Raw genomic sequence first — 54853 nt, 5'->3', positions numbered from 1 at the left:
AGATTGGTTCCTGTGGAACTGTGAGCACAGCGATCCCTGGGCTGGAGCCATGCGCTCGTGACCTGGGTCCGCCGAGCCGGTTCCGGTTGAACCTGTCGTTGCGTCCGTCGCTGTTGTCGTCCACCCCCCTGTCGACAGCGCCACTCGGGTCGGCCCAGCGGGACGACATTCCGCCGCTGCGCCAGTCTGACGACTCCCGGGTGCGCCTGTACCAGAGCAGCTTCGCCGATCTCATGGAGATGCGGGCCCCCACGGAGGCGGTGGCCCACTATCTGGATCGCCACGAGGGCTGGTTCAGCCGCTGCGCCGCGCCGATGGCCGTGGAGCCCCTCGGCGCCAATGGCTACAGCCTCACCCTGGGGCGCTTCGGCAACTTCGGCTTCGAGGTGGAGCCCACCATCGCCCTGGAGCTGCTGCCCCAGAGCGAGGGGGTCTACCGGATTCTCACGGTGCCCATCCCGGCGGGGGACACTGGCCTGGAAGGTCTCTACGACGTGGACTTCCTGGCGTCCCTGCGGCTCGACAACACTGCCGAGCTGGAGGCGCCCCTCACTCTGGTGCGCTGGGATCTGGCCCTCAGCGTCTGGATCCGTCTGCCCGGGGTGATCACGCTGCTGCCGGATGGCCTGGTGCAGAGCAGTGGCGAGCGGCTGCTGCGCCAGATCGTGCGCCAGGTGTCCCGCAAGCTCACATGGAAGGTGCAGGACGATTTCCACAACAGCCACGGCCTGGAGCCTCCCCCCAGGCGGCGGGCGCAGTTCTGAACGGCCAGCTCAGGCTGGGCGGTTCTCCCAGATCTTGTTGAGAATCTGCATCCCGCTCACCGCCTGCCACAGAAACAGCGTGACCATCAGCATGTTCAGCCCCACGTGGGCCTTGCGGGCGATCAGGTTGCCCTGCTGCATCAAGGGAGTGAGCGAGGCGGCCAGGGCCACCATCGAGGTCATGCCGATCCCCACCAGCAGGTGCGGGCCCACGAACAGCTTGCCGTTGTTGAGGTAGGTGACGGCCATGCCGCCGAAGCAGCCGATCACCACCAGGGCCAGCAGCACACTGCCCACCTGGAAATGGCGCTTGGCGTACTGGCCCTTGATCAGCAGCTTGCGGGTTTCGGCATCGGGTGCCGTGCGCAGTTTTTTGGCCTTGATGCCCAGGAACAGCCCGTAGCCGGACAGCCCGAGCAGGCTCCACATCATCAGCGGATGCAGGAAGTTGAGGCCGTAGGCGAGCGACTCAGGCATGGCGTGGCCGGGGCGGAGACGATGCAGCGAAACTACAACTGAGCCCCGCCCCCTCGCTGTCCAGCCCAGCCTGGGGCTCAGTGCAGGAAGTGGCGTCGGCCGGTGAGCAGCATCGCCAGCCCCAGCTCATCGCAGGCTCTGATCGAGTCCTTGTCCCGCACGCTGCCGCCTGGCTGGATCACCGCGCGGATGCCCAGGCCGGCCGCCAGCCGCACCGTGTCGTCGAAGGGGAAGAAGCCGTCACTGGCCAGCACGGCCCCGCGCACCCGCTCCCCGGCGGCCTCCAGGGCGAGCCGGGCCGACCCCACCCGGTTCATCTGGCCCGCCCCCACCCCCAGGCTCTGGCCGTCCCGGGCCACCACGATGGCGTTGGAGCGCACGTGGCGCACCAGCTTCCAGGCGAAGCGCAGGTCGGCGAGCTCCTGGGGCGTGGGCTGGCGCTGGCTCAACACCTGCCAGCTGCTCTGCTCGGCAGGCTGATCGTCGAGCTCCTGGGCCAGCACCCCGCCCAGCACCGTGCGCAGCTGCTGGCGCGGCGCCCGCTCGATCGCCTCGGCGTCCAGCTCCAGCAGGCGCAGGTTGGCCTTCGCGGCCAGCAGCTCCCTGGCCTCAGGCTCGAAGGCCGGGGCCACCACGCACTCCAGGAAGAGGCTGGTGAGATGGGACGCTGCGGCACCATCCACCGGCGTGTTGAGGGCCACGATGCCGCCGAAGGCCGACACGCGATCGGCCTCCAGGGCGCGGTGCAGGGCATCGGCGCAGCCACTGCCCGTGGCCACACCGCAGGGGTTGGTGTGCTTGACCACCACCGCCGCGGGCTGGGCGGCCAAGCCGTAGCCGAACTCCCGCACCGTGGCCAGGGCGGCATCGAGGTCAATCAGGTTGTTGTAGCTGAGCTCCTTGCCCTGCAGTTGCCGCGCCGCGCCCCAGCCGGCGCTGGCGGCGCTGTACCAGGTGGCCGGCTGGTGGGGATTTTCGCCGTAGCGCAGCGCCTGGCGGGCCGGCAGCTCCAGCTGCAGGGGCTCCGCTGTGGCTTCAGGCCCTGGCTGAGCCGCTGGTGGAGCCCCTGGCTCCGCGGCCAGGCGCTCGGCCAGCCAGCGACTGATCGCCGCGTCATAGGCGGCCGTGTGGGCAAAGGCCTCCAGGGCGAGGCGCCGGCGCAGATCGTGGCGGAGGGGCCCGGCGGCCAGGGCCTCGAGAAAGGCGCCGTACTGCTGGGGGCTGGTCAGCACCGCCACATCGGCATGGTTCTTGGCCGCAGCCCGCACCATGGCCGGCCCTCCGATGTCGATGGTCTCGATGGCGGTGTCGAACGGCACGGCTGGGTCGGCCACGGTTTCGCGGAAGGGGTAGAGGTTCACCACCACCACGTCGATCGGGTCGATGGCCTGGGCGTCCAGATCCGCCTGGTGGGAGGGGTCCTGGCGCCGCGCCAGGATGCCGCCATGGATGCGGGGATGGAGGGTCTTGACCCGGCCCCCCAGGATTTCCGGAGCGCCGGTGTGCTCGGCCACCCGGGTCACCGCCAGGCCCGCGGTCTGCAGCGCCGCCGCGGTGCCACCGCTGGAGATCAACCGGTAGCCCGCCGCGATCAGGCCCTGGGCCAGGGGCACCAGACCATCCTTGTTGGAGACGCTCAGGAGAGCCGTGGGGGCCATGGTGGCAGCTGGGCAGGGGCAGAAGGCCAACCTACGCAGCGGCCCGTGGCCCAGACTGCTGCCGCCAGCCCTGCTCCACGCCGTGCCCGCACCCCAACCGCCACCGGCCGAGGCGCTGCTGCGTCGGGGGCCCAGCAGCGGCGATCGGCGGCTGGTGCTGCTGCACGGCTGGGGCGCCGACGCCGACGACCTGCTCGATCTGGCCGACCTGCTGGTGAACGCAGACACCAGCGTGGTGGCCCTGCGGGCCCCTGGCCTGCACCCCAGCGGTGCGGGGCGGCAGTGGTACGACCTGCAGCAGAGCGGCTGGCCCGAACTGCCTGGGGCCCTGGAGGGCCTACGCCAGCGGCTGGAGGCCCTGGGTCAGGAGGTGCCGCTGCGGCGCACGGTGCTGCTGGGCTTCTCCCAGGGTGCCGCCATGGCGCTGGACGTGGCCAGCGGCGGGGCCGGCCTGCCCGTGGCTGGGGTGGTGGGCTGCAGCGGCTACCCCCACCCTGACTGGCAACTCTGCGGCGGAGACCACCAGAGCTTCCCTGTGCTGCTCACCCACGGCCAGCAGGATCCGGTGGTGCCCTTCGCCGCCAGCGTCGAACTGTCCGAGCGGCTGCGGGCCGGCGGCCATGGCGTGGAACTGCTGGGCTTCCCGGGCGGCCACACGATCGACATGGCCCTGATTCCCTCCATCCGCAGCGCCATCACGGACGCCTGGATGGAGGCCTGAGCTGACTCAGAAGCGGTGTGGATCAGACGAAGGCGTACTCGTACTCTTCCATCTCCTCCCAGTCGTCGGAGGCGAGGGCCTCGATGCCCTCGAACAGCACCTCTTCACCGATGCTGTCGACGATGGAGCGCAGCGATGGGAACAGGAAGTGGTTCTCCTCGGCGTACTGGGCGCTGAACAGGCCCTTCTCACCCCAGAAGAAGCGGTCGGTGGTGTGCTCGTTGCGGCGCACGTTGAGCAGGGCCGGCGGCACCAGGGCCTGTTCGGCGATGTAACGGCGGGCAGCCGTCACGGGCTTGTGGGAGCCGGTCTCCAGGTTGAACGTGGAGACATGGGCCAGGACGCGCTGACCGGCAAGACGACGGCGGCTGATCCGCTTGCGCTTCTTCGACATGGAGGCAGCTCCCGCGGCGGGGAGAGAGAGGGGACTGGAGAGGCCGGGCGGGGAGGACCCGATGGCCATGGACCGGCGGCGTGGAACCGAGGGAAGGGAACCGGCGCATGGAGGCCGGAAGGGGTGAACCCGGAAGCCCTGGGGCTGGCGGACTGGATGGACGCTGGGCAGCATCCAAAGGGTGGCGCAACCGACCGTGGCCGCAGAACTGGCAGAGCAGCGTCGGCAGATTCCGCAAAGCCCTTAAGGCGCGGAACCCAGCAGGAGGGACGGCCCGTTGGACGGACTGCCCTGCCACTGCTGTAGCTTCGTTTGAGCAAAAGCGCAACTGAAGCGGACCAGACGCTGCTCCAGGCCCAGGACGGCTCAGGGAGTAGTGGTCGATACCGAGATATTAAGCTTCTTTTCTCGGTTTGCTTCACGTTCCGCCAAATTTGTTTCTGGATTGCTGCCCGGGGCCGAGGTGATGGCTGTCTCCAAGCGCTTTCTCAGCCTGCTGCAGTTCCAGCTCGCCCAGTTCGCCGACCGGCCCGACGTGACCTCGCTGGTGGTGTACGTGGCAGACGTGGGTGAGGGCAAGAGCCCGCAGCTACTGCCAGTAGGCCAGTGGCCGATGGCGAATCGCACACTTGCGGCGGTGGCCCTCGACAATCCGCTGACCGCCGTGGCCGATCTGCGCCGCTGGCTGCCGCTGCGTCACGGCGGTGTGCTGCTGGGTGCCCTGCAGGTCGACACCGCGGCGCTGCCCTGGCCCGAGCCGCTGCGCCAGCGCCTGCAGGCCGTGGCCCTCTGCCTCACCGAGGGGCTCTGCCTCGACCTGGAGCAACAGCGCCTGCAACAGCAGCTGCTCGCCCAGCACGAGCAACTCACCGTGCTGCTGCATCAACTGCGCAATCCCCTCGCCGCCCTGCGCACCTTCGGTCAGCTGCTGCTGCGGCGGCTGGACGGGGATGAGCGCAACCGCCCTCTGGTGGAGGGATTGCTGCAGGAGGAGCGGCAGCTGCAGCGCTACGTGGACGCCATCGATCGCCTCGGCGGTGGCAACCTCGAGCCGGCCCAGGAGCCTGGACCGGGGCCGCTGCTGCTGCCGCCCAGCCTCGGCGGGGCCGCCAGCCAGCCCCTGGCGGACCTGTTGGAGCGCCTGGTGCAGCGGGCCTGCGCCACCGCGGCCCTGCAGGGGCGCCCCTGGCAGGGGCCCCAGGCCCTGCCCCAGTGGCAGGGCGACAGCGGGGCGGTGGCTGAAATCGTGGCCAACCTGCTCGAGAACGCCTTTCGCTACAGCTCCTCCGGCTCGGCGGTGGGGCTGCAGTGCCGGCCCACGCCAGCAGGGGGCTGGCAGCTGGTGGTGTGGGACGGGGGGCCACCGATCCCTGCACCGGAGCGCCAGCGGATTTTTCGCAGGGGGGAGCGGGGCACGGCGGGCGCCGCCCAGCCCGGCAGCGGCCTCGGCCTGGCGCTGGCCGCCGATCTGGCCCGCCACCTCGGCGGCGAGCTGGTGCTGTGCAACGCCCCGGCAGACCTTGACCCTGCCCTGCCGGCGCACGGCAATGCCTTCTGCCTCAGCCTGCCAGCGCCCGCAGCACCAGCCCCATGAGCAGCAGGGCCAGGGCTTCGCTCCACTCCACGCAGGCGCCGTAACTGTCGCCGCTGTGGCCGCCGAGGCGGCGCCCCAGCCAGAACGGCACCAGCACGGCGGGCACGAGCCCCAGCAGCGGCAGCCAGCCGAAGCTCCCCGCTGCCTGGGCCCGGGGCGGATCCAGCATCAGCGCCAGGCCAGCCACCAGGGGCCCGGCCAGCAGGGCAGGCAGCAGCTCCCGGCGCAGGCCTCGCCAGTGACGGCGGTGGAACCCGGCGCTGCCGCCGGCGGCGGGATCCTGGCGCAGGTAGGGGAAGCGGGCCATCGCCAGCAGCGGCGACAGCCGCCCCCAGAAGCCCGTCCACAGCAGGGCCATGGGGGCCGCGCCCGCCAGGCACACCAGGCCGGCCCCCCGCAGCAGAGCCAGCAGCAGGGCCGCCTGCACGGCGGCGGCGCCCACGCGGCTGTCAGCCATGGCCTCCAGGGCCCGGGGGCCGGCCCCCAGACCGTCGGCGGTGTCGAGGGCGCCGTCGTGGTGGAGCCCACCGCTGAGCCCCAGGGCGAGGGCGATCACCAGGAGCACCTGCGCCCCCAGCGGCAGCCAGCCGGCGGTGCCCAGCCAGACCAGGGCCTGCAGACCGCCCAGCACCAGGCCGATGAGCGGCGCGAAGCGGGCGATGCGCTCGAAGCGCGGGCGGATCCAGGGCCAGCCCGGCAGCACGGTGTAGAAGATCCAGGCCCCAGCCAGGTCCCGCAACCAGTCGGGCGCAGAGCGGGCAGCGTGGCGGGGTTCCCTGGACACAGGCAGACGACCTCTAGCGTCGGAGCAGCGCCGGCGCGGCCCCATCAGCTTCACACCGCCACCCTTCAGCTTCACGGCCACAGCCCGCTGTCCCCGCACCCGGGCCCGCTGTGGCTGCTTCCAGACCCCCCACGGTCCGGTGACCACGCCCCGCTTCATGCCGGTGGGCACCCTGGCCACGGTGAAGGGGGTCATGGCCCCCCAGCTGGCCGCCACCGGGGCGGAGATGGTGCTGGCCAACACCTACCACCTGCACCTGCAGCCCGGTGAGGCGATCGTGGCCGAAGCAGGCGGGCTGCACCGGTTCATGGGCTGGTCCGGACCCCTGCTCACCGACTCCGGCGGCTACCAGGTGTTCAGCCTCGCCGGCATCAACCGCATCGACGACGACGGCGTGACCTTCCGCTCGCCCCGGGACGGCAGCCGCATCGTGCTCACGCCGGAGCGGGCGATGGCGATCCAGATGGCCCTCGGCGCCGACGTGGCCATGGCCTTCGACCAGTGCCCCCCCTACCCGGCCAGCGAGGCCGAGGTGGAGTCCGCCTGCCGCCGCACCCACACCTGGCTGGAGCGCTGCCTGGCCAGCCATCAGCAGCCCGGCCAGGCCCTGTTCGGCATCGTGCAGGGCGGCTGCTACCCGCGGCTGCGGGCCGAGTCAGCCCGGGTGGTGGCCTCGATGAACCTGCCCGGCATCGCCGTGGGTGGGGTGAGCGTGGGTGAACCGGTGGAGGAGATGCATCGGATCGTGCGCCAGGTGGGCCCGCTCCTGCCCGAGCACACGCCCCACTACCTGATGGGGGTGGGCAGCCTGCGGGAGATGGCCGTGGCCGTGGCCCATGGCTTCGATCTGTTCGACTGCGTGCTGCCCACCCGGCTGGGCCGGCACGGCACGGCGCTGGTGGGTGGCGAACGCTGGAATCTGCGCAATGCCCGCTTCCGCCACGACCACACCCCCCTCGACAGCGGCTGCCCCTGCCCCGCCTGCCGCAGCCACACCCGGGCCTACCTGCACCACCTGATCCGCGCTGGCGAGATGCTGGCCCGCATCCTGCTCAGCCTCCACAACATCACCCAGCTGCAGCGGTTCAGCAACGCCATGGCCCAGGCGATCCGCGAGGGCTGTTTTGCAGAGGATTTCGCTCCCTGGGAACCGCACTCTGAGGCCGCCCACACGTGGTAGCGTCCGCCTCTCGCTGATGGATCTGCAGGGATGGTCGTCTCCGCGCTGCTGGCTCACGCTTCAATGCACCACCTTTCGGGCTCCAGCCTGGCCCAGCTGCCTGAGGCCTACCAGGCCTTCGGTCCCCTGGTGGACATCCTGCCGATCATCCCCTTCTTCTTTCTGCTGCTCGCCTTCGTGTGGCAGGCCTCCGTGGGCTTCCGCTGATCCTCAGCCCTGGCGCAGCACCTTCCACACGAAGTGGGGCAGGGCGAGCATGCGACGCCAGCGGCTCGGCTCCTGAATCAGCCGGTAGAGCCACTCCAGGTGCAGCCTGCCCATCCAGCCGGGTGCCCGGGTCTTGACTCCGGCCCACACGTCAAAGCTGCCGCCCACCCCCATCCACAGGCCCGTGCGCTGCCCCGCCAGCCGCCGGATCCAGAGTTCCTGCCGGGGAACCCCCAGAGCCACCAGCACCAGATCCGCAGGAGCAGCCAGCAGCTGGCGCTCCAGGCCAGGCCAGGCCTCGGCGGGTTGGTAGCCATCCACAGCCAGCACCAGCTGCAGAGCGGGCAGCGTGGCCTCAAGTTTCCGGCGCAGTAAGCCCATCACCTGGGGCGAGCCGCCCACCAGGGCCACCCGCCAGCCGGCCCCGGCGGCATGCTCCAGCAGGGCATGGGCCAGTTCGATGCCGGGAGCGCGAGGCACCCGCAGCCCCTGGCGCCCAAGGGCCCACACCACGCCGGCCCCGTCGGGAATCACCAGGTCGGCGGCGGCGATGGCGGCGCCCAGGGCCGGGTCGGCCAGGGCGGCCATGGTCATCTCGGCATTGAGCGTGACGATCTGACCGCCGCCGCGGGCGTGCAGGGCCAGGGCGGCCGCCCGCACATCCGGGCAGGCGTCGATGGGCACGCCGAGCACCCGGGTGCGACGGCCCGGGGATGGGGCTGCCGTTGCCATTGCTGCCATGGAGCGTGCCGCTGCGCGAGAGAATCTATGGCCACCCCTTGCCCTGGCCCTCCCCGCTGCCCCGCATGCCCCAGTCCGAGATGGCCCCCAAGCCGCCCAGTCCGGTGGCGATGGTTGACCAGCCTGCCGCCGAGCTGCTGGCGGAGCTGGACCAGCAGATCTCTGCGGTGGTGCTCAACCGGCAGGACCCGATCAGCGGGCTGCTGCCGGCCAGCACCGCCAACACCGTGCACGGCAACTACGGCGATGCCTGGGTGCGCGATGGCGTGTACTCGATCCAGTGCGTGTGGGGGCTGGCCCTGGCCCACCGGCGGCTGCGCGGTCCCTGCCGGCGGGCCTTCGAGCTCGAGCAGCGGGTGCTGCTGCTGATGCGGGGCCTGCTCAATGCCATGGAGCGTCAGGCCACCAAGGTGGAGCGCTTCAAGCACAGCCTCGACCGCCGCGACGCCCTGCACGCCAAGTTCGACACCAGCAGCGGCTCCCCCGTGGTGCCTGACGACGGCTGGGGCCACCTGCAACTCGACGCCACCGCCCTGTTCCTGCTGCAGCTCGCCCAGCTCACCCGCAGCGGCCTCGTGGTGGTGCGCAGCAGCCACGAGAGAGATTTCGTGCAGAACCTGGTGTACTACGTGGCCCGGGCCTACCGGGTGGCCGACTACGGCATCTGGGAGCGCGGCGACAAGGGCAACCACGGCCTGCCGGAGCGCAATGCCAGCTCGATCGGACTGGTGAAGGCGGCCCTTGAAGCCCTCGACGACCTCGACCTCTACGGGCCCCACGGCGACGGCAGCTGCTGCCTGGTGATCCCCCACGACGCCATCGTGCGACTGCGCCGGGCCCTCGATGGCATGCTGCCGCGGGAATCCGGCAGCAAGGAGGCCGATGCCGCCTGTCTGGCCGTGATCGGCTACCCCGCCTGGGCCGTGGAAGACCGCGAGCTGGCCGAGCGCACCCGCAACAAGATCCGCGCCGAGCTGGGCGGCGCCTACGGCTACAAGCGCTTCCGCCGTGACGGTCACCAGACCGTGGTGGAAGACCACACCCGCCTCCACTACGAGCGCGAGGAGCTGGCCCAGTTCGAGCACATCGAGTGCGAATGGCCGCTGTTCTGGGCCTACGAGCTGGTCACGGCCTGCTGCGAGGAGCGCTGGAGCGAGGCCCGCCAGTGGCGCGGCCGCCTGGCCAGCGTGAGCGTGCTGCAGGGCGACGTGCCGCTGCTGCCGGAGCTCTACCTGGTGCCAGCGGAGGCGGTGGAGCGGGAGCGGCGCCAGCCGGGCAGCCAGCCGCGCCAGCCGAACGCCAACGTGCCGCTGCTCTGGACCCAGAGCCTCACCTGGCTGGGGGACCTGCTGCTGGCGGGGCTGATCACCCCCGCCGACCTCGACCCCTGCGGCCGCCGCAGGCCGGAACCGGCAGGAGCGGAGCAGGTGCTGGTGGCCCTGGTGCCCGGCAGCGCCTCCGTGGCCGCTGTGCTGGCGCAGCACGGCCTGCCCAGCAGTGGCGGGGCGGCTGAGCAAGCCAGCCGGATCGCAGTCCAGGGATCGTCGGCCCTTGGCAGGCGCCTGGCTCAGGTGGGGGCCAACGCCCGCCTGAGCCTCACCGGGCACCCCCCCGTGCGGATGGAAACCCTCGCCACGGCCCGGCTCTACCGCTGCCCACGGCCAGGTGCAGCGGGCGAAGAGGATGCCCTGGCCTTCGTGCCGGCCGTACTGGAGGAGGGCACCTTCTACCTGGCCGACGATGCCGAGCAGCTGGTCGACACAGTGCAGGCCGAGCTGCGCATGCTGCAGCGCCAGTGGCGCGGCACGGGCGCCCCACTGCTGCTGATCCCCGTGGCCGAGGCCGTCTTCGGGCGGGAGCCGGAGGCGTTTCTGGCCCTGGGGGCCCAGCTGCAGGCAGGAGAAGTGGGGGGCGTGCCGGTACAGCTGGCCCGCCTTGAGGACCTGGCCGACCAGGCCCACTGGGTGTCGTTGCCCGCCGAGGCGGCCACGGGCGCCGCAGCGGCAGGCCCTGAGCCAGCGGCGGACCTGCCGCTGCAGGCCAGCCGGCGCCAGGCACCGCTCTCGGCCGCAGAGGAACAGGACCTCGAACGCGACGATCTCTCCATCGGCGAGCTGGGCGAGCGGCTCTGGCAGAGCACCTCCCTCGAGGAGCAGGCGGAGGTGCTGGAACAGCTGGTGCGCCGTCTCGGGCTGGGGGCGCAGCTGCACGGACCGCAAGGCAGCGAGCCGGTGGCCGTGCGCAGGCTGCTGGAGGAGGTGTACCACCGGGCCCTGGTGGAGGCCGACTGGGACGTGGTGCGCCGCACGGCCGGCTGGCTGGAGCTGGTGCACCCCCAGCTGGAGGATGCCCTCACGGACCTGCTGGTGCGGCAGCGCCAGGTGGTGGTGGGCCGCAACTACACCGGCGATTCGCTGCTGAGTGAGCCCCAGGGCAGCGCCGCGATCGCGGCGATGATCCGGCGCTTCAGTGGTGAGGACAGCCGCGAGTGGATGCTGCAGCAGGAACTGTTGCTGGCCCTCGACGGCCTGGCCCGCCACGAGCCCCGGCTGCTCAGCGGCAGCCTCACCCTGCAGCTCGGCCAGCTGGTGCTGCTGCTCACCAGTGAGCTGGCCGCCGAGGCCGACCTCAGCCCCAGCGAGGCCTTCGAGGCCCTCTGCGCCCAGCCACCCCACGCCGTGCGGCGACGGCTGCAGACCCTGCTGGCCGATGTGGAGCACGCCAAGGCCTCGCTGATGCGCAAGGAGCAGCTGCACCTGAGCGGGCGGGTGCGCTGGAGTGTGCCGCCACCGCTGGAGGAGCTGCCCAAGGCCGGAAACTGGCTGCAGCACCGCATCCGCCTGGGGGCCCTCAGCCAGGTGCCACGCCACTTCTATGCCGGGGTCTGGGAGTTGCTGCACCACTGCCGCGGCATCGTGATCGGCGACAAGCTGGAGCGCCGCAACCGCCTGGCCAGCGGGCCGTTGCTGAGTGAGAAAACGCCCGGGGAGAAGAACTTCGCCGCTCTGATCGAGCACCTGCTCAGCAAGATCGAGGCCCCGGAATACCGGCAGCTCTGCACCGAAACCCTGATGACCCTGATGGCCTTCGTGGGGGCGAACCCGCAGGTGCGTTTCGACGACGACCTCGCCCTCGACGTGGTGATCGGCCATGCCGTGCGGGTCGGCTGGCAACAGCGCCATCCCGAGGTGCCACCCGAGGACTACGGCCAGTTCAAGGCCGGAGCCTGGGAGGCCTTCTACCAGGCCTCTCCAGCCGACTGCCGCGCCTGGCAGCTCGAAGCTCTGCGCCAGCTCACCCTGGAGGCCTGAGCAGGCGGTTCAGATCGGCTGCTCCAGGGTCATCGAGAGGCTGGGCTGCTCGACGCAGTCCTCGATCAGATCGGCCAGCAGCAGCGCCCGCGACGCCTGCAGACCATCCACCGCCGGCACCTCCCGGCCCCTCACGCACTGCAGAAAGTGCTCGAGTTCGGCGTAGAGCGGCTCGATCGAGGTGGTGCTCACCTCCTCGATCACACCATCGGAGCGGTACACGAGCTCACCGTGCTCGGCGCTCACGGTCTCATGGGCACGGCGGTGAATGTGCAGGGTGCGGTTGAGGAAGTCGGTCTCCACCAGGGAGGAGCGGCAGTGGGCGCTGAGGCTGCGGATCTTGCGGTGGGCCATCTTGCTGGCGGTGAGGCTGGCCACCACCCCGTTGGCGAAGGCCAGGGTGGCGTTGACGTAGTCGATCGGGCCCTCGGCGGAGCGTCCCCCCGCCGCCGCCAGGCGCACCACGGGCGCACCGGCCAGCTCCAGCACCAGGTCGATGTCGTGGATCATCAGGTCCAGCACCACGGACACGTCGTTGGCCCGGTCGGGGTGGGGGCTGTGGCGCCGGGCCTCCAGCACCACCACCTCCTCGCTGGCCACCACCTTCATCAGTTCGCGGAAGGCGGGATTGAAGCGCTCAATGTGGCCCACCTGAAGCAGCACACCCGCGGCCTCGGCAGCCTGGATCAGGGCAGCGGCCTCCTCGCGGCTGGCGGCAATCGGCTTCTCGATCAGCACGTGCTTGCCGGCCTCCAGGCAGCGCATCCCCACGGCGTGGTGCTGCAGGGTGGGCACGGCGATGCAGACCGCATCCACCAGGGGCAGGAGCTGCTCGAAGCCGGCGTGCCAGGGACAGCCGAACTGGTCGGTGGCCAGGGCGCCGCGGCGGGGATCCGGGTCGGCCACCCCCACCAGGTGGGCATCCTTGATCAGGCTCAGCACCCGGGCGTGGTGCCAGCCCATGTTGCCGATGCCGATGACACCCACGCGCACAGGGTTCATGGCAGGGGCGTGCAAACCGCGTGAATTATCAATGATCGCCGCTCCCCTGCTGCCGCTCTGAGCCATCGGCCTCCTGGGCTGCCGCCAATGGGCTGCTGTCGGGACGCCGCTCGATCTCCACCTGGGCGATCCGCGGACCCTCCATGGCCAGGATGCGGAAGTGGTAGCCCTTCCAGCGCAGGCTCTCGCCAGCGGCGGGGATGTGCTGCAGCCGCTCCAGGAGGAAGCCCGCCAGGGTGTGGTGGCCCTCCGCTTCAGGCAGGGGCACAGGCAACTGCCGGTTCAGTTCCACGATCTCGAGATCGCCCACCGCCAACCAGCAGCCTTCCCTGAGCTGCTGCAGCTCGTCGAGCCGCTCCCGGGGGTCGTCGTCATCTCCGACGATCTCGCTGGTGAGGTCAGCCACGGTGACCAGGCCCTCGGTGCCGCCGTGCTCATCCACCACCACCAGCAGCGGCTGGCCGCTGCGGATCAGGGGCAGCAGCTCGGCCAGGGGGGTGCTCTCCTGCACCTGGGCCACCGGCACCACAAAGGGGGCCAGGGGGGTGTCGGGACTGAGCAATCCTCGGGCGATCGGATCGGCCAGGCGCCGCAGATCCAGCAGGCCTTTCACATCATCGAGGGAGCTGCCCAGCACGGGGAAGCGGGCGTGGGCTGTGTCATGCACCGCCCGCATCAGCTCCGCGAAGGTCACGTCGATGGGGAGGGTGACCATGCCCGAGCGGGGCACCATCACCTCCCGCACCAGGGTGTCGCGCAGCGAGAACACACCTTCGAGGATGTTGCGCTCATCGGGCATCAGCCCGGTGACACTGCCCGATTCGATCAGGGTTTCCAGCTCACCGGCGGACAGCATCGGCACCAGCTCATCCCAGTTGCGGGGCAGGCCCAGCAGCCGCAGCACGATGGCCGAGATCCGCTCGATCAGGCCGATCACCGGGGCGAGGCTCCTGCTCACCGCCACCAGCAGGGGCGAGAGGCGCAGGGCCGAACTCTCGGGGCTGTGCAGCACCCAGGCTTTGGGGGCCAGGCCGCCGAGCACGGTGGCCGCCAGCACCAGGGCCAGAAACACCCCTCCATCCAGCCAGGCTGAGGGAAGCCCGAGGGCCGCCCAGGCCTCGGTGAACCGATCGGCCACCGCGCGGCCAGCCCAGCCGATCGCCACCAGGGCGAGCACGGCGCCGAGCTGGGTGGCCACCAGAACCCGCCGCAGCCGCCGCTGCAGCGCGGCCACGGCCCTGGCCCCGGGTTCGCCACTCTCGAGCAACTGGCTCACACGGCTGGGGCGGAGCTTGATCACCGCCAGCTCGCCGGCCGAGAAGAAGGCCTGCAGCAGCAGCAGAACGGGCAGGGCAAGCAGCAGGATCACCAGGCGTGCAGCCGGGCCGGCCGAGGCGGAGGAAACAGCGGGTGGGGCACGCGGAGAGGGCGTCCTGGGGGGGTGTCGTCTGCTGACGCTAAGGCCGGTCGCCGGCGTAGGTCGCCAGCCATGATGGGGGTCGCGAGGATCGAACTCGCCTAAGGCGGATTATGAGCCCGCTGCATTCACCAGATTGCTAGGCCCCCGGGGAGTGGCTTGAGACGGTGGATCGTTCGCTGCCAACCGGGCTCACCAGAGACCACGAACCGGCGGCGGCGGCGACCAGGTTGGGCCGGGGTCCTGCCATGCGGTGGGCAGGGCCTGCTCGGAGCCGAGGTGGCCGTTGAAGCCACTCGAGACATCCGCCGTACGCAGGGGCATGGGGTCGCTCTGACGCTCGTTCAGGGCCCGGAAGGTGTTTTCGATCGCCGTGCTGTCCCAGACGATCGCCTGGTCGGAAAAGCCCAGGCCCATCACCCGGGTGCCATCACCACCGCCCATGGCGATGCCGAAAAGCTCAGTGATCTGATTGCCGAGGCTCACGGCCTGGGCGAAGGGGGCGGTGTAGCTGTAGTAGCGCCGTTGCACCAGATCAGGCACCGTCTGCAGGGCGTTGCAACGGGTGACTTCAACCGGAGCCGAGGGAAGGCCTGGCCTGGAGGGCTGGTCGAGAGGAGCCTCCAGGGTGGTGGTGCAGATCATCGGGCCGGCCTGGGTTGGCCCTGCCCCCACCAGAACGCCAGCCAGCAGGCCCAGCGAAGCGGCCAGTCCGGCGGATACGGCCCGTCCAGCAGGCGCACTGAGGTGGTCGGAACCTAGCCGTCCACCCCGAAGTTGGATCACCAGCCTTGCGCGCGCATTCATTTACATGCCCATGCCAGTTACAACGCAGACTACCCACCGAGATTCGTTGCTTCCACAGCGAACCGCCTGTTCATCGCCAAGCCGTGCTCTTGCCCTCTCCCCCCACCTGTCTGGCCCCGTCCGCAACGCCGTCGGCCATGCGGCAGGAACTGCTGCAGCGCCTGGCCCGCCAGGCCTACAGGCGCGGCAGTTTCACCCTGGCCTCGGGTCGCAGCAGCGATCACTACGTGAACTGCAAGCCCGTGAGCCTCAGCGGCGTGGGGCTGGCCCTGCTCGGATCGCTGCTGCTGGCCGAGGTGGAAGCCGAGGCGGCGGCCGTGGCCGGACTCACCCTGGGGGCGGATCCCCTCGTGAGCGCCGTGGCCCTGCGGGCGGCCCTGGAGGGCCGGGACCTGGCAGCCCTGATCGTGCGCAAACAGGCCAAGGGCCATGGCACGGGCGCCTGGCTGGAGGGTCCCCTGCCGGCGGCCGGCAACCGGATCACCGTGCTGGAGGACGTGGTGACGACAGGCGGCTCCTCACTCCTGGCGGTGAACCAGCTCCGGCAGGCGGGCTATGCGGTGGAGCGGGTGGTGACCATCGTGGACCGGCAGGAGGGTGGCCTTGAGGCCATGACGGCCGCCGGCCTGGAGCTGCGCAGCCTGTTTCTGCTCGACGAGCTGGCGGCCACGGCCAGCGCTCTGCCCTGAACTCCACCATGCACGATCCCTGGACCTGGCAACCCGCCCCCGCGGCACGGCTGCAGCAAGCCGTGACCCTGCTGCACCTGCGCGGGCCCGACACCCTGCGGTTTCTGCATGGACAGACCAGCGCTGATCTGGAACGCGCCCCAGCGGGGGCCTGGATCCGCACCTGCTGCATTTCCCCCACCGGCCGTATGCGGGCCCTGGCGGAGGTGCTCGTGGAGCGCGATGGCGCCTGGCTGGTGGTGACCCACGGGGATGCCGCCGCCGTCCGCGCCGGCCTCGACCGGGTGCTCTTCCCCGCCGATCAGGTGGAGCTGGGCGCGTTGCAGCCCGCCTGGCTGCTGACGCCGCTCCCCCAGCTCAGCCCCGCCATCGCCACACCCACCCCGGCCGGCCCGCCAGCAGCGCTGCAGTGGCAGGCCCTGCCCGCGGATCAGGGCTGGCGGCTGGGGCCAGGCTGGCTGCTCCACCAGCTCACGGCTCTGCCCGCGGAACTGGAGGCCCTGCCGCCCCTGGGCGCCGACGAGCAGGAGCGCTGGCGGCTGCAACACGGCCTGCCGGCGGCACCGGCGGAACTCAACGACGGCACCAACCCGTTTGAGCTGGGCCTGGCGGATCGGGTGAGCCTCTCGAAGGGCTGCTACGTGGGCCAGGAAACCCTGGCCAAGCTGGCCACCTACGACGGCGTCAAACAACAGCTGCGCCGCTGGCATCTGCCCCAGCCTGAGGAGGGCTCCGGGGCGGAGCAGCCCACGCCACTGGCGGCAGCTCCGATCGGCGCGGTGCTGCTCAGTGCCGAGGAATCCGATGGCGGCCGCTGCGGCAGCGTCACCTCCGCCCTGCGGCTCGCTTCGGGCGCCTGGATCGGCCTGGCCCTGGTGCGCCGCCAGGCCCTCGCCGCCGGCGAACTGCGGCTTGGCCCTGACGGACCCTGCGTGCAGATGTCCACCCCGGCTGGGTTCATGGCCCCGCCGGTGGGGGCCGGCTCCGGGACCGCCTCCGGGGCCAGCTGAGTCAGCCTGGGCCGTCGAGCAGCCAGCGCACCACCGCCCAGGTGGCCAGGTTGTCGTCGCGGTTGTAGGTGAAGATCCGCTGCAGGCGCTGGCTGCCGCCGTCGCGGCGCCACTGGCGCCACCACAGCAGACAGCGGGCGCCATCCACGCCGCTCTGGCTCCAGCGAAAGCCGAGCCAGCTGGCCACGGCCTTCAAGCCGTAGCTGTTCACCGGCAGGCGCCAGTGGCGCCGCACCCTGGCATGCACGTCCACCAGCCGCTGCCGCAGAGCCGTGAGTTCGGCCTCCCCAGCCCCCTGGCGTCGGGCCAGGCGCAGCAGCGCGATCGACTCGGTTTCGCCGTAGTGGAGCAGCGGCCAGGCCGGGTAGCGCCCGAGCAGCCGCCGCAGCCGCTGCCACAGCAGGGCCTCGCCGTGGTCATACAGGGCCAGCAGGGGCTGATAGCGCCAGCTGCCCTGGGTGGGCACAGGGCCTGCCGGCCAGGCGCCGTCAGCGCCGCGGGGCACGATCACGAACCCGTGCAGGAAGTCGTCGCGGGCATCGGGATCCGATTCGATGTCGTAGAGCAGCACGCCGGGGCAGTGGCGCAGTTCGGGCAGCGGATCGAGGCCGCCTGCCCCCTCGGCCGCAGGGGGCTCCGGCTCCAGCCGCTCAGGCCGTCCCAGGGCCTGCACCCGGGCCTGGGCCACCAGCACCGCGGCGTTGTGGCGATGTTGCTCGCCGTGCACGGCCAGGGCCTCCCCCAGCCAGGCCGGATCGGCGGCCGCCAGCTCCTTGAGATTGGTGATGCCCAGCCCCAGCAGCATCTCGCGCCGCTTGCCGCCGATGCCGCTCACCTCGCTGAGATGGCCCTCGGCCGCCGCCTCCTGATCGCACTGGCCGCGCCAGCTGCAGAGCACACACTTCTTGCGGTCGGCCACCAGGGGCGGTGGCTCTGGGCTCTCCATGGTGTCGGCGAGGCGCACAAGGGCGTCATCGAGCTGGCGCTGCAGGCCAGCGCTGAGGCTGAGGGTGTCGCGCTGCAGGTTCCGGCCCGAGCCCGCCACCACCAGGGCCTGGGGCACAGGGGCTCGCTGGTACTCGGCCAGCAGCCGACCCCACAGAGCCAGCAGCAAGCGGTGCTCGCGGGTGAGGTTACGGCCCTGGCGCCCCAGCACCGGGCGGTAGGCATGGTCGCCCCAGCGGCTGGGGCCCGGCAGCCGCTCCAGCAGGGAGGGATGGGCCTGCAGCTGCAGACCCGCGGGCCCCTCCCCCTGCAGCCGCAGCCCCACCACCCCCGGGGCAGCGGCTGCACAGGCCGCCTCGCCATGGCCGGGTTTCTGGGCCAGAAGGCTCTGGAAACTGGCCAGCTGGTCGCTGAGGGCCAGGCTGCGATGGGCCGTCCAGCGCCTGGCCTCCGGATCGCCATGGCGATCCAGCCAGGCCCGGCGCTTGCAGCGCAGCCAGCTGCGCAACAGCCGGTCGGTGAGCACCACCTGGGTCATCGGCGGATCGTCAGCTGGGGGAGGGGGCTGAGGCGTGGAGGGGCCCGGCACCAGGGCCCAACGGCCTGGCAACGCTAGTCAGCTGGGGGATCCGGCAAGCTGGCGGGCACCACACCCAAGGTTCATGGTTTCAGCCCCGCTGCCCCTGGACGCGGCCCCGATCAGCTTCGGCACCGATGGCTGGCGGGGCATCCTCGGCGTGGACATCACCGTGGAGCGGCTGTTGCCGGTGGCGGCGGCCGCCGCCCGCGAACTGGCCGCCTCGGCGCCGGCGGAGCTGCGCAGCCGCGAAGTGGTGATCGGCTACGACCGCCGCTTCCTGGCGCCTGAGCTGGCCGAGGCCATCTGCGCCGCCGTGAGGGGCGCCGAACTGGAGCCCGTGCTCGCCGACACCCCCACCCCCACACCCACCAGCAGCTGGGCGGTGGTGGAGCGCGGCGCCCTCGGTGCCCTGGTGATCACCGCCAGCCACAACCCGCCCGAATGGCTCGGCCTCAAGATCAAGGGGCCCTTCGGTGGCTCGGTGGAGGGGGACTTCACCCAGCGGGTGGAAACACGCCTGGCCGCCGGCGGCATCACCGTGCCGCGGTCGGCCGACACGCCCCGGTTCGATGCCCTCGGCCCCTACCTGGCCGGCCTGCGGGCCAAGGTGGACACCGACGCCCTGGCGGCGGGGCTGGAACGGCTCGGCCTCAGCGTGATCGTGGATCCGATGCACGGCTCCGCCGCCGGCGTGCTGCCTGCCCTGCTGGGCCCCCAGGCCCTGGCCAGCGGGGCCATCCAGGAGATCCGCAGCCAGCGGGACCCCCTGTTCGGCGGCCATCCCCCCGAGCCCCTGGCGCCCTACCTGCAGGAGCTCATTGCCGCGGTGCGCGCCAGCACGGCGGCCGGCAAACCGGCCATGGGAATCGTGTTCGACGGCGATGGCGACCGCATCGCGGCGGTGGATGAGCTGGGCCGCTTCTGCAGCACCCAGCTGCTGATGCCCCTGTTCATCGACCACCTGGCCCGGGCCCGCCAGCTGCCGGGGCTGGTGATCAAGACCGTGAGCGGCTCCGACCTGATGCGGCAGGTGGCGGAGGGGCTGGGGCGCACCGTGCTGGAAAAACCGGTGGGCTTCAAGTACATCGCCGCCGAGATGCTGGCTGGCGAGGTGCTGGTGGGGGGCGAGGAATCGGGCGGCGTGGGGTTCGGCATGCACCTGCCGGAACGGGACGCCCCCTTTGCCGCCCTGCTGCTGATCGAGGCGCTGGTGGAGGGTGGCGTGCCCCTGGGCCAGCGCCTCGATGCCCTGCAGCAGCGCTGTGGCGGAGCCGCGGCCTACGACCGACTCGATCTGCGCCTGCCGGACATGGCCGCCCGGGGGCGGCTGGAGGCCCTGCTGGCCGCCCAGCCGCCGGCCGAGGTGGCCGGAGTACCGGTGCAGGAGGTGATCCGCACCGACGGCGTGAAGCTGAGGCTGGGACCCAGCCACTGGCTGATGCTGCGCTTCTCGGGCACCGAGCCACTGCTGCGGCTCTACTGCGAGGCCCCCACTCCGGAGCGGGTGGCCTGCGTGCTCGCCTGGGCACAGCAGCTGGCCGAGCAGGTGTGAGGCTCTGGCCATGGAAACCACGAACAGCAAACCCGGCGTGCTGGTGATCGCCAGCGGCAACGCCGGCAAAGTGCGCGAATTCAGCCGGCTGCTGGCGGGGCTGGGCCTGGAGGTGAGGCCACAGCCCGCAGGCCTGGAGGTGGAGGAAACGGGCAGCAGCTTCGCCGAGAACGCGGCCATCAAGGCCACCGCCGTGGCCCGCCTGACGGGCTGCTGGGCCCTGGCCGACGACTCCGGCCTCTGCGTGGCGGCCCTCGGCGGTGCCCCGGGAGTGCAGTCAGCCCGCTACGCCGCCACCGATGCCGCCCGCATCGCCCGGCTGCTGGACGAACTGGCCGCCGTCGGTGGCAGCTCCAGCGCCGCCAAGGCCGAGCAGCGCAGCGCTCAGTTCAGCGCCGCCCTGGCCGTGGCCGACCCCCAAGGCAGAGTGCGGCTGGCGGTGGAGGGTCACTGCCCGGGCGTGATTCTGGAGGCGCCCCGGGGCACGGGGGGCTTTGGGTACGACCCGGTGTTCCACGTGCCCGAGGCCGGCCAGACCTTCGCCGAGATGGACAGCGCCACCAAGGCCCGCCTGGGCCATCGGGGCCGCGCCTTCGCGGCCCTCGAACCCCAGCTGCGCCAGCTGTTCGCCAGCCCTTAGGCCGCCACCCAGCTGCCGTGCAGGCCATGGGGGATGGCCAGCGGCAGCTCCAGCACCGCCTGCTCGGAGAGATCGTGGGCGTTGAGGATCACCAGATCACTGGCGCAGCGGGCGCCGTTCCACACCACGCAGAGCAGCCAGCCGTCGTCTTCAGGGCCGCTGGCGGCTTCCGAGCCCGTGACGGCGCGGGGCACCATCACGGGCTCGCTCACGAAGCTCCGCGCCCCGGCGCACCACACGCGCCGCTCGCCGCTGCTGAGATCCAGCTTCTCGATCGCTTGCAAGGGCGCATTGCCGCGCTCCTGCTCGGTCACGGCCATCCAGGCGAAACGGGCCTCGCGGCCCTGGCGGGCCGGATGCACGGTGGCGAATTCGCAGCAGCGCTGCTCCAGCCAGTCGGAGCTCACGGCCCCGGCAGGATCAGTGGCGGCTCGCTCCAGGTCGATGCGGCAGCGCTTCAGCTGCCCCTCGGGAATGGCCTCGAAGTCCACCGAGCGGAAGTCGTCGCCGGGGCCGATCGAGGGGAAGTCGGCGTAGAAGATCGAATCGAGCACCAGCTCGCCCGTGGCTTCATCCTCGAAGGCATTGAGGTGGTGGAACACAAAGCCCTCGGGGGCTGGCACCTCAAGGGGCTTGGCATGGCGCTCCGCCGCGGCGCTGCCGGGTCGGGGCACCAGAAAGAAGCGGCCGATCTCGCCGGGCTTGGAGGCCAGGCACTGGGCTGCCCCCTTCTGGCCGAGCACGTAGGGCAGGGGGTTGAAGGCCATGGCGTTCTGCAGGAACACGGCCCAGTTGGGGGTGATGGCGAAGTCGTGCAGGAAGGCGAAGCCCGCCATCGTGTCGTGGCGCTCCGCCAGCAGCTGGCCCGCCTGCACGCCGGCGGCAGGGTCGTCGGCCGTGGCGAACTCCATCAGCCGGATCGTGCTGCGCGGCCCGCTCTTGACACCGAAGGTCACCATCCGCGGCGCCCCCCGGTGACCGGGATCAAAGCGGGGGTGGGCGCTGAAGGCCTCACCCGGCTTGAGCACCCCATCGAGGCGGCTGAGGCCCCGGGTTTCCAGGCTGTTGGGATCGAGGGCATGGGGTTCCGCCGCCTCCCAGAGGGCCAGCAGCTGGTCGCCGAGGCGCACCACGTGGGTGTTGGCGATGTTCTTGAGCCGCAGGTCGAAGGCGTTGGCCAGAGCCCCCCCCGGTTTCTGGGTGCCGAACACGCCGCGGTACACGAAACGGCCGGCGCTCTCCTCGGCCTGCCAGCCCTCCGTGCGCACGAAGCGGTTGCTGAGCCGGGCCTCGCCGCCCTCAAAGCGCAGGGCCGTGATCATGCCGTCGCCATCGAAGGGGTGGTGCACCCACTGCCCGCCCCGCTCCAGCCGGCCCGGGCCGTTGCGGTAGAGGCTGCCGCAGAGCTCGGCCGGGATGGTGCCCCGGCTCGCCGTGACGGCCACATCGGCGAGCTCGGTGCCCACGTTGCGGAAGGAGCTGGCCCAGTCGGCCCGCTGCCAGGTGGCGCCGGAGGGGGCCGGGGAACGGCTGGGGGCGATGGTCATCGGGACGACACCACGGAAGGGTTTGCGAATTGTGTCGAAAATAAGGCGGCATACCGGCCGCCGCGAGCCATCAGCTCCCGGTGGGTGCCGGATTCCACCATCGCGCCGGCCTCGATCACGCAGATCCGGTCGGCGTTCACCACCGTGGAGAGCCGGTGGGCCACCACCAGGGTGGTGCGGTTGCTCATCAGGCGATCCAGGGCCTCCTGCACGACCTGCTCCGAGGCGGAATCCAGGGCGGAAGTGGCCTCGTCGAGCAACAGGATCGGGGCGTTCTTGATCAGGGCCCGGGCGATGGCGATGCGCTGCCGCTGGCCGCCTGAGAGCAGGGTGCCGTTCTCGCCGATCAGGGTGTCATAGCCCTGGGGCAGCTGGGCGATGAAGCCATGGGCGTTGGCGGCCCGGGCCGCGGCCTCGACGGCCGCGCGGGAGGCGGCGGCATGGCCATAGGCGATGTTGTTCGCCACCGTGTCGTTGAACAGGAAGGTGTTCTGATCCACCACCGAGATCAGACTCCGCAACGAGGCCAGGGAGAGCTCGCGGATGTCGATGCCGTCAATGCTGATCCGGCCGGCGTCCGGGTCGTAGAAGCGGCAGAAGAGGTCGATGATCGTGCTCTTGCCGCCGCCGCTGGGGCCCACCAGGGCCACGGTGCTGCCCACGGGGATCCTCAGCTCCAACTGGCGGATCACGGGGTCGGTGCCGTAGCCGAAGCTCACGGCCTCAGCCCGCAGCTCCCGGGCCACCCCCTGCAACTGCCGCGGCACCGGAGCCTCCACCGGATCCACTGGGGTGTCGAGGATGGCGAAGAGATCCTGGGCCGCCGACACCCCCTGCTGCAGCACTGCATTGGCCCGTGCCAGCCCCTTGAACGGCGCGTAGCAGAGATAGAGGGAGGTGAGAAAGGCGAAGAAGCTGCCGGTGGTGCGGCTGCCACTGATCACCGCCTCGCCGCCGTACACCAGCACCGCGCTGAACCCCACCGCCCCCAGCAGCTCCATCAGGGGCTGGTTGGCGAGCTTGGCCCTGGTGGTGCGCAGGGCCGCCTTGAGCACGGCGGTGTTCTCCTCGTGGAAGCGTTTCAGCTCATAGGCCTCCATGCCGAAGACCTTCACCACCCGGGAGCCCACCAGCGACTCCTGCAGGTAGCTGGCCAGCCGCGCCAGGCTTGACTGGCCGCGGCTGGAGTGGCGCCGCACCTTCTTCGAGGAGCGCAGCACCGGCAGGATCGCCACTGGAAAGAGAATGAAGGCGATCAGGGCCAGCAGCCAGTCCTGGTAGAAGGCCACCAGCACCAGGGCCAGCAGGGTGAGCGCATCCTTGAAGATCGAGGAGAAACCGTCCACGATGCCGGTCTTGACCAGCGTCACATCACTGAGCAGACGCGAGATCAGGGTGCTGGAGGGATGGCGGTCGATGTACGACTGCGGCAGCACCATCACCTTGGCGGCCAGATCGGAGCGCAGATCCGCCGTGATCGACTGGCTCACCGTCTCGGTGAGGTAGGCCCCCAGGTACTGGCAGACGGCCCGCAGCACGATCACCCCCAGGATCACGGCCGGAGCGCTGTAGAGCCGGCCCCGATCACTGCTGGGCAGCACGTCGTCGAAGAGGTGGCGGATCACCAGCGGCACGAAGCCCGTGGAGGCCCCATAGCCGAGGTTGAACAGCAGGGCCAGCAGAAAGGTGGGCCACAGATAGGGCTTCCCGTAGGCCAGGAAGCGCCGGTACACAGGCCTGCTCATCGCACAAGATCCACCAGTTCGTCGGCCGCCCGGGCCGAGGCGCCCGGCGGCCCCATCTTGCTGCGGAGCTCCTCCACGGCCTGGCGCACCCCGGCGGGATCGGCCAGCAGCTGGCGCAGCTCCCGCACCAGGTTGGCCGGCGTCACGGCCCGCTGCACCAGCTCCGGGAAGGCGACCCGGCCCAGAATCACATTCGGCAGACCGATCACCCGATGGCGGGTGGCCAGCCTTGCCAACAGATAGGTGAGCCGCGAGAAGCGGTAGACGATCACGTGGGGACAACCCAGCAGGGCGGCCTGCAGGGTGGCGGTGCCGGAGCTGACCAGGGCGCCATCGGCGGCGTGCAGCAGGTTGTTGGTGTCCTCGCCGGAGCAGCAGCGGGGCAGGGGGGTCTCCCCGGCCACCTGCTCGAGAAAGGCCTGGTCCACCGTGGGGGCCCGCAGCAGGCCCACCTGCCAGCCCTCCCGGCGGAACACGGCGGCGGCGGCGAGCAGGGCCGGCAGCAGCAGCCGAATCTCGGCGCGGCGGCTGCCCGGCAACAGCAGCAACAGCCGCTGATCGGGCCGGAAGCCATGGCGCCGCAGGGTGGCCTCCCGGCTGGAGGTCACCGCCAGCCCATCCATCAGGGGATGGCCCACGTAGCGGGCGAAGGCCCGGCCGTGGGCATTGAACAGCGGCGCCTCGAAGGGAAAGATCACCGCCAGACGATCGATGTAGCCGGCCATCCGGCGCGCCCGGCCCTGGCCCCAGGCCCACACCTGCGGAGCGATGTAGAAGAACACCGGGATGCCGCGCCGGTGGGCCTCCTGGGCCACCAGGAGATTGAAGCCTGGGTAGTCGATCAGGGCCACGGCCGCCGGGCGGTGGCGGTCCATCTGGCGCTTGAGCAGCCGCATCACCCGGTAGTGGCGGCCGAGGCTGCCCAGGATCTCCACCACCCCGGCAGCGGAGAGATGGCGCACATCGGCCAGCTGCAGCAGGCCGGCGGCCCGCATCCGCTCGCCCCCCACGCCCAGGAGTTCGGCCTCGGGCAGGCGAGAGCGCAGCTGCCGCAGCAGGGCGCCGCCGTGCAGGTCGCCCGAGGCCTCACCCGCCACCACCAGCAGCCGCAATGGGGCCGGGCTCAGCTCCATGCCAGCCGCAACCGCTCCTGCACCAGGTCGGCCAGGGCCTTGAGCGCCTCTGGATCCAGCACCAGGGGCACGGCCGCCACCACGCTGCGGGAATGGGGGGGCAGGCGATGCCAGTCCTTCACGGTGGTCACCAGCGTGGCTCCTCCCCGGGCCTGGGCCATGGCCAGCAGCCGCTCCAGATCGGCCTGAGCATAGGGGTGGTGGTCGGGGAAGGCCTGGCTCCCCACCAGCTGCAGCCCCGCCTGGCGCAGCGCCGCAAAGAACTTGCCCGGCAAGCCGATGCCGCAGAAGGCCAACAGCGGCCGTCCCCGCAGGCTGGGGGCCGGCTGCAGGCTGGCGGGCACCCGCAACCAGGGTTTGGCGGCGGGCCAGCCCAGCTGTTCGGGCTCGACGCGCCCCCCCAGATCGGGCAGGCCCTGGCTGGAGTCGCCGCCGGCCGGGGGAGCAGCGCCGCTGCCGGTGAGTACCAGCAGGTCGGCACGCCCCAGCTGGGAGGCCGGCTCGCGCAGGGGGCCGGCAGGGAACAGCAGCCCATTGCCGAGGCCATGGCGCTCATCGAGCACGGTCACGTCGCAGTCGCGGGCCAGGGACCAGTGCTGCAGGCCGTCATCCAGCAGCAGCAGCTCGGCCCCCTCGGCCACCGCCTGGCGGGCCGCGGAGCGGCGGTCGGAGCCCACCCACACCGGCACGCCGGGCAGACTGCCCATCAGCTCGAGGGCCTCATCCCCCACCTGCCGCAGGGGGGCACGGCGCCCCGCCTCCGGCGCCAGCGGCTCCCGGCCGCGGCCGCCCTCCAGGCGGATCGGCGAGCGGCGACCGCTGCCGTAGCCGCGGGTGAGCACGGCCAGGCGCACCCCCCGCCTGCCCAGCTCCCGGGCCAGGCCGATCACCAGGGGGGTCTTGCCGGTGCCCCCCAGCGTGATGTTGCCGATCGACACCACCGGCACCGCTGGGCGCAGGGGTCGCACCCAGCCCCGGTGCAGCCCGCTGGCGAGGGCATAGAGCACGGCCAGGGGACGCAGCAGCCGTGCCCTCAGGGAGGGACCGCGCTGGTAGAGGAACGCAGGCGGCCGGATCAGCATCAGCGCGCCTCCCGGGCCAGGTGGGCGTCGGCCAGCCCGGCGTCGGTGAGATCAGCAGTGCCCAGCTCAGCGATCAGGCGCTTGGCGATGCGGCGCGAGGGACCCTCCAGACGCAAGGGGGGTGGCGCCGGCGCCCCCCGGCTCAGCAGCTCCACCACCCGAGCCCAGAGCAGCTCGTCGGTGGGGCAGGCATGGAGCCAACCGGCGGCCTGCAGCTCCTCGCTGAGGCCAGCGAAGTTGGCCATGTCCGGCCCACACACCACGGGTTTGCCGGCGCGGATGGCCTCCAGGGGATTGTGGCCCCCTATCCGGTGTCGCACCGCAGCCAGGCTGCCGCCCATCACCACCAGATCCGACGCCGCAATCCAGCTGCCCATCGCTCCCAGGACATCCACCACCAGCACGTCGAGATCAGCATGGTCAGCCGGGCCCCTGGCGGCCAGCTCCCTCCAGAGAATGGCCACAAGGCCCTGCCGCCGGGCCAGCTCGAGCACGGCGGCAGCCCGCGGCGGGTGCCGCGGCACCAGCACCAGGGTGAGCGGGCCCAGCTGCTGCTGCAGCCGCTGGCGGGCCTGGAGCAGCAGCTCCTCCTCCCCGGCATGGCTGCTGGCCAGGAGCAGCACCGGCCCCCGGCGCCGCAGCGGTTGCAGCCGGGCCAGGATCGCCTCGTCCGCGGTGAGGGGATCGGCGTCTCGCTTGGTGGAGCCCACCACCTCCACCTGGGTGGCGCCCAGCCGACGCAGGCGGGCGGCATCGGGCTCCGACTGGGCCCAGCAGAGGCGGGCACGGCCATAGAGCCAGGCGGCGTAGGCCGGCAGGCGGCGGTGGCGGCGGTAGGAGCGCTCGCTCATGCGGGCATTGACCAGGTGCAGCCGCGGCATGGCCAGCACCAGCTCCGGCCACAGCTCAGCCTCCGCCAGCAACCCCAGCTGGGGCCGCCAGTGGCGGCGGAACAGGGCCAGGGCCAGCCAGTGGTCCACCGGCGCCAGCTGATGGATCACCCCCTCCGGCAGCAGCCGCAGGGCCAGCTGGGCGGAGCTGCGGCTCACTGAGGTGACCAGCAGCGCCGGTGGCTCCAGGCCCGATTCGGCAGCGGCTGCGCCCAGCTCCCGCAGCAGGGGCAACAGTGCCGTGAGCTCGCCGACGCTGGCGCCGTGCATCCAGATCAGGGGGCCGGGGGGGCGCTGATGGCCCGCCCAGCCCAGCCGCTCCGGCAACCGGCGCAACTCCTCCTTGCCCTGCAGCAACCGCAGCAGCAGCAGCAGCAGGATCCCGGGGGTGAGCAGGGTCTGCAGCAGGCGCAGGCCCAGCAACGGCGGTATCACCGGCTCAGAGGGCACGGGAGGCCTGCTCCGAAGCGGCTTCCAGGGCCGCCTCCAGCTGTTCGGCCTGCAGGGCGAAGGCCTCGGCATCCTCCACCGGCGGCAACCACAGGGGCGCCCCCAGGCTGAGCACGGCCGAGCAGAAGGGGAAGGGCAGCAGGGTGCGGTCCCAGGAGCGCAACCGGCGCCCCCGGCGCACGGCCAGGCCCACCGGCACCACGGCACACCCCGACTGCTGGGCCAGGTGCACGACACCGGGCTTGACGCGCCGGGCAGGGCCCCTGGGGCCGTCCGGGGTGATGCAGATGGAGCGTCCCCGGCGCAGCAGCTGAATCAGTTGCAGATAGGCGCGCACACCCCCCCGGGTGGAGGAGCCGGCCACCAGCTCAACGCCGCGCATGCGGGCCGCCACCCCCACGATCTGGGCATCGCGATGGGCGCTGAGCAGCACCGCCACCGGGCGTCCACTGCTGATGCGCAGCATCGGCATGAAGAACACATGGCCATGCCAGAGCGCATAGATCACCGGCCGCCCCTGCGCGCCGATCAAACGGGCACTGAGCTGGTCGCGGCGCACCACGACGCGGGAGGTGAGCAGGATCAGCTGGCCGTAGGCGTTGAGCAGAGCACCCGCAAACCAGGCCAGGGCCCCGTGATTCAGGAGGGTGCGCTTCTTCACCGGAGAGCGGGGAACGGGCCGGAGGTCGAGGCTTCAGCCAAACCGTCTCCCACAGCAAACCCCGGTGGCAGCCAGGCTGTCCACCGGGGGAGAGGCATTGCTGGGGATGGCTTGGGCTGGGATTCGGGCCAGGATTCAGGCAGAGCCGACGCCGGTGTAGGAGCCGTAGAAGAACAGGCCCACCACGAAGATCACAGCCATGCCACCGGCGGTGGCCACCAGCCACAGGGGCAGAACGCCTGCTGTCCAGCGGGAGCGCCAGGCCACAGCCGGACGGCCGTCAGGCAGGCGATCCGGGATCCGGCCATCTGGGATGTTGGATTTCTTGCCGCTCATGGGGTGCCCTCCGGATCAGTTGAAGAAGTAGCTGGTGAACAGCACACCGGTGACGAAGACCAGCAGCAGCCCCAGGTAGAGGCTGGTGCGGTTGAGCTCAACCGGCAGGTTGTTGGGGTTCGGGTTGCGTTGCATGGCAGGAGACCTCAGCGACGGATGAACTGCATGGCCGCCAGGGCCCCCAGAAAGAACACCGTGGGAATACCCAGGGCGTGAACGGAGAGCCAGCGCACCGTGAAGATCGGATAGTTGCGCGGCGTGGTCGAGACGGGAGACTGGGTCATGGGGATTTATGGCAGACGCAGGTCAAGCTGGCTCTTGCCCTCATAGCGCTGGCTCACAACGGGAGCCTTGCTCTCCTGGGCCTGGAAATAGGCGTCGGGGCGAGGCGTGCCGAAGGCGTCATAGGCCAGGCCGGTGGACACGAACAGGAAGCCAGCAAGGAAGATCGCTGGCAAGGTGACCGCGTGGATCACCCAGTAGCGAATGCTGGTGATGATTTCGAAGAACGGGCGTTCCCCTGTAGAGCCGGCAGCCATAGCGACAAGCGTTCAGCTCGGCGATCCTAGGGGGAGGGTCTGGCCCTGCGGGAGCGGCCGTCCCCCTTGGTTACAGAAGTTGGCGAGCCTGAGAAACGCCGCTGGATCGCGGGCCGTCCCTCAGCCCACCCAGCGCAGCAGCGAGCCGCGCTCGCCCAGCACGAAGCCCTTGCTGCCGTCGCGGCTGAACACGATGCGGGTGAAGTTGGAGGGCTCCTGGGCCCCCACCGGGTCCTGCTGCCAGCTGCGGCCGTCGTCGCTGCTCACCAGCAGGGTGCCGCTGCCGCCGCCGGCCCAGATCCCACCACGGGGATCCCAGGCCATGTCGAGGTAGCCGTAGCCATTGGTGATCGGGATCACCGGCTTGCTCCACTGCTCGGGCTCGGCGGGATCGCTGCCGAAGCGGATCTGGGCACCGCGGGCCAGCATCCAGAGCGTGCCGTCAGGGCGGAAGCCGATGGTCTGCAGGCGCTGGCTGCTCACCCGCTGGTGCACCTGCCACACCTCCTGGCCGGGATTCCAGGTGGAGAAGAAATTGCCCAGGCTGCTGACGCTCACATAGCGGCCATCGGGGCTGCGGCGCAGCTCGCGCACGGCGCCGGCCGCATCCCCCACCCGGGCCTGCCAGCTGGCACCGCCATCGCTGGTGTCGTAGATGGCTCCCACGCTGGTGGCCAGTTCGGCCGTGTCCCGGCCGAGGGCCGTGACCAGGTAGGGCTCGCCGGGCAGCTTGGTGTCGAGGAACAGGCGGCTCCAGTTGCGGCCGGCATCGGAGCTGTGCAGTAGCAGGCCTGGCTGGCCCACGATCCAGCCCTCGTCGCCGCGGAAGTCGATGCTGATCAGGCGGAAGTTCTCCTCATCGGGCAGATCGAGGGCCCGCTCCTCCCAGCTGGCACCGCCGTCGCTGGTTTCCAGGATCAGCCGGTTGCTGCCCACCAGGAAGCCGTGGTCGGCGTCGGAGAAGGCCACGGCCAGCGGGTTGGCCGTGGTGTTGAGGGGTACGGACTCCCAGGGACTGTCGACCGTGCGGGCCAGGCCGGTGGTGACGCAGCCACCCAGCCCCAGGCTGATCCCCAGCACCAGCAGCAGGGAGCACAGCGAGGAGAGCAGGCGGGGGCGGAGCGGGGAGCTGGAGGAGGAGCGGTTCATCGGCGCGGGCATCAACGCAGGGAATAGAGGGAGAGGAAAAAGGCGAAGGCCAGGGCGAATCCCCCGAAGATCAGCACATTCTTCTGCCCCGGGGTGAGCCGATTGACCCCGAGGCCGAAGTTGAGGTTTTCCTCAAAGCCGCTGGGCTTGCTGCGCGGGCCGATGTCCATGAAGGCCCCCACCTTGCTGCGGCACACCGGGCAGCGAAAGGAAACGGGGTCGAGATCGGAAAACGGCGTCCCCGGGGCAATCGCCAGTTTCCTGACGCCCTCGGCCGGGTCATAGACGAAGCCGCAGCTGCGGCACTCGAAGCGGTGGCTGTCGGGATCGTCGACGGGCTCGCCGGGAACCGAGTCCGGTGCAGCCGGAACCGCCTGCGGAGCAGAAGCGGCCGGCTCAGCCGGCTGCTGGGCAGGGATCTCCTGCCCCTGCGGAGTGATCTCGTCGGTCACCGGAGTCGGGCTGGGGGACCTGACTCTAGGAACCATGCTGCAACCGAGGCCGTGGCTTTCCGGTTGCAGATGCCAGACTGCGCGCCACGTTGGGCTCGCCCCCATGTTCGTGCTCTCCGGCTACGACGCCTTCCTCGGCTTTCTGCTGATTTCGGCTGCCGTTCCCGTGCTCGCCCTCGTCGCCAACAAGCTGCTGTCGCCCACCAGCCGCGGCGGCGAACGGGAGATCACCTACGAATCCGGGATGGAGCCCATTGGCGGAGCCTGGATTCAGTTCAACATCCGCTACTACATGTTTGCGCTGGTCTTCGTGATCTTCGACGTGGAGACCGTGTTTCTGTATCCCTGGGCGGTGGCCTTCCACCGGCTGGGGCTCCTGGCCTTCATTGAAGCCCTGGTGTTCATTGCCATCCTGGTGGTGGCCCTGGCCTATGCCTGGCGCAAAGGCGCCCTCGAGTGGAGCTGACGGAACCCATGACCCTCACCCCCCAGACCAGCCCCAGCATCGACGCGCTGCGGGACGTGCGTGCCGCCAGTTGCGGCCCCGTGGGCAGCCCGGCTGTCACCTCGGATCTGTCGGAGAACGTGATTCTCACGACCCTCGATGACCTGCACAACTGGGCCCGTCTCAGCAGCCTCTGGCCCCTGCTCTACGGCACGGCCTGCTGCTTCATCGAGTTCGCGGCCCTGATCGGCTCCCGCTTCGACTTCGACCGCTTCGGCTGGTGCCCCGCTCCAGCCCGCGCCAGGCCGACCTGCTGATCGTGGCCGGCACGGTGACCATGAAGATGGGCCCGGCCCTGGTGCGCCTCTATGAGCAGATGCCTGAGCCGAAGTACGTGATCGCCATGGGGGCCTGCACGATCACCGGTGGCATGTTCTCGGCCGACTCCACCACCGCGGTGCGGGGCGTTGACAAGCTGATTCCCGTGGACCTCTACCTGCCCGGTTGCCCGCCGCGGCCCGAGGCCATCTTCGATGCGGTGATCAAGCTGCGCAAGAAGGTGGGCAATGAGGCGCTGGCTGAGCGCGGCAACCTGCGGCCCACCCACCGCTACTGCACCGTGGCCCACCAGATGACGCCCGTCGAGCCGATCGTCACCGGCGCCTATCTCGAGGCCGAAACCCAGCGCCAGGCCCTGGCCGCCGCAGCCGGCCTGCCGCTCGGCAGCCTCGAAGCCGAGGCAGCCAGCACGGAGCCCGTGCCCGCTGCTGAGAGCCCCCGCCCCACCGCCGAGTCAAGCGATGCCTGAGTCCGCCCCCAGCCCCGAAGCGCTCGCCTCCGTGGAGCCCGGGCCAGTGAGCCGGTGGCTGCAGAGCCAGGGCTTTGACCACACGGTGCTGCCCCCGGATCACCTCGGCGTGGAAGTGCTCGGCGTGGAGCCGGCCTTCCTGCCACTTCTGGCCACCGCCCTCAAGGCCGACGGCTTCGACTACCTGCAGTGCCAGGGCGGCTACGACGAGGGGCCAGGCGGCCGTCTGGTGAGCTTCTACCACCTGGTGAAGCTGGGTGTCCTCGCTGACAGCAGCGCCGGCCTGGCCAAGCTGCCCGCCGAGGTGCGGCCCCAGGAGGTGCGCCTCAAGGTGTTCCTGGCTCGCGACGGCGCCCTCACCATCCCCAGCCTCTACGGCCTGTTCCGCGGCGCCGACTGGCAGGAGCGCGAGACCTTCGACATGTACGGCATCCAGTTCGAAGGCCATCCCCATCCCAAACGGCTGCTGATGCCGGAGGACTGGAAGGGCTGGCCGCTCCGCAAGGACTACGTGCAGCCTGACTTCTACGAGATGCAGGACGCCTACTGAGCCGGCACGAAGTGGCGCGGCCGGCGCGGGCCGCCCTGCCGCACCTGCGCCACTGTCAGGTTCCCCTCCAGCAGCCAGGGGTAGAAGAAGCTGAAGTCGTCGGCGTAGCGCTGGCGCAGCAGCTGCACGAGCTGCGGTTGGGCCAGCAGTTGCTCGAGATCGGTGCTCTGGCCCTGGCGGCGGCTGTTCTTGTCCGGCAGCTGACGCATCAGGCCCGGCACGCCGGCGCGGCGGGCCCGCTGCACCAGGAAGGGCCAATGCAGCTCCAGGCTCTCGGCATAGGCCACCCAGGTGGGCAGGGGCTCCGCGTCAAGGCAGAGGATCTCCGCCTGGGGCAGCACGTGCACATCGAGAGCCGCCGAATCCGCTGCGCAGAGGCGCTCGATGAACTGGGGCAGCGCCATGCCCCGCTCCACGCCGATGGCCCGCAGCCGGGCCGTGCAGCTGGGGTTTTCGATCACCTTGTTGTTGTAGGCCGAGAGCAGGCGATCAAAGGGGTTGCGCACCACCGCGAAGCTGAAGCAGTGCGCCCGCAGCTGTCTGGCGGTGGCGCGGTCCACGGGGCGGGCGATGCTGCTCGGCAGCAGATCCCAGAACTGGTCCACCTGGGAGGAGAGGGATTGCCAGGAGCGATGGGGCTGCAGCGCCCGCAGCAACCGCTGGCCCAGGCCATGGCGGTTGCGCTGCAGCTCCGGTCGGATCAGTCGGGTGAGGGCCGCCTTGACGCTGCTGTTGGCCGCCTTGGGCACGCGCCCATAGAGCAGGTGGTGGCCGGGCAGGTGCAGAAAGTGGTGGTCAGAAGCCGCCATGGCCGGAGGCTACCTGGCTGGCTCAGGGATCCTGGCGCTGGGCCCTCGCCCGCCGCAGGTTGTTGCTGCGGTAGCTGCGATAGAACCGCATCACCGCCAGAGCCAGGCTGCGGGGGTCGTGGCGCAGCGTGGCGGTGGGCCGAGCCCCTGCAGGGGTGCCTGCATCACCTGATAGCCCTGGCGCTGCAGCTTGCGGGCTTCGCAGCGGACCGGTTCGGCCCCTTTCTGGCGGTAGCGATCCAGCAGCGGCGTGTCGGCCAGGTTCTCCTGGGCCAGCACGGCATTGAACAACCGTTGCTCGACACCGAGGCTGCCGAGCTGGGCCTCGATCGCGCGCAGGTGCCCCTCGACATCGAGGTGGTCGGTCTCGCCGGGCTGGGTCATCAGGTTGCAGATGTAGAGGCGGGGCGCCTTGCTGCGGGCGATCGCCGCCACCAGCTCCGGCACCAGCAGGTTGGGCAGCAGTGAGGTGTAGAGACTGCCAGGGCCGAGCACGATCAGGTCGGCATGGGCGATGGCCTCGATCGCCCGGGGCAGGGCCGGCGGGCGCTCGGGTGAGCAGCCCAGCCGCACGATCGGGCTGTGGGCATGGCCGATCGCCGATTCGCCCTCGATCCGCTCACCGCTCTCCAGCTCTGCCCAGAGGCGCACGTCGGCATTGGTGGCGGGCACCACCTGGCCCTGCACCGCCAGCACCCGGCTGCTGGCGGTGATCGCCGACTCGAGGCTGCCGGTGATCGCCGTGAGGGCCGAGAGAAAGAGGTTGCCGAAGCTGTGCCCCTCCAGCCCCACACCCGACTGGAAGCGGTACTGGAAGAGTCTGGTGAGCAGGGGCTCCTCCCGGGCCAGGGCGGCCAGGCAGTTGCGGATGTCACCCGGGGGCTGCACCCCCAGTTCGCGGCGCAGCACACCGCTGCTGCCGCCGTCATCGGCAACGGTGACGATGGCGGTGAGGTTGCTGCTGTAGCGCTTCAGGCCACTGAGCAGGGTGGAGAGGCCGGTGCCGCCGCCCACGGCCACAATGCTGGGACCGCGGTTGAGGCGGCCCTGGGCAGCGAGGGCATCCACCAGATGGGTGCCCCGATCCGGGGCGAGGGCCTGCTGGATGGCGCCGAAGCTGCGGCTCTGTCCCAGCCAGATCATGGCGGCGCCGATCGCCAGGACCAACGGCCCGGTGATCCCCCTCGGCAGCACGGTGGTGAGGTTCTTGAGCAGCCACTGGATGCCGGCGATGGTCCAGTAGATGGGCTGCAGATCGGCCCACACCGCGGCCCCCAACAGGGCGATCAACAGGCCCAGCCCCGAGGTGAGCACCCAGCGTTTCACCACCAGGCCGGGCTGGAGCCAGCGCACCGCGCGCCGCGAACGGCTGACCAGATCGCGCTGGCGCAGCTCCCCCCGGCCAACCCAGCTGGCCCGTGGTCTGAGCCGGCGGGGCCGCCGCGGCCTGGAAGCCGGCGCAGGGGAAGACGAGGGCGTGGGACTGTGCTCAAGGAGCCAATCCAGTGTAGATCGGGCTGCAGGCGCGAAGATGAGAGGTGATTGCGCTGCCGCCGCTGGACTCCCCAGCCCCACCCCTGGCCGAACTCCGCAACCTCAGCATGCGCTGGGGCAGCACCACCGTGCTGGATGGCGTGAACCTCAGCCTGCTGCCCGGCGAGCAGCTGGTGGTGGTGGGGCCCTCAGGGGCGGGCAAGTCGACGATCCTGCGGCTGCTCGCCGGCCTGCTGCTGCCCAGCAGTGGCAGCCTGCTGCTGCACGGCGAGCCCCAGACCTACCTGCGCATCGATCAGGAGAACCCGCCCGACGTGCGGCTGGTGTTCCAGAACCCGGCCCTGCTGGGCTCCCTCACGGTGCGCGAGAACGTGGGCTTCCTGCTCTATCGCTACGGCCGGCTCAAGGAGGGCAAGATCCGCCAGCGGGTGGCGGAAGCCCTGGAGGCCGTGGGGCTGAGTGGGATCGAGGAGCGGCTGCCGGGGGAACTGAGCGGCGGTATGCAGAAGCGGGTGAGCTTTGCCCGCGCCCTGATTCCGGCCCCCCAGCTGCTGGACTCGCCCCAGATGCCCCTGCTGCTGTTCGATGAACCCACGGCCGGGCTGGATCCGGTGGCCTGCACCCGCATCGAGGATCTGATCGTGCGCACCACAGCCGTGGCCCAGGCCAGCTCCGTGGTGGTGAGCCACGTGCACAGCACGATCGAGCGCACCGGCGGCCAGATCGTGATGCTCTACGACGGCATTTTTCGCTGGGCCGGCGATCTGGAGGCCTACCGCCACACCGACAATCCCTATGTGATGCAGTTCAGGAGCGGTAGCCTGCGCGGGCCCATCCAGCCTGCAGAGGCCTGAGCAATGCGCCGCTCTGTGCGTGAGGCGATCGTGGGATTCTCCCTGGTGGGAGCGATCGTTTCGGCGGTGGGCTTCTCGTTCTGGCTGCGGGGCCTCTCCCTCACCCGCCAGTTCTGGACGCTGAACGCCAGCTTCCAGCAGGCCTCGGGGCTCGCCGCACGCTCCCCGGTGGTGTACCGAGGGGTGATGGTGGGCAGCGTGCGCTCCGTGCGCGTCACCCCGGGGGCGGTGGAGGCCGACCTGGAGATCACCGATCCCAGCCTGAGACTCTCCCTGCCGGTCAGGGCTGAGGTGGTGCAGGGATCGCTGCTGGGCGGCGAGGCCCAGGTGGCCCTGATCAGCACCGGACCAGCCCCGAACGCCTCGGCGCCACCGCCCCGATCGCCCGACTGTCCTCGCGAGCAGATGCTCTGCGACGGCTCCTCGATCAAAGGCAGTGAGGCTGCCAGCCTGTCGACCGTGACCAACCTGATGCAGCAACTGCTGGAGCAGGGCGACCGGGAGCAGCTGATCCAGAAACTGGCCGGGGTGGCCATCAGCGTGGATCAGACCTCCAAGCAGGCCACCGCCTTCCTGAAGGATGGCCAGGTGCTGGTGGGTCAGGGCGAATCGCTGGTGAACAGCCTGGATCGATCGGTGCAGGATGCCCAGCCCACCATCGCCAACCTCAATGCCAGCTCAGCCCACCTGCGACGGCTGGTTGCCGCCCTGGACAATCCCAAGACCGTGGCCGAACTGCAGCGGACGGTGAGCAACGCTGAACAGCTCACAGCCCGCTGGGACGCCGTGGGCGGGGATGTGAACCAGCTCACCTCCGATCCCCGCTTTATGGATGGGCTGCGCAATGTGACCGTGGGCCTGGGCAAGTTCTTTGAGGAGCTCTACCCCGCCCAGACGGGGGCCGCCCGGGAACCTGCAGCGGATGCGGCCAGCGGCGGCGACAAAGCGCGGAACGGCCAAGCCACTCCGCGGCGCTCGATCGCGCCCGGCCAGGCTCCCGAGGCCTTCCCGATGCCTACACCGCGTTGATCGCCTCCATGGCGATGGCGGCGATGGCCTGATCGCTGGCCTTGGGCAGCTGCACGTATTTGCCGCCGGCAGCCTCGGCCAGCTCCTTGCCCATGCCGCTGCCGATGAACTTGCGCTCGGTGTCGATCACCAGCAGCTTGAGGCCGAGGGCGCGGTAGCGGCTGGCCACTTGCTTCACCTCCTCCTTGAGGTCCACTGGCTCCTCCCCCTCCAGCTCCGGTTGCCCCAGGGAGCGGCCCAGGGGCACGTTGCCGCGGCCATCGGTGATCGCCACCACCACCACCTGGCCCAGGTCGCCCGTGGCCAGGGCGTTGGCCCCCACCCGGGCCGCCTGGGAGAGGCCGTGGGCCAGGGGTGAGCCGCCGCCGCAGGCCATCGCTTCGAGCCGGCGGCGGGCAGCGGTGATCGAGCGGGTGGGCGGCAGCAGCACCTCGGCCTGCTCGCCGCGGAAGGGGATCAGGGCGACTTCGTCGCGGTTTTCGTAGGCCTCCGTGAGCAGCCGGATCACGGCGCCCTTGGCGCTCTGCATGCGGTTGAGGGCCATCGAGCCGCTGGCATCCACCAGGAAGATCACCAGGGCACCGGCCTTGCGCTGCAGCTGCTTGGCCCGCAGGTCGCCGTCCTCCACCACCACCTTGCGGTGGGGCTGGCGCTCGCGGCGGCTCTTCTGATAAGGGGCCGCAGCCCGCAGGGTGGCATCCACGGCGATGCGCTTCACCGGACCGCGGGGCAGCATCGGCTTCACGTAGCGGCCGCGGGAGTCGCTGAACACCACGGCCCGGCTGCCGCTGCCGCCGGAGCGGGCCTTGGCGGCACCGAAGAGCAGCAGCTCGGGATCGATCGCCACGGCCTCGGGATCGAGCATGAACTCCTCCGGCACCGAGGGGGGCGCCTGGTCCTCGGGGCTGTCGTCCTCCTGGTCGGGCTGCTCGGGATCAGTGTTGTCCTCGGGCTCCGGCTCGCTCTGGTCGGGTTCGGGCGGCTGCTCCGGCGGCTGCTCGCCCTGGGGCGGCGGTGGCGGCGGCGGCTCCAGGGGCTGGTCGGGATCAGGGGGCGGCAGCTGCAGGGCCCGCGGGGCGATCACCAGCCGCACGGCCACCTGCAGGTCGTCGGCCTCGACGCGATCGCGGCCACTGAGGGCGGCATGGGCCCGGGCGACGCGCACGGCGTAGAGCTCGGAGCGGTGGCCCTCCACACCGCCGCGCAGGGCCTCGGTCACCAGGTAGGCGATCTGCTCGCGGCTGATCTGCACATCGGGCAGCCACTGGCGGGCCAGCAGCAGCTGGGTGGCGAGGGCGTCGGTCTCCTCCTGCCAGCGGCCCCGGAAATCCTGGCCCGACTCGGCATGGTCGAGGGCGGAGCGGGTGATCGCCACCCGCTGCTCCAGCTCCAGTGCCTGGTTGGCACTGAGGCAGATGGCGAAGCGATCGAGCAGGTGGTCGCGCACCGCCCCCTCCTCGGGGTTGAAGGTGGCGATCAGCAGGCAGCGGCAGGGGTGGGCCAGGCTGAGGCCCTCACGCTCGATGCGGTTCTCGCCGCTGCCCACCGCCGCCAGCAGCAGGTTGGTGACGCCGTCATCGAGCAGGTTGAGCTCATCCACGTACACCACGCCGCGGTGGGCCTCGGCCAGCAGCCCCGGCTGGAACACCGCCTGGCCGCTGGCCAGGGAGGCGGCCACATCCACTGAGCCCAGCAGCCGGTCTTCGGTGATGCCCAGCGGCACCTGCACGAAGGGGGCGGGGATCACACGGGTGGGCAGCAGGGCCTGGGTGTCGCGGCCACTGGGGTCGGCGCCCAGCTGCTGCAGCCGCTCGCGCACGGCCTCGTTCCAGTCGTCGGGACGCTGGGGATCCACGTTGAGGGCCTGCACCGCCGCGCCGCCCAGATCGAGCACGTCGATGGGCGGCAGCAGGGCGTGCAGGCCCCGGGCCAGCACCGACTTGCCGGTGCCGCGGCCGCCGGCGATCACCACGCCGCCGAGGCCCGGATCCACGGCGGCCAGCAGCAGGGCGAGCTTGAGGGTGCCGTGGCCGGTGATCGCCGCCAGCGGGAAGGAGCGATCAGCACCCTGGCCGGCCGGAGCCGGAGACGCTGCTGAGCCGCTGACAACCATGGGGCGCGGGCCGGAGGGGGAGGGAAGTCAGTCTGGCCGATGGGCCTGCGGGAACTCGACAACGGCACAGCCCTTAGCCTCAGGATCTGCTCACCGGCCGGGCCGAATCATGTCCCTCTCCATGCATGCGGCCGCCGTGCCGCCCCTGCAGCGCACCCTCACCAACCTGGCGGCGGTGCTGGCCAAGGCGGAGGCGCACGCCGAGGCCGGCGGCATCGATCCGGCCGTGCTGCTGGCCAGCCGCCTCTACCCGGACATGTTCCCTCTGACCCGGCAGGTGCAGATCGCCGCCGACATCGCCCGCCGCGGGGTGGCCCGCCTCGCCGGCGTGGAGGCCGTCGCCGTGGCCGATGACGAGACCACCTTTGCGCAGTTGATCGAGCGCCTCGAGGCCGCCGTCAACGAGCTGGGCGGCTACGCCCCCAACCAGCTGGAGGACAGCGCCGAGCGGGAGGTGAGCGTGCCGATCGGCCGCGGGCAGAGCATCACCATGATCGGCTGGCCATTCCTCTCCGGCTTCGTGCTGCCCAACGTCTACTTCCACACCACCACCGCCTACGGGATCCTGCGCCACAACGGCGTGGTGCTGGGCAAGCGCGATTTCCTGGGGGAGCCCTGAACGCAGGCGGGGTGAATCCAGCCGCTGCCAGCACCGCGGCGCCCGGGCCTTCCACGGCCATCGCCCTGGGGGCCAACCTGGGCGACCCGCTGGCCACCCTCACGGCGGTACGGCCGCTGCTGAGCCAGGTGCTGCAGCACTGGGCCGGGGCGGATCCGGCGGTGGGCTCCTGGCGGCTGCGCTGGTCGCCGCTGTTCCGCACCGCTCCCGTGGGGGGGCCAGCCGGCCAGCCGCCCTATCTCAATGCGGTGCTGCTGGCCAGCGGCCCTGACGACGAAGGCGCGGCGGGGGCGCCGAGCGGGGGCGATCCGCTGCGGCTGTTGCTGGCCCTGCAGAGCCTGGAGGCGGCCTTCGGCCGGCAGCGGCTGCAGCCCTGGGGGCCGCGCAGCCTCGATCTCGATCTGCTCTGGTGCGGCGGCCATCGGCGCCAGAGCGCCGCCCTGTGGCTGCCCCATCCGCTCTACCTGGAGCGCACCTTCGTGCTGGCGCCGTTGGCGGCCCTGGCACCGGAGCTGGTGCCGCCAGATGCCGGGCGCCGGGTGGACGAGCTGCTGGCCGAGCTGCTCGCTGCTGGGCAAGATGACGGCAGCCCGCCACCGCAACGGCTGGCCCCCCAGGTGGGCTGGCCGGAGTGAGGCTGGCCCGGGTGCCACGGACGCGGGTGATGCGGAAGACGGCCAGGGCAACGACGGCCCTCTTCAATGGAGCAACCGTTCCCACTGCCCCGATCACCAGCTCCCATCCACCCAGCCGCTGGCGCAGCGCCCTGGCCATCGGCCTGGTGATCACGGCCCTGGCCCTGTTCGGCGGCAATCTGGGCGACAACGAGGCCGGCAAGCTGGCCCTGGCCCGACAGGCCATCGAACCCGGCTGGATCCCCACGGACTGGTACCTGAACAACAGCCAGGGCTACCAGTGGCTGTTCCAGCAGTTGAGCGGCCGGATTGTGATCCTGCTGGGCTTCGTGCCGGGCTCGCTGCTGGTGCGGCTGCTGGGCTACGGGGCCTGGGCCTGGGCCCTGGCGGGCCTCACCGTGCCGCTTGGGCTGACGCCGGCGCTGGCGGCCCTGGCGGCGGCTCTGTTCAGCCTGCAGCAGGGGGTGGTGGCTGCCGAGTGGATGGTGGGCAGCGCCGAGCCGAAAACCTTCGCCTACGCCGCCGTGCTGCTGGCCTACGCGGCCTGGCGTGAGCGGCGCTGGTGGCGCTGCGGGCTCTACAGCGGCCTGGCCTGCTCCTTCCACCTGCTGGTGGGGAGCTTCGCGGTGGCGTCGCTGGCGGGGATGGCGCTGGCCAGGCTGGTGCTGGAGACCAGAACCAGGCGCGAGCTGGGCTGGGCTGGACTGGGCCGCTGGAGCGCCGGGGCGGTGCTGATGGGGCTGCCGGCGGGCTTGGCCGTGGCCCAGAAGCTGCTGGCGCCCAGCGTCACAGCGACCCCTCACAGCAGCGCCTCCCTGCCCTCCGCGGGCTGGATCTACGTGGTGCTGCGCAATCCCCACCACCTGCTGCCGAGCGATTGGTCGGCGGGCGACTGGGCCCGCATCGCTCTGCTGCTGGGGCTGTTCGTGCTGACGGCCGTGGCGGCTGGCGGCTGGTGGCCAGGGCGGTGGCGCCCGCGTTGGCAGGGGCCATTGCAGCAACACGATCCGTGCCAGAGGGCCAGCCGTGACCTCGCTCTCTGGGTGGCGATGAGCTGGCCCCTGGCGCTGCTGGGGTTGCTGGCCAGCCGCCTCCCCGCCGCCCCGAAGCACGCCCTGCTCAGCCTCTACCCCTTCCGCCTGGCCGACACGCTGCTGATGCTGGGCCTGTGGCTGCTGCTGGCCGCCGTCCTGGTCAGAGCCGTGCGCCGCTGGGGGCCGGGCCGGAAAGCCCAGCGGCGGCTGCAGGCGGCACTGGTGGTAGTGGTTCTGCTGATCAGCCTGGGGGGCCTGGCCCGCGAGCTGCCCACGGCGGCGGCGGGCTGGCCGCGCCAGTTCGTGGCCAGCCCGGAGCAGGCGGAGCTGTACGCCTGGATCCGGGGCCACACCCCCAGGAGCGCTCTGGTGCTGGCACCACCTTCCGGCTTTGAGGACCTCTCCCTGCAGACGGGCCGGCCCGGCTTCGTGCAGTTCAAGCAGATCCCCACTTCCGCCCTGGCCCTTCAGACCTGGTTTGACCGCCTCACGGCCCTCGCCGGCGGCGATCGCGGGGTGTGGCAAGGCCCGGGCGGCTGGCAGGCCCGCGATCGGCTGCTGGCGGCCTACGGCGCCTTGCCGCCGGCCGCCCTGGGCCGCCTGGCCGACGACCAGGGCGCCAGCGTGCTGATCACCAGCTCCCAACACAGCGGGCCCGAAGGCTGGGCGCCGGCCTACCGCAACGGGCGCTGGACGGCCTGGCAACAACCCTGAGGGCTGCTGATCGCCCCCGAGCGCCATGCTGGGGACCAACCCCACCTCGCTTGCCATGGCGCCCCTGCCCGCTCCCGAGCCCGCGCGCCATCTCGACACCATCGCCACCCTGCAGGCCCGCAAGCTGCGCTTTGAGGTGAACCGGGTGGCGCTGCCCATGGGCCTTGAGGCCAGCTTCGGCGTGATTCGCCACCCGGGAGCCTCCCTGGCGGTGCCGGTGCTCGACGACGGCCGCCTGGTGCTGCTGCGCCAGTACCGCTTCGCGGTGGCTACCAGGCTGCTGGAGTTCCCCGCCGGCACCCTGGATCCGGGCGAAACGCCCCTGAGCACGATGCGCCGGGAGCTGCAGGAGGAGGCGGGCTATGCCGCCGAACGCTGGGATCCGCTCGGCACCCTGCTGCCCTGCCCCGGCTATTCCGATGAGGTGATCCACCTCTTCCTGGCCCGCCAGCTCACGGCCCTCACCGATCAGCCTGCCGGCGACGACGACGAAGACCTGGAGGTGCTGCTGCTGCAGCCCGAGGAGCTGGAGGCGGCCCTGGCCAGCGGCGATGAATACCTCGATGGCAAGAGCGTGAGCGCCTGGCTGCGGGCCAAGCAGCTGCTGGGGCTCTGATGGCGGCGGCGGGAGCTGGCTCTGAGCGCTGGCTGTTCTGGCACCGCCGCGACCTGCGCCTGGCCGACAACCTCGGCCTGGCCGCCGCGGCGCGGGCCACCCCGGCCGTCACAGGCGTGTTCGTGCTGGATCCAGGCCTGCTGGAGGCGCCGGACCTGGCCCCCGCCAGGCTGTGGTTCCTGGCCGAGAGCCTCAGGGAGCTGGAGCAGCGCTGGCGCCAGGCCGGCAGCCGGCTGCTGGTGCTGCGGGGCGAGCCGGCGCTGGTGCTGCCGGCCCTGGCCCGGCAGCTGGGCGCGGCGGTGGTGGCCTGGAACAAGGATGTGGAGCCCTACGGCCGCGAGCGCGACCGACGGGTGGCGGCGGCCCTGCAGAACCAGGGTCAGCGGCTGCTGGTGGACTGGGACCAAGTGCTGATCCCGCCGGAGGCGCTGCGCACCGGCCAGGGTGATCCCTACCGGGTGTATGGCCCCTTCTGGCGCAACTGGCGCGCTCAGGTGGCAGCCCGCTCCGGCCAGGGGCACGCCAGCAGCGGCGGCCTGGAGCCCGTGGAAGCGCCCAGCGCTCTGCTCGATCTGGCTCCGTCCCAGCTGGCAGCGCTGCTGGAGGGCGCCAACGAAGCGTTGGCGCTCGTGCGCCCCGATCCCCACACCGGGCTCCATCTGCCCCACAGCTTCACGGGCAGCGATCTCTGCCCCTGCCGCCCCGGCGAAGCCGCCGCCCTCGAGCAGCTGCAGGCCTTCTGCGATGGCGGGCCGCTGCTGGGCTACGAGCCGGGCCGCAACCTGCCCGGTGAGGCCGGCACCTCCGGGCTGAGCGCGGCGCTGAAGTTCGGCACGCTCAGCCCGCGCCAGGCCTGGGCCGCCGCCCAGCAGGCTCGCGAGCTGGCCCGCAGCAGCGAGGCCGAGCAATCGATCACAGTGTGGGAACAGGAGCTGGCCTGGCGCGAGTTCTATCAGCAGGCCCTGTTCCATTTCCCGGAGCTGGCCGATGGGCCCTACCGGGCCCAGTGGCAGCGCTTCCCCTGGGAGAACGATGCAGGCCGGTTCCAGGCCTGGTGCGAAGGCCTCACCGGCGTGCCGATCGTGGATGCGGCGATGCGGCAGCTCAACGCCAGCGGCTGGATGCACAACCGCTGCCGCATGATCGTGGCCTCCTTCCTGGTGAAGGATCTGATCTGCGACTGGCGGATGGGCGAACGCCAGTTCATGCGCCATCTGGTGGATGGCGACCTGGCCGCCAACAACGGCGGCTGGCAGTGGAGCGCCAGCAGCGGCATGGACCCCAAACCGCTGCGTATCTTCAACCCCTTCACCCAGGCCGCCAAGTTCGACCCGGAGGCCCACTACATCCGCACCTGGCTGCCGGAGCTGCGCCATGTGGCCACGGCCGATCTGATCAGCGGTGCCATCGCACCTCTGGAGCGGCGCGGCTACCCGGAAACGATCGTGAACCACAAAGAACAGCAGGCCAGGTTCAAGGGGCTGGTTGCGGCACTGGGGCGCTAATTGTTAACCGAGGGCTGCCCCAAAGAAGATGGGCAAGCTCTATGCAGCGCTCGCCCTACGAGGCTTGGTAGACGACAAGCGCCTCGGCTTGCTAATCGTTGAACACGGCACCTGCAGATTTGGGTTCAGACCGCGCAGCTGGCCCGATCCGGCAGGCTGCTGGGCGCGGCAGCGTCGCCGGGGCGCGCCAGCAGCTGGCCCAGGGCCTCTACCACCCGTTGCTGCTGGGCCTGGGAGAGCTCCGGGAAGATCGGCAGGCTCAGCACCTCGGCGCAGAGCCGCTCGGTGACCGGCAGGCTGCCGGGCCCATAGCCCAGGGCGGCATAGGCCGGCTGGCGGTGAATGGGAATCGGGTAGTAGATGATCGTGCTCACGCCCGCCTCCTGAAGCTGCTGCTTGAGCCAGTCGCGGCAGCGGCCCTGCGGCAGGCCGAACGCGTCCGTGTTGGCAGCGGGGTCGCAGGGCGCCTCTCCGCGGGCGCCACAGGCCGGGGCGCCGATCGGGCAGGCCGGCACCCGCAGCACGAACTGGTTCCAGCTGTGGCCCTCAGGCCCGGCCGCCGGCAGGGCCACCCCGGGCAGCCCCGCCAGCTGGCTGAGGTAGCGGGAAGCGATGGCCCGGCGGCTCTCCAGCCAGCGGCTCAGGTGGGGCAGCTTCACGGCCAGCACCGCCGCCTGCAGGGCATCGAGGCGGCTGTTGTAGCCGAGATCGGTGTGCAGGTAGCGGCGCGGCATGCCGTGCACCGCCAGCTCCCGCACCCGCTGGGCCAGCGCCCCATCGCGGCACACCACGGCGCCGCCATCGCCGGCGGCGCCAAGGTTCTTGGTGGGAAAGAAGCTGAAGCAGCCCGCATCGCCCCAGCTGCCCACCGGCCGGTTGGCCCAGCGGGCGCCGGTGGCCTGGGCGCAGTCTTCCACCACCTTGAGGCCATGGCGCGCAGCGATGGCGCCAATGCGCTCCATGTCCACCGGCCGGCCGAACAGATGCACGGGCAGCAAGGCCCTCGTGGCCGGCGTGATCGCTGCCTCGATCAGGTCCAGATCGATCAGGTAGCTGGCGGGGTCCACGTCCACGAACACCGGGGTGGCCCCCACGGCACTGATCGCCTCGGCGGTGGCGAAGAAGCTGAAGGAGGCGGTGATCACCTCATCGCCGGGGCCGATGCCGAGGCCGCGCAGGGCGAGCACCAGGGAGTCGGTGCCGCTGTTGCAGCCCACCGCGTGGGGCACGCTGCAGGCCTCGGCAAAGGCGGCCTCAAAGGCGGCGATGGTGGGGCCGCCGATGTACTGGCCGCTACGCAGCACGGTCAACACGGCGTCATCGAGGGCACCACCCAGCTCCTGGATCTGCTCACCGAGGCTGAAGGGTGGCACCTGCATGCGGCTCACCATAAACGCAATGAGCGGCAGGGATCAGCGGGCCCATTCCGGTTCTGAACCTGGATGCCACTTGATGTTGCAGCCGATGGCGGGGCGCTGCTCCCCTGCCGGAGTGCCTCCAGCCTCAAGGGCCGCGAGGGCAGCGCGCAGATCTTTGCCATCAGCGGGCCGGCCCTGGCCGGGGCGGCTGTCATCGAGCTGGCCGCGATACACCAGCCGCAGAGCGCCGTCGGCGGCCGGGGCGAAGAGGTAGGGATCGGGGGTGCAGGCGGCCCGGAAGGCCCGGGCGATCTCCTGGTGGCCATCCAGCAGGTAGGGGAAGGTCCAGCCGTGGCGAGCCGCCTGGGCCCTGAGACCCTCGGCGCCGTCCTGGGGGTGGGTCTGCAGGCTGTTGCTCGAGATCGCCAGGATCCGCAGCCGCGGCGGTGGGCCGGCCACATCCGCCTGCAGGCGGCTGAGCTCCTGTTCCACGTGCTTCACGAAGGGGCAGTGTTCACACAGAAACAACACCAACACGGGCCCCCTGGCCAGGCCATCGAGGTCGAGCGGTTCGCCACTCACCTGCTGGGCAGCACCAGTGGCCAGTTGGGCGCTGATCACTCCGAACGGCAGGGGCGTGCCCAACGGCAGCATGGTGGACGGCGTCAGCGCCATGGGCCTGTTCCTTCATCGATGCCTGCCCTCACGCTAAAGACCTCTTCCCTGCAGGCCAGCGCGGCTCTGGCGGGGTTGCTGCTCAGCGCCGGCTGCGTGCCGGCCCACCGCCAGGCCAGCTGGGCGATCTTCCCCCTGCAGCGCAGCGTGCCCCACGACGGCCTGGCGGTGGTGAGCCAGCCCGATGGCTACGGCCTGCACATCTGGATCGACACCGACACCCGCGAGAGCGGCATCTGCCAGCCCCGCTGGACGCCCGACCCGGCGCGGCTGTTCAACGGCAACGGCACGGCTCCGTTCAGTTCGGGGCTGGCCAGCCGCCAGGAGTTCTTCGATGCCGTGGCCCGCAGCGATGTGCGCCGGGCCCTGCGCCAGCAGAGTGAGGCCCTCTGTCAGGAGGCCGATCCCAAGCGCAGCTTCCGCTGGCTGGAGCCGCCCCTGACACCCGAACAGGTGCAGGTGGAGGCCTTCCCGCTGCTGGAGGAGCCGGATCTGCTCAGCGATCCCGCCGCCGTGCTCGAGCAGGAGGAGGCCTTTCTCAAGGAGGCCACGGAACCCGGGGATTGAGCCCAGGGCTTGAGCTCATCAGCCCGGGAGGAAGCGGCGCCACACCAGGGGCTCGGCCTGGCGCCAGTAGCGCGAGAAACGGCGCAGATCGGGGGGCGACTCCAGCCGCACAAAGGGTTCCGGCTCCAGCACCTTCACGGGCAGTACCGCGGCAATCCTGCGACGGATCAACTCGAAGCGGGGATCCACTGCAGCGGAGGTGACCACGCCATCAGCCCCATGACGAGCGGCGAAGGCAAGCACCTGCTCGGCCACATCCCCCTGCCTGAGGCTCACCGGCAGCTCCAGGGCGCATTCGTAGAGGAAGCCCAGCCGTTGGAGGCTGAGGCCAGAGGCCGCGATCAGGGAGGTGTCGAACACGAACAGCGCCGGCGCCTCGGGCCAGGCGCGCAGGGCAGGGTTGGCGGGCCCCAGCGCCTCACCGTGCACCCACACCAGCGGGCGGCCGAGCGGTGGGCCTGATCTCGTAGGCGGAGCGGGAGCCGCGAGTCGCTGCACCGGTGCTGGGAGGCTCTGATCCAGGCCCACCGGCGAGGGAGCGAACAGCCGTTGCTGCAGGGTTTCATAGCTGGCCTCGAAAGGACAGCCGGCCCCAGCCAGCAGGCAGCCGCGACAGTGGCGGTCTCCCGCAAAGCGTTCCAGGTTGGCGCGGTTGAAGATGTAGGGCTTCTGGCTGAAGCTGCTCGCCACCCACTGCCAACTGAGGTTGTTGCTGGCCGGATCTCCATCCAGCAGGTGCTGCAGAAACCAGCGGGCGCCCGCCTGCCACTGCACCTGGCGCCAGTGCACCACATAGCTGGCGAGCCACATCCGAGCGTGATTGTGAAGCCAGCCGCGCCCCAGCAGCTCCCCAGCGAAGGCATCCATGCAGGCCAGACCGGTGCGGCCCGCCGCGATATCAGCGGGAAGCGCGACCGCATAGCGGCCGGGGGGATGACCCGTCTTGAGGGGCTCCTGGTCGTTCCAGATGGCATCGCCTCTCTGCTTCCAGAGCAGCTGCCAATAGTCGCGCCAGCAAAGCTCATTGATCAACTTGCCGGCAAGTTGCCGGCCCTCAGCCCGCGGTCCGCTGCGTCCGTAGCCCCGCTCCTCCAGCCAGCGGAACACCGCGTCGCGCACCTCAGCCAGACTGAGCACCCCATGGCGGATGTAGGGCGAGAGGCCGCTCACGGCGCCGTCGATGTGGTTGCGGCTGCAGCCATAGGCGATCGGATCCAGCTGGGCGAGCTGGGCCAGGGCAGCCACGCCGCCGCCGCGGATCGGGCTCAACCCACCCCAGGCCGTGGGGAACAGTTCGGTGATGGTCTGCTCCAAATCCTTCCGATCCTGGAAGGTGCTGGGCAGATCAGCCGCAGCATTGGCGGGAGGCATCGGGAGGCAACAGGGTCTGTCGAGCGGCTCGCCCAACGACGAAGCCTGAGGCCATTGCAGCGCATCGGCCTCAGCCGTTCAGCGAGGGATCTGACGCTTGGCCGGCAGCCAGGGCCCCCACATAGCCCCTGCCGAGGCAGAGCCGCCAGTGGCCCATCAGGCAGGCCGATCCGCCCACAGGTGGCGCGGCCAGGCCCCAGCCACCGGCCTTCAGTTCGGCTTCCAGATGACACCAGGCCTGAAGAAAGGCCGTGGCCTGCTCTGCAACAGGCTGCTGCAGGAGGGCGTCAACCTGCTGGCTCGACAACAGGCGGCGCGCAATGGGTTGCCAGTTGAGCGCCGGCCGCTCCTGCTCCACATCGACCCCCAAAGGCCGGCAGCGGTGGAGGGCCAGGAGAATCAGATCCCCGGAATGGCTGACATTGAACTGCGGCCCCCCGGGGCAATAGGGCTTGCCTCGCGGACCCAGGGCGATCGCCACGTGCTGCGGCTGCTGATCCATCCAGAGAGCCAACATCTGGCGCAGCAGGCCACGGCCCAGCAGAAAGCGATCCTGATCCGCCTTGTGGCGAAAGCCGCCAAGGCGGCGGTTCTCCTCTGCCGTCAGCGTGCAGACCAAACCAGCCAGCAGGGGAGCGCTGATGCCAGCCCCACGATTCACGGCCAGCAGCAGGGGCTGATCCTGTTGAGAGCAGCCATCCGCAGCAAGGAGTTCCGGCAGGGAGAGCCCCGGAAACCACGGGATGGGCTTGAGGAGGGTCAGATCAGTGGCCTGCGCCATGGGGCCGGGTCAAGGTCTTCCAGGAAACAACGCGTGAAACCCTGGAGAACTCTGCCTGACGGCATGAATCAGGGCCAGCGGCCCTCTGAGCCATGGTCATGGCCTGACCACGCCCACACTGTTGCCAACAACGGGGCAAGAAACCATCCCAAATTCAACACGATCCCGAAATGCTTCATCGCTGCCGGACCTGGCTACGAACGCGGCGAGGCATGGTCTTGGCCTCGATGGTGCTGCTCGGGCTGTCAGGGACGGTCGCAGCGACGCTCTACATCCAGGTTCGCGCCCGGCTCGTTCTGGCCCAGGCTGGATCGGCCTACGTGGCCAAGACCCTCTGCAGCGGGGTCCTGATGGCAGGGATGGACGATGCCCAGCTCTGGGCGGCTGAACTCTCGCGGGCTCGCGGTCTGGTGAACGCCAGATTGATTCCTGATCGGGGAGAGGTGGTCACCGATGCCCTGTGGGGACTGGTCTCAGCCCGCGCGACGCGGCAATCGAACCTGGGGTGTTCGCTGTACCACCAGGACGTGCCTCCCGTTTCCCTGCCGGAGCAGGCCAGGCCAGTCAGCTCAGATCAGCCCAGCCCATCGATGCCCTGGCGCCTGGATCCCGCCTCGCCAGACGCACCTCCTGGAGCTCCAGGCGGGCAGGAACTGCAGGAGGTGTTGGATGAAGCCTTCCGGGAGCCCGATCCCCAGAACCCACGCCGCACCCGCGCTGTCGTGGTGGTGCACAACGGATGGGTGGTGGCGGAACGCTATGCCCCCGGTGTCAGTCCCGCCACACCACTGATCGGCTGGTCAGTGACCAAGGCCCTCACCCACGCCTTGGTCGGCATCGCCGTGAAAGAGAAGCTGCTGCAGCTGGACAAGCCGGTTCAGGTTCCCGAGTGGACCTTGCCTGAGGATCCCAGGCGGGCAATCACCCTCGACCAGCTGCTGCGCATGAGCAGCGGTCTCGCCTTTACCGAGGTCTACGGCGACTTCGAGACGGATGTTGTGAAGATGCTCCTGCACAGCGAGGATGCTGCTGCCTACGCAGCGGGGAAGCCGCTGGAGGCGGAGCCCGGCACGCTGTGGCACTACTCCTCCGGCGACAGCAATCTCATCTCCAGGGGTCTGCGACTGGCCTTGTCGGATGATGCTGCCTACTGGCGATTTCCCTATGAGCACCTGTTCCAGCCCCTGGGGATGCACAGCGCTGTGTTCGAAACCGATCCTTCCGGTACGTTTGTGGGCTCTTCACTTGCCTACGCCACGGCCCGGGACTGGGCTCGTTTCGGGTTGCTCTACCTCCACGATGGCGTGTGGGGCGATCGGCGCCTTCTCCCCCACGGCTGGGTCAAGCAGGCGATCACACCCACCCCCGGCTCTGAAGGAAACTACGGTGCTCACTGGTGGCTGAATCAGGGCGGCCGTTTCCCTGATCTACCCCGCGATACGTTCTATGCGAGGGGGTTCAGTGGACAGCTGATGATGATCGTGCCCTCCCGCAACGTGGTGATCGTGCGGCTCGGCCAGACACCCGGCAAGGGATTTAATCCCAACACCTTTGCCAGGAGAGTGCTGAAGGCGTTGTGAGGATGCGTCTACGACGCATGACAGATGGCCTATCTACTCGTGAATGGGATCATCCAGTCAGCGGATGATCGCGAGCACAGAAAACTCTGATGTAGAAGCAGGGGGGCTCATGGACCAGCTCACGGGTTCAGCTCGCTGAGCCGCCTCGTCACCAGGCGAGGTGCTGCGGGAAGATGACAGGCCCACGCTGTGCCACCTCGGCTCCCCCCCATGCTCCTCGATCTGCGCGGCAAGAAGGCCCTGGTCACCGGCATCGCCAACAACCGCTCGATCGCCTGGGGCATTGCCCAGCAGCTCGCCGCCGCTGGCTGTGAGCTGGGGGTCACCTACCTGCCGGATGAGAAGGGCCGCTTCGAGGCCAAGGTGCGCGAGCTCACGGCGCCGCTGAACCCCAGCCTGTTCGAGCCCCTGAACGTGCAGGACCCCGCCCAGATCGAAGCGGTGTTCGAGCAGGTGAAGCGGCAGTGGGGGCAGATCGACGTGCTGATCCACTGCCTGGCCTTCGCCGGCAAGGAGGAGCTGGTGGGCGACTACTCCGCCATCACCCCCGAGGGCTTCGCCCGGGCCCTGGAGGTGAGCGCCTACTCCCTGGCCCCCCTCTGCCGCCACGCCAAGCCCCTGTTCAGCCAGGGGGCCAGCGTGATCACCCTCAGCTACCTGGGCGCCGAGCGCGCCATCCCCAACTACAACGTGATGGGCGTGGCCAAGGCGGCCCTGGAGGCCTCGGTGCGCTATCTGGCCGCCGAGCTGGGTCCCGAGAAGCAGGTGCGCGTCAACGCCATCAGCGCCGGGCCGATCCGCACCCTGGCCAGCTCCGCCATCGGCGGCATCCTCGAGATGATCCACAACGTGGAGGAGAAGGCCCCGCTCCAGCGCACCGTGACGCAGGACGAAGTGGGCGCCACCGCCGCCTTCCTGGCCAGCCCCCTGGCCTCGGGCATCACCGGCCAGGTGCTCTACGTGGACGCCGGCTACTGCATCACCGGCATGTGAGCACCCGCCCCTTCAGGGGGTGCTGATGAACTGCTCCGTGCGCATCGGCATCACCGCCCCCATCCAGTCGATCGTGGTGGTGTGGAGGTTGTAGAAGGCCGCTTCCACGCTCAGCCGCCCGGCGCGCAGCAGGTCGGTGAGCAGCACGCTGGAATCCACCAGGTTGCGGGCGGCATTGAGGGTGTGGTGGCGGGAGGCCTGATCGAGGTCGTGGTGGCCGCCGAGGTTGATCAGCTCCATGCGCAGCTGGCCCACCAGCTGGGCCAGGCTCGGCGTGAGCGTGAGCGCCGGGTTCAGGGCCGCCTCCACGGCGCCGCAGCGTTCATGGCCCAGCACCACGATCACCGGCACGCCCAGGTGAGCCACGGCGTACTCCAGCGAGGCGATGGCGGCGGTGGTGGAGAGGGTGCCGGCGTTGCGCACCACGAACAGGTCGCCGAATCCGGTGTCGAACAGCAGCTCCACCGGCACCCGCGAGTCGGCGCAGCCCAGCACCGCGGCGGTGGGGTGCTGACCCGATTCCACCTCCAGCATGCGCTCGCGGCTGCTGTGGGGATGGAGCGATTCACCATCCAGGAAGCGCCGATGGCCCGCGCGCAGCTCGGCGAGCACCGCCTGGGGAGAGTTGGTCAAGCGGCGGCCGCAGCGGTGGGCGTGATTGTGGACGGATAGCGGCCGTCAACTTCGGCATGATTGGTACAGTCCCGCCCCTTTGGCCCGTGTCCTCCCTTCCGGACCTCAACCACGACGGCGGCGGCAGCCCCAGCGGCGGCCGCGGTGGCACCGTGCACCGGCTCACCGGCGAAACCGACGTGCGCGTGCACCTGGGCCTCGATGGCAGCGGCCGCTGCCAGGTGGGCACCGGCGTGCCCTTCCTCGACCACATGCTCCACCAGCTGGCCAGCCATGGCCTGCTCGATCTGGAAATCAGCGCCGTGGGTGACACCCACATCGATGATCACCACACCAACGAGGACGTGGGCATCGCCGTGGGCCAGGCCCTGGCCCAGGCCCTGGGCGACCGGCGCGGCATCCAGCGCTTCGGCCACTTCGTGGCACCCCTCGACGAGGCCCTAGTGCAGGTGGCGCTCGACTGCTCCGGGCGGCCCCACCTCAGCTATGGCCTGGAGATCCCGGCCCAGCGGATCGGCAGCTACGACACCGAGCTTGTGAAGGAGTTCTTCGTGGCGGTGGTGAACAACAGCGGCCTCAGCCTGCACATCCGCCAGCTGGCGGGCTCGAACTCGCACCACATCGTGGAGGCCTGCTTCAAGGCCTTCGCCCGGGCCCTGCGGCTGGCCACGGAGATCGACCCGCGCCGTGCCGGTGCCATCCCCAGCAGCAAAGGGGTTCTGGAGCGGGCAGGCGCGGCCTGAAGCAGGTCGGACCGGCGCCTGGGCCGATCCAGCCTCAAAGTGTCAGCGGATCTGCTGGCGCGCCCACAGGAAGAGCCCCAGGCGCTCGGCATCGGCCATGGTGCGCTCAGCATCGAGCAGCAGGGCGCCGCGGGCCTCCCAGGCGATGCCGGAAAGGCCTGCTGCTGCGGCCTTCGCCACCGTGGTGGGGCCGATGGCGGGCAGGTCCATGCGGCGGTCCTGCTGGAGCTTCGGGGCCTTGTAGAGCACGCCGGAACGGGGCGCCTCGGGTGGCAGGGCCCGGCTGCTGGCCACCCACTCGAGCATGGCGTCGGTGCCGGGCAGGGCTTCGGTGGCCAGGCAGAGCCCCCCCGCCACCACGGCGCCCTGGCCCACGTCCACCATCGAGATCGCCTCCACGATCTGGGCGGCGCGCTCCACATCGGCCCGGTCCATCTCCGTGGGCAGGCGGCTGGCGTAGACGCCGGGCTCGGGCAACAGCTTGGGCGCCACGTCCTCCACCCCCACCACCTCCAGCCCGAGCTCCTCGATGATCTCCGCCAGGGAACGCAGGGAGGCGTCGTCGCCCTTGCGCAGCGAGGCCAGGATGCGGGGCGCCGCCATCAGGGTGGAGCCCTCGAAACGCATGATGTTGAGAGCCCGGGGCCGGTGGAACTTGCCCACCATCACCACCTGGCGGATGCCGCGCTTCTCAAGCGAGCGGAAAAAGGAGATGGAGCGCTCGAAGTAGAACTCCTCAGCGTCCTCCAGCTCCACCTCCAGGCCATGGGGCCGGCAGACCAGGTGAGGCCGCCCAGACGCCCTCAGGGCCTGCGAGAGCATCCTGGGCAGCACGCCGGCACCGGCAATGATCGCGAGGGTCGAGTCACCCATCTAGGCCGGCGGTCACAGTCCAGTCGTGGTTGGCGGCAGTCAACTGCCAGCACGTGGTCACTGACGGCCTGGAGTGGACACGTCCTCAGTCGTCATCGGGCCAGCCGCGCCGCGACTTGCTCGGGGCTGAGCCGCTGATCGGCGCTGGCGGCAGGGGAGCCCTCCGCCCCGCTGGGGCGCAGCTCGCGCAGCAGCACCACGCCGGCACTGGCCTCGTCCTCGCCGATCACGGCAGCCCAGGCGGCCCCGGAGCGATCGGCCCGCTTGAACTGCTTGGCGAAGGCGGCTCCGCTGGGATCGATCTCCACCACCAGCCCGGCCCGGCGGCACAGCCGCGCCAGCGGCAGGGCCTGGGCCTCGGCCTCAGCGCCGCGGCTCACCACGTAGAGATCCGGCGGCGGCTGGCTGGGCAGGCCCGCGGTGGCAGAGCGGCTGAGCAGCAACACCAGCCGCTCCAGCCCCATCGCCCAGCCGATGGCCGGTGTGGCCGGGCCGCCCAGCTGCTGCACCAGGCCGTCGTAGCGGCCGCCGCCGCAGACGGTGGCCTGGGCCCCGAGCTGATCGCTGGTGATCTCGAAGGCCGTGTGGCTGTAGTAGTCGAGGCCCCGCACCAGGCGGGGATTGAGTTGCACCGGAATGGCCAGGGCCGCCAGGCCGGCCTGCACCGCCTCGAAGCGCTCGCGGCTGGCCGCACAGAGGCTGTCCAGCAGGCTGGGCGCCTCAGCCAGCAGGGCCTGGGTGTCGGGGTGCTTGGAATCCAGTACCCGCAGGGGGTTGGTCTGGAGGCGGGCCTGGGACTCGGGGTCGAGCTGGGAGCGGCGCTGCTCCAGCCAGGCCACCAGCTGCTGGCGGTAGCCGGCGCGGTCTTCCGGGCTGCCCAGGCTGTTGAGCTCGAGCGCCAGGCCGCCCACCCCCAGATCGGCCAGCAGATCCCACGCCACGGCGATGGCCTCCACATCGGCGCGGGGTTCGGCAAAGCCGAGCAGCTCCAGGCCGATCTGATGGAACTGGCGCTGGCGGCCGGCCTGGGGGCGCTCGTAGCGGAACATCGGTCCGCCATACCAGAGCCGCTGGGGCCCCTGGCTGAGCAACCCGTGCTGCAGCACCGCCCGCACCACCGACGCCGTGCCCTCCGGCCGCAGCGTGCAGCTGCGTTCGCCCCGGTCAATGAAGGTGTACATCTCCTTGCCCACCACGTCGGTGGCCTCACCGATGCCGCGGGCGAACAGCTCGGTCACCTCCAGCAGCGGCGTGCGGATCTCCTGAATGGCGGCGCGGCGAAAGTGCTCCACGGCCCGGCCTTCCACGTGCTGCCAGAGGGCCGTGGCCCCAGGCAAGAGGTCCACCATGCCGCGCAGGCTCTGCAGCGAAGCCAATCCCGATTCAGGCGAAGGGAACCGAGTCTGCCTGGCGAAGCCGCGCTGCAGGGTCCAGGACCCGCGCTGAGCCGTGATAGTCCAGATACCAGCGGGCGAAGCGCTCCACTCCCTGCTCCAGGCTGGTGGAGGGCTGGAAGCCCACCCAGGCCTGCAACCGGGAGGTGTCGGCCGCCGTGGCCGTCACATCGCCGGGCTGCATGGGCTGGAGATCGAGCACG

Annotated in this window: 54 protein-coding genes, 1 tRNA gene and 2 pseudogenes (1 of these 57 cut by a window edge); 24 read left to right on the top strand and 33 right to left on the bottom strand. The window is 70.7% G+C overall.

Annotated elements, in window-relative coordinates:
• Nucleotides 1-113: 113 nt before the first annotated feature.
• A complete protein-coding gene (locus tag IQ220_RS10770) occupies nucleotides 114-764 on the top strand; it encodes a DUF1997 domain-containing protein (protein ID WP_370566429.1) in 651 nt (216 codons plus the stop codon).
• Between the two features lie 9 nt (nucleotides 765-773).
• Here the strand turns inward: IQ220_RS10770 and IQ220_RS10765 are convergent, their stop codons facing one another.
• Nucleotides 774-1241: a DUF4079 domain-containing protein gene (locus tag IQ220_RS10765; protein WP_193815201.1), complete on the bottom strand. Its 468-nt coding sequence runs from the start codon at nucleotides 1239-1241 to the stop codon at nucleotides 774-776.
• A 77-nt stretch (nucleotides 1242-1318) separates the two neighbouring features.
• Complete coding sequence (purH, locus tag IQ220_RS10760) at nucleotides 1319-2899, bottom strand: bifunctional phosphoribosylaminoimidazolecarboxamide formyltransferase/IMP cyclohydrolase (RefSeq protein WP_193914904.1); 1581 nt, start codon at nucleotides 2897-2899, stop codon at nucleotides 1319-1321.
• 82 nt (nucleotides 2900-2981) lie between these two features.
• Here purH and IQ220_RS10755 point away from each other — a divergent pair, with 82 nt between their 5' ends.
• Nucleotides 2982-3620, top strand: coding sequence for an alpha/beta hydrolase (locus IQ220_RS10755; RefSeq protein ID WP_370566428.1), 639 nt, complete (start codon nucleotides 2982-2984; stop codon nucleotides 3618-3620).
• 22 nt (nucleotides 3621-3642) lie between these two features.
• On the opposite strand, the gene IQ220_RS10750 is transcribed toward IQ220_RS10755, so the two are convergent.
• Nucleotides 3643-4014: a DUF3155 domain-containing protein gene (locus IQ220_RS10750; RefSeq protein ID WP_186697401.1), complete on the bottom strand. Its 372-nt coding sequence runs from the start codon at nucleotides 4012-4014 to the stop codon at nucleotides 3643-3645.
• 466 nt (nucleotides 4015-4480) lie between these two features.
• Between IQ220_RS10750 and IQ220_RS10745 the strand changes: the two genes are divergently transcribed.
• The gene (locus tag IQ220_RS10745) at nucleotides 4481-5608 is read left to right on the top strand and encodes a sensor histidine kinase KdpD (protein ID WP_193914900.1); all 1128 of its coding nucleotides are present in this window, start codon (nucleotides 4481-4483) and stop codon (nucleotides 5606-5608) included.
• On the opposite strand, the gene IQ220_RS10740 is transcribed toward IQ220_RS10745, so the two are convergent.
• The gene (locus tag IQ220_RS10740) at nucleotides 5574-6551 is read right to left on the bottom strand and encodes an adenosylcobinamide-GDP ribazoletransferase (RefSeq protein ID WP_193914972.1); all 978 of its coding nucleotides are present in this window, start codon (nucleotides 6549-6551) and stop codon (nucleotides 5574-5576) included. The genes IQ220_RS10745 and IQ220_RS10740 overlap by 35 nt on opposite strands.
• Here IQ220_RS10740 and tgt point away from each other — a divergent pair.
• Both tgt and IQ220_RS10730 read left to right on the top strand, forming a co-directional pair.
• Nucleotides 6436-7572, top strand: coding sequence for a tRNA guanosine(34) transglycosylase Tgt (tgt, locus tag IQ220_RS10735; RefSeq protein ID WP_193914970.1), 1137 nt, complete (start codon nucleotides 6436-6438; stop codon nucleotides 7570-7572). The genes IQ220_RS10740 and tgt overlap by 116 nt on opposite strands.
• 63 nt (nucleotides 7573-7635) lie before the next feature.
• On the top strand, nucleotides 7636-7779 hold the full coding sequence (locus IQ220_RS10730) for a photosystem II reaction center protein K (RefSeq protein WP_186700813.1): 144 nt from the start codon (nucleotides 7636-7638) through the stop codon (nucleotides 7777-7779).
• Nucleotides 7780-7782: 3 nt separating this feature from the next.
• Here the strand turns inward: IQ220_RS10730 and IQ220_RS10725 are convergent, their stop codons facing one another.
• Nucleotides 7783-8520, bottom strand: a complete 738-nt coding sequence (locus IQ220_RS10725) for a WecB/TagA/CpsF family glycosyltransferase (RefSeq protein ID WP_193914898.1) — start codon at nucleotides 8518-8520, stop codon at nucleotides 7783-7785.
• A 65-nt stretch (nucleotides 8521-8585) separates the two neighbouring features.
• On the opposite strand from IQ220_RS10725, the gene IQ220_RS10720 reads away from it, so the two are divergent.
• A complete protein-coding gene (locus IQ220_RS10720; RefSeq protein WP_370566427.1) occupies nucleotides 8586-11831 on the top strand; it encodes a glycoside hydrolase family 15 protein in 3246 nt (1081 codons plus the stop codon).
• Nucleotides 11832-11840: 9 nt separating this feature from the next.
• Here the strand turns inward: IQ220_RS10720 and IQ220_RS10715 are convergent, their stop codons facing one another.
• From IQ220_RS10715 to IQ220_RS10700, 4 genes are all read right to left on the bottom strand, one after another.
• On the bottom strand, nucleotides 11841-12833 hold the full coding sequence (locus IQ220_RS10715) for a Gfo/Idh/MocA family protein (RefSeq protein ID WP_186697405.1): 993 nt from the start codon (nucleotides 12831-12833) through the stop codon (nucleotides 11841-11843).
• Between the two features lie 28 nt (nucleotides 12834-12861).
• On the bottom strand, nucleotides 12862-14199 hold the full coding sequence (locus IQ220_RS10710) for a hemolysin family protein (protein WP_193914966.1): 1338 nt from the start codon (nucleotides 14197-14199) through the stop codon (nucleotides 12862-12864).
• A 127-nt stretch (nucleotides 14200-14326) separates the two neighbouring features.
• Nucleotides 14327-14399 (bottom strand) — tRNA-Ile (locus IQ220_RS10705).
• A 43-nt stretch (nucleotides 14400-14442) separates the two neighbouring features.
• The gene (locus tag IQ220_RS10700; RefSeq protein WP_193914897.1) at nucleotides 14443-14895 is read right to left on the bottom strand and encodes an Occludin/ELL family protein; all 453 of its coding nucleotides are present in this window, start codon (nucleotides 14893-14895) and stop codon (nucleotides 14443-14445) included.
• A gap of 299 nt (nucleotides 14896-15194) precedes the next feature.
• On the opposite strand from IQ220_RS10700, the gene pyrE reads away from it, so the two are divergent.
• Together pyrE and IQ220_RS10690 are read left to right on the top strand one after the other, a co-directional pair.
• On the top strand, nucleotides 15195-15746 hold the full coding sequence (pyrE, locus tag IQ220_RS10695) for an orotate phosphoribosyltransferase (protein ID WP_186697406.1): 552 nt from the start codon (nucleotides 15195-15197) through the stop codon (nucleotides 15744-15746).
• 8 nt (nucleotides 15747-15754) lie between these two features.
• Nucleotides 15755-16756 (top strand): folate-binding protein YgfZ, encoded by a 1002-nt coding sequence (locus IQ220_RS10690; RefSeq protein ID WP_193914895.1) that lies wholly within the window; start codon nucleotides 15755-15757, stop codon nucleotides 16754-16756.
• A 1-nt stretch (nucleotide 16757) separates the two neighbouring features.
• On the opposite strand, the gene IQ220_RS10685 is transcribed toward IQ220_RS10690, so the two are convergent.
• Nucleotides 16758-18239 carry a TM0106 family RecB-like putative nuclease gene (locus tag IQ220_RS10685; protein WP_193914893.1) on the bottom strand — a complete coding sequence of 494 codons (1482 nt, stop codon included), beginning with the start codon at nucleotides 18237-18239 and terminating at the stop codon, nucleotides 16758-16760.
• 124 nt (nucleotides 18240-18363) lie between these two features.
• Between IQ220_RS10685 and IQ220_RS10680 the strand changes: the two genes are divergently transcribed.
• Both IQ220_RS10680 and rdgB read left to right on the top strand, forming a co-directional pair.
• Complete coding sequence (locus tag IQ220_RS10680; RefSeq protein WP_193914891.1) at nucleotides 18364-19833, top strand: phosphoglucomutase/phosphomannomutase family protein; 1470 nt, start codon at nucleotides 18364-18366, stop codon at nucleotides 19831-19833.
• 10 nt (nucleotides 19834-19843) lie between these two features.
• Nucleotides 19844-20473, top strand: coding sequence for an RdgB/HAM1 family non-canonical purine NTP pyrophosphatase (gene rdgB / locus IQ220_RS10675; protein WP_193914889.1), 630 nt, complete (start codon nucleotides 19844-19846; stop codon nucleotides 20471-20473).
• Here the strand turns inward: rdgB and IQ220_RS10670 are convergent.
• The 12 genes from IQ220_RS10670 to IQ220_RS10615 all read right to left on the bottom strand — a co-directional run bounded on the left by IQ220_RS10670 (nucleotide 20470) and on the right by IQ220_RS10615 (nucleotide 30457).
• Complete coding sequence (locus IQ220_RS10670) at nucleotides 20470-22020, bottom strand: carotenoid oxygenase family protein (protein ID WP_193914887.1); 1551 nt, start codon at nucleotides 22018-22020, stop codon at nucleotides 20470-20472. The two genes, rdgB and IQ220_RS10670, sit on opposite strands and share 4 nt — an antisense overlap.
• Nucleotides 22017-23765: an ABC transporter ATP-binding protein gene (locus tag IQ220_RS10665; protein WP_193914885.1), complete on the bottom strand. Its 1749-nt coding sequence runs from the start codon at nucleotides 23763-23765 to the stop codon at nucleotides 22017-22019. The genes IQ220_RS10670 and IQ220_RS10665 overlap by 4 nt, the downstream gene beginning before the upstream one ends.
• Nucleotides 23762-24898, bottom strand: coding sequence for a lipid-A-disaccharide synthase (lpxB, locus tag IQ220_RS10660; protein ID WP_193914883.1), 1137 nt, complete (start codon nucleotides 24896-24898; stop codon nucleotides 23762-23764). Before lpxB ends, IQ220_RS10665 begins: the two co-directional genes overlap by 4 nt.
• On the bottom strand, nucleotides 24889-25980 hold the full coding sequence (gene lpxK, locus IQ220_RS10655; protein WP_193914881.1) for a tetraacyldisaccharide 4'-kinase: 1092 nt from the start codon (nucleotides 25978-25980) through the stop codon (nucleotides 24889-24891). The genes lpxB and lpxK overlap by 10 nt, the downstream gene beginning before the upstream one ends.
• Nucleotides 25980-27320, bottom strand: a complete 1341-nt coding sequence (locus tag IQ220_RS10650; RefSeq protein ID WP_193914878.1) for a glycosyltransferase N-terminal domain-containing protein — start codon at nucleotides 27318-27320, stop codon at nucleotides 25980-25982. Before IQ220_RS10650 ends, lpxK begins: the two co-directional genes overlap by 1 nt.
• Complete coding sequence (locus IQ220_RS10645) at nucleotides 27310-27981, bottom strand: lysophospholipid acyltransferase family protein (RefSeq protein WP_193914876.1); 672 nt, start codon at nucleotides 27979-27981, stop codon at nucleotides 27310-27312. The genes IQ220_RS10650 and IQ220_RS10645 overlap by 11 nt, the downstream gene beginning before the upstream one ends.
• 135 nt (nucleotides 27982-28116) lie before the next feature.
• Nucleotides 28117-28317 (bottom strand): photosystem II reaction center protein J, encoded by a 201-nt coding sequence (locus tag IQ220_RS10640; RefSeq protein WP_186697417.1) that lies wholly within the window; start codon nucleotides 28315-28317, stop codon nucleotides 28117-28119.
• A 15-nt stretch (nucleotides 28318-28332) separates the two neighbouring features.
• Nucleotides 28333-28452, bottom strand: a complete 120-nt coding sequence (locus tag IQ220_RS10635) for a photosystem II reaction center protein L (protein WP_186697418.1) — start codon at nucleotides 28450-28452, stop codon at nucleotides 28333-28335.
• Nucleotides 28453-28463: 11 nt separating this feature from the next.
• Entirely contained in the window at nucleotides 28464-28601 is a 138-nt protein-coding gene (gene psbF, locus IQ220_RS10630; protein WP_006909199.1) for a cytochrome b559 subunit beta, read from the bottom strand.
• A gap of 6 nt (nucleotides 28602-28607) precedes the next feature.
• Nucleotides 28608-28856, bottom strand: coding sequence for a cytochrome b559 subunit alpha (gene psbE, locus IQ220_RS10625; RefSeq protein WP_186697419.1), 249 nt, complete (start codon nucleotides 28854-28856; stop codon nucleotides 28608-28610).
• 120 nt (nucleotides 28857-28976) lie between these two features.
• Nucleotides 28977-30005 (bottom strand): photosynthesis system II assembly factor Ycf48, encoded by a 1029-nt coding sequence (locus tag IQ220_RS10620; protein ID WP_228009108.1) that lies wholly within the window; start codon nucleotides 30003-30005, stop codon nucleotides 28977-28979.
• Nucleotides 30006-30016: 11 nt separating this feature from the next.
• A complete protein-coding gene (locus IQ220_RS10615) occupies nucleotides 30017-30457 on the bottom strand; it encodes a rubredoxin (RefSeq protein WP_370566426.1) in 441 nt (146 codons plus the stop codon).
• 103 nt (nucleotides 30458-30560) lie between these two features.
• Here IQ220_RS10615 and ndhC point away from each other — a divergent pair, with 103 nt between their 5' ends.
• The 3 genes and pseudogenes from ndhC to IQ220_RS10600 all read left to right on the top strand — a co-directional run bounded on the left by ndhC (nucleotide 30561) and on the right by IQ220_RS10600 (nucleotide 32260).
• Entirely contained in the window at nucleotides 30561-30923 is a 363-nt protein-coding gene (ndhC, locus tag IQ220_RS10610) for a photosynthetic/respiratory NAD(P)H-quinone oxidoreductase subunit C (RefSeq protein WP_186697425.1), read from the top strand.
• 8 nt (nucleotides 30924-30931) lie between these two features.
• Nucleotides 30932-31710: pseudogene (gene nuoB, locus IQ220_RS10605) on the top strand (NADH-quinone oxidoreductase subunit NuoB).
• On the top strand, nucleotides 31703-32260 hold the full coding sequence (locus IQ220_RS10600; RefSeq protein ID WP_186697435.1) for an NAD(P)H-quinone oxidoreductase subunit J: 558 nt from the start codon (nucleotides 31703-31705) through the stop codon (nucleotides 32258-32260). Before nuoB ends, IQ220_RS10600 begins: the two are co-directional and overlap by 8 nt.
• Here IQ220_RS10600 and IQ220_RS10595 read toward each other — a convergent pair.
• Complete coding sequence (locus tag IQ220_RS10595) at nucleotides 32254-33069, bottom strand: sulfotransferase family protein (RefSeq protein ID WP_193815506.1); 816 nt, start codon at nucleotides 33067-33069, stop codon at nucleotides 32254-32256. The genes IQ220_RS10600 and IQ220_RS10595 overlap by 7 nt on opposite strands.
• A gap of 22 nt (nucleotides 33070-33091) precedes the next feature.
• A pseudogene (gene yvcK, locus IQ220_RS10590) lies at nucleotides 33092-34461 on the bottom strand (uridine diphosphate-N-acetylglucosamine-binding protein YvcK).
• A 209-nt stretch (nucleotides 34462-34670) separates the two neighbouring features.
• On the opposite strand from yvcK, the gene IQ220_RS10585 reads away from it, so the two are divergent.
• Both IQ220_RS10585 and IQ220_RS10580 read left to right on the top strand, forming a co-directional pair.
• Complete coding sequence (locus IQ220_RS10585; protein WP_193914964.1) at nucleotides 34671-35417, top strand: ABC transporter ATP-binding protein; 747 nt, start codon at nucleotides 34671-34673, stop codon at nucleotides 35415-35417.
• A gap of 3 nt (nucleotides 35418-35420) precedes the next feature.
• Nucleotides 35421-36446 (top strand): MlaD family protein, encoded by a 1026-nt coding sequence (locus IQ220_RS10580; RefSeq protein ID WP_193914870.1) that lies wholly within the window; start codon nucleotides 35421-35423, stop codon nucleotides 36444-36446.
• On the opposite strand, the gene bchD is transcribed toward IQ220_RS10580, so the two are convergent.
• Nucleotides 36433-38559 (bottom strand): magnesium chelatase ATPase subunit D, encoded by a 2127-nt coding sequence (bchD, locus tag IQ220_RS10575; RefSeq protein WP_193914868.1) that lies wholly within the window; start codon nucleotides 38557-38559, stop codon nucleotides 36433-36435. The two genes, IQ220_RS10580 and bchD, sit on opposite strands and share 14 nt — an antisense overlap.
• Nucleotides 38560-38668: 109 nt before the next feature.
• On the opposite strand from bchD, the gene IQ220_RS10570 reads away from it, so the two are divergent.
• From IQ220_RS10570 to IQ220_RS10550, 5 genes are read left to right on the top strand one after another with little or no spacing between them, the layout of a single operon-like run.
• Complete coding sequence (locus tag IQ220_RS10570) at nucleotides 38669-39178, top strand: DUF1993 family protein (RefSeq protein ID WP_186697443.1); 510 nt, start codon at nucleotides 38669-38671, stop codon at nucleotides 39176-39178.
• A gap of 11 nt (nucleotides 39179-39189) precedes the next feature.
• On the top strand, nucleotides 39190-39813 hold the full coding sequence (gene folK / locus IQ220_RS10565; RefSeq protein WP_193914866.1) for a 2-amino-4-hydroxy-6-hydroxymethyldihydropteridine diphosphokinase: 624 nt from the start codon (nucleotides 39190-39192) through the stop codon (nucleotides 39811-39813).
• Between the two features lie 29 nt (nucleotides 39814-39842).
• Nucleotides 39843-41561: a DUF6798 domain-containing protein gene (locus IQ220_RS10560; RefSeq protein ID WP_193914864.1), complete on the top strand. Its 1719-nt coding sequence runs from the start codon at nucleotides 39843-39845 to the stop codon at nucleotides 41559-41561.
• Nucleotides 41562-41616: 55 nt separating this feature from the next.
• Complete coding sequence (locus IQ220_RS10555) at nucleotides 41617-42177, top strand: NUDIX hydrolase (RefSeq protein ID WP_193914962.1); 561 nt, start codon at nucleotides 41617-41619, stop codon at nucleotides 42175-42177.
• Nucleotides 42177-43682 carry an FAD-binding domain-containing protein gene (locus IQ220_RS10550; protein WP_193914862.1) on the top strand — a complete coding sequence of 502 codons (1506 nt, stop codon included), beginning with the start codon at nucleotides 42177-42179 and terminating at the stop codon, nucleotides 43680-43682. The genes IQ220_RS10555 and IQ220_RS10550 overlap by 1 nt, the downstream gene beginning before the upstream one ends.
• A 125-nt stretch (nucleotides 43683-43807) precedes the next feature.
• Here IQ220_RS10550 and IQ220_RS10545 read toward each other — a convergent pair whose 3' ends face one another.
• Entirely contained in the window at nucleotides 43808-45061 is a 1254-nt protein-coding gene (locus IQ220_RS10545) for a DegT/DnrJ/EryC1/StrS aminotransferase family protein (protein WP_186697449.1), read from the bottom strand.
• 33 nt (nucleotides 45062-45094) lie between these two features.
• Entirely contained in the window at nucleotides 45095-45715 is a 621-nt protein-coding gene (locus tag IQ220_RS10540) for a thioredoxin family protein (protein ID WP_193914861.1), read from the bottom strand.
• A gap of 18 nt (nucleotides 45716-45733) precedes the next feature.
• Between IQ220_RS10540 and IQ220_RS10535 the strand changes: the two genes are divergently transcribed.
• The gene (locus tag IQ220_RS10535) at nucleotides 45734-46282 is read left to right on the top strand and encodes a hypothetical protein (protein ID WP_193914859.1); all 549 of its coding nucleotides are present in this window, start codon (nucleotides 45734-45736) and stop codon (nucleotides 46280-46282) included.
• 18 nt (nucleotides 46283-46300) lie between these two features.
• Here the strand turns inward: IQ220_RS10535 and IQ220_RS16565 are convergent, their stop codons facing one another.
• Entirely contained in the window at nucleotides 46301-47653 is a 1353-nt protein-coding gene (locus tag IQ220_RS16565; protein WP_193914857.1) for an FAD-binding domain-containing protein, read from the bottom strand.
• Nucleotides 47654-47723: 70 nt separating this feature from the next.
• Nucleotides 47724-48434 (bottom strand): 4'-phosphopantetheinyl transferase superfamily protein, encoded by a 711-nt coding sequence (locus IQ220_RS10525; RefSeq protein WP_193914855.1) that lies wholly within the window; start codon nucleotides 48432-48434, stop codon nucleotides 47724-47726.
• 662 nt (nucleotides 48435-49096) lie between these two features.
• On the opposite strand from IQ220_RS10525, the gene IQ220_RS10520 reads away from it, so the two are divergent.
• The gene (locus IQ220_RS10520; RefSeq protein ID WP_370566425.1) at nucleotides 49097-50014 is read left to right on the top strand and encodes a serine hydrolase domain-containing protein; all 918 of its coding nucleotides are present in this window, start codon (nucleotides 49097-49099) and stop codon (nucleotides 50012-50014) included.
• A 210-nt stretch (nucleotides 50015-50224) separates the two neighbouring features.
• Nucleotides 50225-51007 (top strand): enoyl-ACP reductase FabI, encoded by a 783-nt coding sequence (gene fabI, locus IQ220_RS10515; RefSeq protein WP_193914853.1) that lies wholly within the window; start codon nucleotides 50225-50227, stop codon nucleotides 51005-51007.
• Nucleotides 51008-51019: 12 nt separating this feature from the next.
• Here fabI and IQ220_RS10510 read toward each other — a convergent pair whose 3' ends face one another.
• Nucleotides 51020-51640: a carbonic anhydrase gene (locus IQ220_RS10510; RefSeq protein ID WP_193914851.1), complete on the bottom strand. Its 621-nt coding sequence runs from the start codon at nucleotides 51638-51640 to the stop codon at nucleotides 51020-51022.
• An 86-nt stretch (nucleotides 51641-51726) separates the two neighbouring features.
• On the opposite strand from IQ220_RS10510, the gene hisB reads away from it, so the two are divergent.
• Nucleotides 51727-52383, top strand: coding sequence for an imidazoleglycerol-phosphate dehydratase HisB (gene hisB, locus IQ220_RS10505; protein WP_370566424.1), 657 nt, complete (start codon nucleotides 51727-51729; stop codon nucleotides 52381-52383).
• Between the two features lie 42 nt (nucleotides 52384-52425).
• Here hisB and IQ220_RS10500 read toward each other — a convergent pair whose 3' ends face one another.
• The 3 genes from IQ220_RS10500 to IQ220_RS10490 form a co-directional block, all read right to left on the bottom strand.
• Entirely contained in the window at nucleotides 52426-53256 is an 831-nt protein-coding gene (locus IQ220_RS10500) for an LpxI family protein (protein ID WP_186697462.1), read from the bottom strand.
• A 92-nt stretch (nucleotides 53257-53348) separates the two neighbouring features.
• Nucleotides 53349-54632 (bottom strand): histidine--tRNA ligase, encoded by a 1284-nt coding sequence (gene hisS / locus IQ220_RS10495; protein ID WP_193914847.1) that lies wholly within the window; start codon nucleotides 54630-54632, stop codon nucleotides 53349-53351.
• Nucleotides 54633-54639: 7 nt separating this feature from the next.
• Nucleotides 54640-54853, bottom strand: the 3' portion of a protein-coding gene (locus IQ220_RS10490) for an NAD-dependent epimerase (RefSeq protein WP_193914845.1). The gene runs 866 nt beyond the window's last position; the window shows 214 of its 1080 coding nt (coding positions 867-1080); its start codon lies off the right edge, out of view — the gene reads right to left on this strand; the stop codon is at nucleotides 54640-54642.

It is taken from the genome of Cyanobium sp. LEGE 06113 (genome assembly GCF_015207615.1).
Note: the sequence above shows the minus strand (reverse complement) of the source record. Positions and strands in the feature narration are given on the sequence as shown.

Coding starts and splice junctions, on each gene's coding strand:
- IQ220_RS10635 (WP_186697418.1), bottom strand. CDS start 28,452: ATGCAACGCAACCCGAACCCCAACAACCTGCCGGTTGAGCTCAACCGC.
- ndhC (WP_186697425.1), top strand. CDS start 30,561: ATGTTCGTGCTCTCCGGCTACGACGCCTTCCTCGGCTTTCTGCTGATT.
- IQ220_RS10500 (WP_186697462.1), bottom strand. CDS start 53,256: ATGGGTGACTCGACCCTCGCGATCATTGCCGGTGCCGGCGTGCTGCCC.
- IQ220_RS10550 (WP_193914862.1), top strand. CDS start 42,177: ATGGCGGCGGCGGGAGCTGGCTCTGAGCGCTGGCTGTTCTGGCACCGC.
- IQ220_RS10765 (WP_193815201.1), bottom strand. CDS start 1,241: ATGCCTGAGTCGCTCGCCTACGGCCTCAACTTCCTGCATCCGCTGATG.
- purH (WP_193914904.1), bottom strand. CDS start 2,899: ATGGCCCCCACGGCTCTCCTGAGCGTCTCCAACAAGGATGGTCTGGTG.
- IQ220_RS10740 (WP_193914972.1), bottom strand. CDS start 6,551: ATGAAGCGGGGCGTGGTCACCGGACCGTGGGGGGTCTGGAAGCAGCCA.
- IQ220_RS10560 (WP_193914864.1), top strand. CDS start 39,843: ATGCGGAAGACGGCCAGGGCAACGACGGCCCTCTTCAATGGAGCAACC.
- lpxK (WP_193914881.1), bottom strand. CDS start 25,980: ATGCTGATCCGGCCGCCTGCGTTCCTCTACCAGCGCGGTCCCTCCCTG.
- IQ220_RS10600 (WP_186697435.1), top strand. CDS start 31,703: ATGCCTGAGTCCGCCCCCAGCCCCGAAGCGCTCGCCTCCGTGGAGCCC.
- bchD (WP_193914868.1), bottom strand. CDS start 38,559: ATGGTTGTCAGCGGCTCAGCAGCGTCTCCGGCTCCGGCCGGCCAGGGT.
- IQ220_RS10665 (WP_193914885.1), bottom strand. CDS start 23,765: ATGAGCAGGCCTGTGTACCGGCGCTTCCTGGCCTACGGGAAGCCCTAT.
- IQ220_RS16565 (WP_193914857.1), bottom strand. CDS start 47,653: ATGCCTCCCGCCAATGCTGCGGCTGATCTGCCCAGCACCTTCCAGGAT.
- psbE (WP_186697419.1), bottom strand. CDS start 28,856: ATGGCTGCCGGCTCTACAGGGGAACGCCCGTTCTTCGAAATCATCACC.
- lpxB (WP_193914883.1), bottom strand. CDS start 24,898: ATGGAGCTGAGCCCGGCCCCATTGCGGCTGCTGGTGGTGGCGGGTGAG.
- rdgB (WP_193914889.1), top strand. CDS start 19,844: ATGGAAACCACGAACAGCAAACCCGGCGTGCTGGTGATCGCCAGCGGC.
- IQ220_RS10745 (WP_193914900.1), top strand. CDS start 4,481: ATGGCTGTCTCCAAGCGCTTTCTCAGCCTGCTGCAGTTCCAGCTCGCC.
- IQ220_RS10555 (WP_193914962.1), top strand. CDS start 41,617: ATGGCGCCCCTGCCCGCTCCCGAGCCCGCGCGCCATCTCGACACCATC.
- IQ220_RS10535 (WP_193914859.1), top strand. CDS start 45,734: ATGCCTGCCCTCACGCTAAAGACCTCTTCCCTGCAGGCCAGCGCGGCT.
- IQ220_RS10730 (WP_186700813.1), top strand. CDS start 7,636: ATGCACCACCTTTCGGGCTCCAGCCTGGCCCAGCTGCCTGAGGCCTAC.
- IQ220_RS10540 (WP_193914861.1), bottom strand. CDS start 45,715: ATGGCGCTGACGCCGTCCACCATGCTGCCGTTGGGCACGCCCCTGCCG.
- IQ220_RS10580 (WP_193914870.1), top strand. CDS start 35,421: ATGCGCCGCTCTGTGCGTGAGGCGATCGTGGGATTCTCCCTGGTGGGA.
- IQ220_RS10750 (WP_186697401.1), bottom strand. CDS start 4,014: ATGTCGAAGAAGCGCAAGCGGATCAGCCGCCGTCGTCTTGCCGGTCAG.
- IQ220_RS10525 (WP_193914855.1), bottom strand. CDS start 48,434: ATGGCGCAGGCCACTGATCTGACCCTCCTCAAGCCCATCCCGTGGTTT.
- IQ220_RS10545 (WP_186697449.1), bottom strand. CDS start 45,061: ATGCAGGTGCCACCCTTCAGCCTCGGTGAGCAGATCCAGGAGCTGGGT.
- IQ220_RS10725 (WP_193914898.1), bottom strand. CDS start 8,520: ATGGCAGCAATGGCAACGGCAGCCCCATCCCCGGGCCGTCGCACCCGG.
- IQ220_RS10700 (WP_193914897.1), bottom strand. CDS start 14,895: ATGATCTGCACCACCACCCTGGAGGCTCCTCTCGACCAGCCCTCCAGG.
- IQ220_RS10690 (WP_193914895.1), top strand. CDS start 15,755: ATGCACGATCCCTGGACCTGGCAACCCGCCCCCGCGGCACGGCTGCAG.
- IQ220_RS10715 (WP_186697405.1), bottom strand. CDS start 12,833: ATGAACCCTGTGCGCGTGGGTGTCATCGGCATCGGCAACATGGGCTGG.
- IQ220_RS10595 (WP_193815506.1), bottom strand. CDS start 33,069: ATGGCGGCTTCTGACCACCACTTTCTGCACCTGCCCGGCCACCACCTG.
- IQ220_RS10670 (WP_193914887.1), bottom strand. CDS start 22,020: ATGACCATCGCCCCCAGCCGTTCCCCGGCCCCCTCCGGCGCCACCTGG.
- psbF (WP_006909199.1), bottom strand. CDS start 28,601: ATGACCCAGTCTCCCGTCTCGACCACGCCGCGCAACTATCCGATCTTC.
- IQ220_RS10640 (WP_186697417.1), bottom strand. CDS start 28,317: ATGAGCGGCAAGAAATCCAACATCCCAGATGGCCGGATCCCGGATCGC.
- IQ220_RS10570 (WP_186697443.1), top strand. CDS start 38,669: ATGTCCCTCTCCATGCATGCGGCCGCCGTGCCGCCCCTGCAGCGCACC.
- fabI (WP_193914853.1), top strand. CDS start 50,225: ATGCTCCTCGATCTGCGCGGCAAGAAGGCCCTGGTCACCGGCATCGCC.
- IQ220_RS10720 (WP_370566427.1), top strand. CDS start 8,586: ATGCCCCAGTCCGAGATGGCCCCCAAGCCGCCCAGTCCGGTGGCGATG.
- IQ220_RS10680 (WP_193914891.1), top strand. CDS start 18,364: ATGGTTTCAGCCCCGCTGCCCCTGGACGCGGCCCCGATCAGCTTCGGC.
- IQ220_RS10620 (WP_228009108.1), bottom strand. CDS start 30,005: ATGAACCGCTCCTCCTCCAGCTCCCCGCTCCGCCCCCGCCTGCTCTCC.
- IQ220_RS10585 (WP_193914964.1), top strand. CDS start 34,671: ATGCGCTGGGGCAGCACCACCGTGCTGGATGGCGTGAACCTCAGCCTG.
- pyrE (WP_186697406.1), top strand. CDS start 15,195: ATGCGGCAGGAACTGCTGCAGCGCCTGGCCCGCCAGGCCTACAGGCGC.
- IQ220_RS10685 (WP_193914893.1), bottom strand. CDS start 18,239: ATGACCCAGGTGGTGCTCACCGACCGGCTGTTGCGCAGCTGGCTGCGC.